Source organism: Microbulbifer elongatus, assembly GCF_021165935.1.
GTDB lineage: Bacteria > Pseudomonadota > Gammaproteobacteria > Pseudomonadales > Cellvibrionaceae > Microbulbifer > Microbulbifer elongatus.
On the sequence record NZ_CP088953.1, the window covers coordinates 171812 to 229482 of the forward strand.

Consider the following 57671-nt stretch of genomic DNA (forward strand, 5'->3'; position numbering starts at 1 on the left):
CAACGCCTCCAAGGCCAAGCAGGCCAGTTCGCGAGCGAAGAAGATGGAGAAGATCAAGCTGGACGAGGTAAAACCCTCCAGCCGGGTCAAACCCTACATCACCTTCCAGCAGTGCAAGAAGCTGCACAGGCAGGCGCTGACCCTGGAAGACCTGGCCCACGGCTTCGACGGCGAACCGTTGTTTGCCGGTGGCGAGATGATTCTGGAAGCGGGCGCACGCCTGGCGGTCATTGGCGAGAACGGCGTGGGCAAAACGACCTTCCTGCGCTGCCTGGTCGACCAGATTCAGGCCAATAACGGCGTGGTGAAATGGTCCGAGAACGCCGCCATCGGCTATTGCCCGCAGGACGCCAGCGCCGACTTCGACAACGACCTCACCATCTTTGAGTGGATGTCCCAGTGGCGCACGCCCAAGCACGATGACCTGACCGTGCGCGGTATGCTCGGTCGCCTTCTGTTTACCGCCGACGACGCCAACAAGAAAGCGCGGGTCTGCTCCGGTGGCGAGAAGAACCGCCTGCTGTTTGGCAAGCTGATGATGATGGATACCAATGTGCTCATCATGGACGAGCCCACCAACCACCTGGACATGGAGTCCATCGAGGCCTTGAACAAGGCGCTCTCCCAGTACGAGGGCACCCTGATCTTCGTCAGCCACGACCGTCAGTTCGTCTCATCCCTGGCCACCCGGGTGCTGGAGATCAAGGATCGGCGCCTGCTGGACTTCCAGGGCACCTATGACGAATACCTGGCTGATCGGGCCCGGGAAGCGGCACAGGCAGCCTGAGCAGCGCCTGGAGGAAGACGGAATATCCGCATCAGTCGGTTTTTTGCGGCGATTGACGCCAAGATACCGAACAATTTATAGACAGATGCTCTCAGTACCTCTAAAGTGTGAGCTGCTAGAAAGAAAGACTTTTTGAACACCGTTTTATCGCTGAGCTTGACGTATTTATTCGTCCTGTCGTGTTAAGAGCCTTTACTCCAAGCAACACCCGCCTTTTTAAGGCTCTTTTTCTGAATCCAGATACAACAGGAATTCAATATGTCAAATACAGTAACCGGAACCGTTAAATGGTTCGACGAAGCAAAAGGCTTTGGTTTTATCGAGCAGCAGTCCGGCCCGGACGTCTTCGCACATTTCAGTGCGATCGCCAGCACCGGCTTCCGCACTCTGACCGAAGGCCAGGCGGTTGAGTTCAGCGTAACTCAGGGCAAGAAAGGCCCTCAGGCTGAGAATATCGTAGTGGTTTAATGGCGTTGTGACCTGACCACTCAACGAGTACGAAGACGGGCCCCACGGGGCCCGTTTTTGTTGCTGGATGGGGCTATTCAGAACCTGGTAACGATTTTTGGGTCCAATTTTGCATAATTGCGGGGTGAATATCTGACCACGCCTGTGCGACGATCCACCTTTCACAAGAATAACGACCGGAGGCTCTCCCATGCTCAGCAGAATTGGTACTCCCGTTCTTTTGGCCGCAAGCCTGTTGCTTTCCGCCTGTAATGGCATTCAGTTCAGTTCCAATCTGGAGCCCTACGTAGAAGACCGCATCAAGACCAGAATGGTGCGGGAGTACTCCATCGCCGAGATAGACCAGTACAACGCCACGACCCTCGGGTTTGTCGATGCCAGCTACTGCCAGGATCGGGTGGATGATCGAAAGGCGAGTAAATCGCAACTGGTGAGAGACCTGAAACTGCGCACCAAAAACCTCGGTGGCAACGGCCTGGTCGTCGAGGCCTGCGGAACCGGTGCGATCGCCGGCTGCTACTCCTATATGGAATGCCGCGGGGTCGCCTACTCAGTGCCGGAGCGCAAGGGGGACAGCACCCCGCCAACCACCGCGAGAAACGCATTTTAAACAGGCCTGATCCCTTTGATAGCCGGCGGCCGTCATCGGTTATTCTGGTACGCGGCCACCCACACAGACGATAACGGACGAAGCACCCAGCATGGATAATCTAGTGGGGCGATGGGGATCCCCTGCAGCAATGTTTTCCCTCTCTTCCCGCCACGGGTGGGTGGCCGTATACATGGGGTTTACGCTGGTACTGGCCGGCTGCACCCTGCCTTCACCGATGACTTGTCAGCCAGGCGAACAGGCGCAAGTTCACGATGTGCTCTGTTTCGGCACCGACAGGCCCGGTGGGCGGGTAACCGATGAACAGTGGGCGAACTTTCTCGCAGAGGTGGTGACGCCGCACTTTCCCGATGGTCTGACCGTACTCTCTGGCCAGGGGCAGTGGCGCAGTAACAGCGGCGAGATTATCCGTGAAAGTACCCATGTGCTGTCTCTGGTACACCGACAGGAGCCCACCGTAGGCCCCGCCATCGATACCATCGTCACCACCTATAAGCAGCGCTTTCAACAGGAATCCGTGCTGCGCGTGCGCAGCGCCGCCTGTGTTTCCTTCCGCTAGTGGAGCCCGCCCAACACAATGATCTTCCCCAGCCAGTGGCACTCGCTAAAATTGAGCTTCCGCGATCACACGGTCACCTTTTCAGCGGGGCGGAGCAACCTGCGCGCACGTATTCACGAGGCGTTTATCCGGCTTTCCGCCCTCTCCAGTGGGACCCGTGCAACCATTCATGTGCACCACCCCCGGCATGGCTGGCTGAAAGTATGCGACGCCGAGCAGCGCTACCCCATTATCCAGAACCCGCTGCGACTGAAACCCGCCCGTATCTGGCAGGCCATTGGCCACACCCTGGCAGAAGCGGACAGCTGGCCCACGGACGAGGAAAAGGCCCGTATCAAACTAGAGCGACAGATGCGCAGGCGCGCGGAAATTGCCTCGGCACGCCGAAATCGCTTTCGCGTAATCGAAGGTGGCAATGATTAACAGGCTTTCGCTCCCCCTCTCCCATGCGTGGCAGAAAGCCGTCGCACAGATGGACAACAGATATACGCCTGAACTAAACCTTGCGCGATAACTCGCGGATTTCCCGGTTCAGAATCCGATCGTTGTCGCTGTAGTCCATCGGGATATCAATCAGGTGCACACCACCCTCCTGCATACAGCGCTCGATGGTAGGCCGGAGCTCGGCCGTTGTGTCAATCCGATGCCCCGAAGCCCCATAGGCCTGGGCGTAGGCGACAAAATCCGGATTGCCAAAGTCCAGACCGAAATCGTGAAAGTCCATCTGTGCCTGCTTCCACTTGATCATGCCGTAGCCGTCGTCGCGCAACAGCAGAATCACCAGGTCGAGCTTGAGCCGTACCGCCGTTTCCAGTTCCTGAGAGTTCATCATAAAACCCCCGTCACCGCAGATGGCCAGAACCTTGCGCTCCGGATGCACCAGCTTGGCCGCCATGGCGGAAGGCAGCCCGGCTCCCATGGTGGCCAGTGCGTTATCCAGCAGGACGGTGTTCGGTGCATGGGCCTGATAATTGCGCGCGAACCAGATTTTATACATGCCGTTATCCAGCGCGATAATGCCATCTTCGGGTACCGCGTCACGCACTTCTTTCACCAGCCGCTGAGGTTTTATCGGAAAGCTGTCGTCCTGTGCGCCCTCCAGGATATGCGCCTGTAATGCGTTGCGAATTCGGTGGGCATCGGCAAAGCTCCAGTGTTCCTGGGGTTCCAGTTCTTCCTTCAGTTGCCACAGGCTGTTGGCAATATCCCCGACCACTTCAATCTGCGGAAAATACACCGGGTCGACCTGCGCAGAACTGAAATTGATATGCACCACTGCCGGACCACCAGGGCGCATAAAGAAGGGAGGCTTTTCCACAACATCGTGCCCGACGTTGATAATGAGGTCCGCCTGGTCAATGGCCCGGTGCACAAAATCCCCATCGGACAGCGCGGTGTTGCCAACAAAGTGCGCGCTGGCCTCGTCGATCACTCCCTTGCCCATTTGTGTGGTGACCACAGGAATACCCAGCTTCATGACCAGTTCCCGCAACATTTTCGCGGTGAGCTTGCGGTTGGCGCCGGCACCAATCAACAACAAAGGTTTGCGCGCTGCGGCAATCGCCTGCGCCGCCTGGCACACGGCTTTCTCTTCGGCAATGGGGCGGCGGGTATAACTGGGCTCCAGCACCGGCATGGTGGAGTGTTCACGGGCGATATCTTCCGGCAATTCAATGTGCGTGGCGCCAGGGCGCTCTTCCTCAGCGTGGCGAAACGCCTCGCGCACATGCGCCGGCACATTGTCACCGCTGACAATTACCTTGGTGAACTTGGTCAGCGGCTGCATCATATCGACGATATCGATAATCTGAAATTGCCCTTGTTTGGAGCTCTTGATCGGCTTCTGCCCGGTGACCATCACCATGGGCATGGCGCCGAGCTGCGCGTAAGCGGCGGCCGTCACCAGGTTGGTGGCACCGGGGCCCAAGGTGGAGAGACACACCCCGGCATTCCCGGTAAGGCGGCCATAGGTGGCCGCCATAAATCCGGCGGCCTGTTCGTGCCGGCCGATGACCAGGTTGATTTTGGAGCCGCGCAGGGATTCCAGCAGATCGAGGTTCTCCTCCCCCGGGATGCCAAAAACAAATTCTACGCCCTCGGCTTCGAGCGCACGCACGAATAAGTCAGATGCCTTCACCAGAACTCCCCATTCAGAATGTGTAGCCGGCGCAGAAAACGACGGACGAACAATCGCCACCACAGTGGCGCAATCTGTTTAGCAGGGTAGCAGATGGGACCTCACCGGACTCATCGGGCGCTGCGCGATTCCGGCTCCTGAAACTGCAGCTCCGCCAGACGCCGATAGAGTGGTGACGACGCCACCAGATCCTGGTGCCGGCCCTGGGCCAGCAGGCGTCCGCTCTCCAGTACCGCAATACTGTCGGAATGCAGAATGGTGGCCAGCCGGTGCGCAATCACAATCGTGGTGCGGTTGCTCATCAACTCCTGCAATGCCTGCTGCACATGATGCTCACTCTCCGCATCCAGGGCACTGGTAGCCTCATCCAGCAGAAGGATTTTCGGGTCTTTCAATATTGCGCGGGCAATGGCGATCCGCTGCTTTTGCCCACCGGACAGGCGTGCGCCCTGCTCTCCCAGGTGTGTGCCGTAACCTTCCGGCAGCTGCTCAATAAAATCATGGGCATGGGCGGCTTTTGCTGCGGCGAGCACTTCAGCCTCTGTTGCATCGGGCCTGCCATAGCGGATGTTGTACAAGACGTCGGCGGTAAACAGCGCAGGCTGCTGTGGCACTACGGCAATCTGTTTGCGCAGAACACCGGTATCCAGTTCGCGAATATCCACACCATCGAGAAGGATTCGCCCGGCGCCGGGGTCGTAAAATCGCTGCAGCAGATCCAGCACAGTGGATTTACCCGCACCCGACGGTCCAACCAGGGCGAGGCTTTTGCCCGCAGCCACCTGCAGGTTCAACTGCTGTAACGCTGGCTGATCCGGGCGCGAAGGATAGCGGAAGTCCACCAACTCGAAATCGACCTGTGCTGGCGTGTGGCGGCTCACAGATTGCTGAGCGCTGGCAGGCAGAGGGTCGGATTCCGGCTTGCACGACGCGGGAATATCGGATTGCACAGCGAGCAGCTCCATCAGGCGCTCGGTGGCACCGGTGGCTCGCTGCAGCTCGCCGTACACTTCGGAAATCGTCGCCACCGCAGAGCCCATAAGAAAGGCATAAAACACAAATGCCGCCAGGTCACCACTGGTCATGCGCCCGGCGATCATATCGTTGCCGCCCACCCACAACAGCGCACTGACGGCGCCGAACATCAGCAGAATGACGACCGCAATCAGCAGCGAACGCTGACGAATGCGCCGCTTGGCCACCTCGAAGGCCTTCTCGGCTTCCGCAGCAAAGGCCTGCGCTTCATACCTCTCACGGGTATAGCTCTGTACGGTTTTGATGTTCTGAATAATCTCGCCGGCGTAGCTGCCCACATCGGCAATGGAATCCTGACTAGCCTTGGAAAGCTTCCTCACCCGGCGGCCATACAGAACGATCGGCAATAGCACCGCGGGTACGCCTACGAGCACCATCAGGCTCAATTTCAGATTGGTGATGAGCAATAGAATCAACGCACCGATAAACATCAACGCACTGCGCAGCGCCATGGAAAATGACGTGCCGATAATATGCTGCAGCAAAGTGGTATCGGTGGTGAGACGAGACATGATCTCGCCGCTACGATTGGTTTCGAAATAGCTGGGGTGCAGGGTCACGAGTTGGCTGAACACCGCTTTGCGAAGATCCGCCACCACCCGTTCGCCGAGCCACGAGATCAGGTAGTGGCGGGCGTAGGTACCCAGGGCCATCAGGCCGGCCAACCCCAGTAAAATCACGACAGCATTGGTGAGCGCCGCACCCGAGCTGCCGGACAACCCCTGATCCACCAGCTGGCGCACCCCCTGCCCAATAGACAGGGTCACCAGCGCGGTAAAGACCAGCGCAATGGCAGCGCCCGCCAGTACTGTTTTATAGGGACGCATAAACTGCCAGAGGGTGATCAACATCTGGCGCGCGGACATATTAGAGGGGGAGCCTGTGGACAATAGATTTTTCCCGGGTGTGTGTTTACTGGTACGAAGCCCTTGATTCGGCCTGGTTATCTCGCCGGCCCTGCCGACCGGCCGAACCCGGCCTCATAGTACTCACGCCTCACACTCCAGTGTTGCGGATTCCGCCTGCCGCTGGGCCGCCTGTTTCAGGCTGCGCAGGTACCCGTGCAGCAGCTCTGCGTCCAGCCCGTGCAGCATCAGACGAAATCCTGCCTGCAATGTCGAGTGTGGCACCATCGGGTGGCGGTTGCTGACCAGCGACAGGGCCATGCCATCGTTCAACAGCTTGCCGATATAGATGGAAATGGTTTCATCCAGTTGCAGAGAATTGCTCGCGCGCCAGAAGTCGTGATCCGACAGGAACAGCGCATACAGGGGCGTGTACATTTCGATCGCGGTCTGAAGATCGAGGACATTGGTGACATGCTCGCCACCCGGATACAGATCGAATTCACCGTCGGTAATGGCCGAGAAATCCAGCTGCTGCGGTGCCGTAATATCGCGGTTTTGCTGACGCAACTGTTCATTCAGCTCGGCGATAAAATTGTAGATATTCAGATCGTGAATCAGAAACGTGTCATTCAGCAGGTCGCGCAGGGCTTTCGGACGCAGGGGGCTGGTGCTACCTATGCGAACACCGTCAATATTGTCGGCAACGAACTGCAACAATTCCGTGCCGATATTGAAGTGGCGCAGGATCAGGTAGTTGGCATCGCGGCGTACAAAGTACTTGAGCCCCCAATAAATGGTTTTGTGCAGTAACCGCGATGAATTCCACCGTTCCGGCATCACAATACGCAACAGTTGCACCAGTACGATACTGAGCCGAGCCAGCGGACGCACCACCGGTAACAGCAGGCGTCGCGACCAGGTATTGTTGCCGGCGAGCAGCGCTTTCTTTGCGGGCTCATGAATAGGCAGGCTGCGATCCAGATACAGTGCCAGCCAGGGATTGGGGTCGCGCCGGTCGATGCGCTCCTGCTCGAAATCGCTGTTCCAGCTCATGATTTTTCCCTTTTTAATCGTGGCCGGTTAATAGTGGCCCAGTTCTTCCAGTTGCAGCAGATAAAGACGCCCGGTCACTCGGGCCGTTTCCAGTATCTGCGCCGCCAGACCGTCGATTTCCAGCACACCGGATTCCAGCACTTCCTGCAATTCCGCGAGATGATCTTCGTCGTGCTCGGCGTGGTATCGATAAAAGGAAACCTGGTGGGGTTCAAGGTGCAGGTGCTGCTGCAGGGCGCGGGCGAAAAGTCCGGCAAAATGTTTGCCCAGCCCTTCGATAATAAACATGGCACCGAGCAGATCCAGGGGATCGGCGCTGCCGGCGCGCTGGAACATCCACGCAGACAGGGCCCGAGAGCCGATATTCTGCCGCCCGCTGTGCAGCGTCGCCACATCCCCGCCGACCGCAGCGTAATCCCGCTGCAGCATTTCATAGTCGCGGTGCTCGGTGCGTGCGTGCTCGAGAAAGCGTGAGCGCAGCTCCAGGTGTTCACGACCAATGGAAGATACCGCACAGGCAATCCAGCGGGATCCATCCAGCACCTGCTGGTAGTGATCGTGCAACATGAGCCGGTAGTCCTCGAGCCGCAAGGCACCGCGCAGGGCGCGGGCGACAATCGGCACCTTGACCAGGCGCCCTTCGAAATCTGCCCAGATTTTTCCCAACTCGCGAATAATCAACGCCGGCTCGTTTTCAAGAACGTCCATTTTCCTCTCCTTTACACCACGGTCAGACACATAAACGACGCCAGGCAACGACCGCTCTCGGGCACAAAACATAATACGCGATCACCGCGCGCCAGTTTTTCTTCTCGCAACAACTGGTCTATCAACAGAAAGATGGAGGCGGAGCCCACATTACCCACCTGGTGCTGGTGATTGCGCCACCGATCCTCGGGAATCATGGCTGCGGAGTGTGTAAGCAAGGTTTTCATTCGTTCGCCCAGGGCGCGCGCTGAGTAGTGGGGGAGAAAATAGCGGACGTCGCGCGGCGATAACTGGTGCTTGTCCAGCACTTCGAGGAAGTACCCCATCCACACCGGGAACATCTGATCGAGCAGATCGAAATCCTGTCGCAACACAATAGCACCCTGTTCGTAGGCCGCACCGGGAGAACCGTAGTGCGCCCAGGGGTGGAAATCTTCAGGGCTGTTGTCGCGGGTGCCGGCGAACATGCAGGTGGGGAAGCGGTCGGCAAAGGATTTCTGCTCAATCCAGTCGATTTTCAGGCTGGGGCGCTGCGGATCCGGTTCGGCCTCCATTACCAGTGCACCGGCGCCATCGGATAGGGTCCAGCGCAAAAATTCGTACTGCATCGCCTGGTGCGTACTCATGCCCGAAAAATCGACTGCGCGGTAAAAGTCCGGCTGAAACCAGCGGCTGGAAAATTCACTGCCGCTGGCGGCGGCGATGCGATGTTGGCCGGCGCGCACATTCAGCCAGGCGGCTTTGATCGCCATCATGCTGCTACCGCAGACACTCTGGTGCGAGCTGATTTCCATGCTGTTGCCACCCAGCTCCCCGTGTACCGCACTGGCGATACCCGGTACCAGTAGATCCGCCTGGGTGGTACCGCAGGCAAGATATTCCAGCTGCGCAGGGTCCCGGCGCGCGGCATCGCAGGCGGCCTCCAGAGCCTGAGCGGCCATCTGTGCATTGGTAAACAGCGGGTTACCCTCGCGATCCAGGGCGTAGTGGCGTTGGCGGATGCCATTCTGGCGCAGGGTCAGCGCCTTGAGTTTTCGGCTGTTTTCACCGAGAAATCCGATACGCGATTCCATTTCGCGATTATCCACCGGTGCACCGGGCAGGAAACTGCCACTGCCGGTGATAAATACGTCCTGCATGTACTTTCCTTACCGTCCTTACTCCGGGCAGGCATGTTATCACCCCAGTCGCGCGGAGAAAGGTACGGCGGCGCAAAGTCGGCAATTTGTATTGTCAGTAAGGCCAGACGTGCATGAGACTTCCGCCCCTCTGCCGATTAATCAACGCGCATGGGCCTCGGCCAGGCAGTCCCACAGGGTCTGCACAATTCGCGAGGGTCTGGGGGAAAGCCGCTGAATCGCGACAAAATCGCACTCGTACTGGTAGCGCTGTGGATGGATCGCGCGGATCTCGCCCTTTTTCAAAAACGTTTCCGCATAGTGGTCCGGCAGATAGCCGATATAGCGGCCGGTCTGCAGGCAGTGGACGATGGCTTCCTGGTCGTTGACGGTAATATCCCGCTCCAGCCCCAGGCGGTTGCCCACTTCCATATTCGGCGAGTGGTAGCCGAGGCCCGCGTATTTGCTCTGGCGAATGGCCTCGTCATCGATGGAGATATCCGCCGTGCCAAAGAGCGGGTGGCGGTAGCCGCAGTAGAGGTACATCTGCTCATAGAACAGGTGCTGATACTCGAGACTCGGCGAGGTGCGGTGCGCGGGAATCACCCCCAGCTGGAAGCGCCCTTCCATCACTCCCCGCTCGATCTCATTGATCGGCTCGATATGGATATCCAGGCTCACTTGCGGAGCCAGGTCGTCGAAATGCCGCAAGGCCTCGCTGATGTGGGCGGCGGGATTGGTCACCATTTTGTCGAACAGGGCCAGGGAAATGTGCCCGGTCATGCGCCGGTGCAGGTCCGCCACCTCGCCGCGAAAGGTATCCAGGGAGCCCAACAGACGCAGAGTGGCCTGATAGATCTGTCGGCCCTCGCTGGTCAGGGCAAAGCCACCGCGGCCGCGCTGACACAGGGTGACCCCGAGGCGTACCTCCAGATCCTTGATATGGCGGCTGATGGTGGAGCGCCCCACATTGAGTTCCAGCTCGGCGGCGGAGAAGCCTCCGGCCTCGGCGACGGCACGGAATACCCGTAACAGGCGCAGGTCGATATCGCTGAGCTGGCCCAGGAGGGCGGTTTGTTTGCGGGCCATTGGCGCAACTCTCCGGGCTCCTGCAAAGAGGGAGCATTAGTTTCACCTTCATGAAACTAAACATCGATAAACAGCAGTTTATGAAACATTAAAGCTCTTCTACATTTACCGCAACCCATCGGTCAATCAGGCCGGATGCGTGGCCAAATGGAGAATAAGAGTGAGCGACAAGTTTGCCGGGCTCAGCCGACCACAGCTGGATGCCTATTGGATGCCCTACACGGGCAATCGCCAGTTCAAGAAAGACCCGCGAATCATCACCGGGGCAGAGGGCTGCTACTACACCAGCGCCGACGGCCGCCGGATTTTCGATGGCCTGTCCGGCCTGTGGACCTGCGGCGCCGGCCACAACCGGGCGGAGATTGCCGATGCGGTAAGTGAACAGTTGCATACCCTGGACTACGCACCGGCCTTCCAGTTTGGCCACCCCAAAGCATTCCAGCTGGCGGAGCGTATCACCCGGTTTATGCCGGAAGGGCTGAACCGGGTGTTCTTCACCGGCTCCGGCTCCGAGTCGGCAGAAACCTCCCTGAAGATTGCCCGCGCCTACTGGCGAAAAAAAGGCATGCCCTCCAAGACCAAGCTGATCGGCCGCGCCAAGGGTTACCACGGGGTGAACTTTGGCGGTATCAGCGTCGGCGGTATTGGCGCCAACCGCGCCCTCTACGGCCCCGCGGTGGACGCCGACCACCTGCCCCACACGGTGCTGCCACAGAACCGGTTCTGCAAAGGCATGCCGGAGGAGGGCGCGTATCTCGCGGATGAACTGCTGGAGATGATTGCCCTGCACGATGCCTCCAATATCGCCGCGGTGATTGTGGAACCCATGGCCGGTTCTGCCGGCGTGCTGCCACCACCGGTGGGCTACCTGCAACGCCTGCGGGAGATCTGTGACCAGCACAATATCCTGCTGATTTTCGACGAGGTGATCACCGCCTTCGGCCGTATGGGTGCGGCCACAGGTGCGGAAGCCTTCGGCGTGACCCCGGATATCCTCAACACCGCCAAACAGCTCACCAACGGCGCAGTGCCCATGGGCGCTGTGATCGCCAGGGGGGAAATTTACGATACCTTTATGGATCAGGGCGGCCCGGAGTATCTGCTGGAGCTGCCGCACGGCTATACCTATTCCGCACACCCGGTGTCCTGTGCTGCGGCGCTGGCGTCACTGGATATTCTGGAAAACGAAAACCTGTTCAACCGCGCGGCCGAGCTGGCGGTAATTCTGGAAGACCGGGTGCATCAACTGAAAGGCACACCGCTGATCACCGATATCCGCAATTGCGGCGTGGCTGCCGGCCTCACCATCGAAGCGGCCCCGGGCGAGCCCCTGTTGCGCCCGTATCAGATCGCAATGAAGATGTGGGAGAAAGGATTTTACGTGCGCTATGGCGGCGACACCATTCAGCTGGGTTTGCCGTTTGTGGCGGAAGCGGAGGAAGTGGATACGCTGGTAAGTGCGCTTGGCGATGCAATCAATGAAGTCGCCACCGGTTAAAAATCATCGTCATGCCGGACTTGATCCGGCATCCAGTGGGCGTGGCACCATCCAGCTTCGTAGCGCTGGATCCCGGGCCAAACTGGGGATGACGGGAACAAAACAATTAAATATTTTCGAGAGGAAACAACATGAACACCGTAGGCCATTTTATTAACGGCAGTACCACCGACGCCGCCGAGCGCACCCAGGACGTTTTCAACCCGGCCACCGGTGCCGTGTCCAAACAGGTTGCGATTGCCGGCAAGGCCACCGTGGAAGAAGCCATTGCCGCCGCGGGCGAAGCTTATAAAAGCTGGCGCAACACCCAGCCCGCCAAGCGCGCGCGCATCATGTTCAAGTTCAAGCAACTGCTGGAAGACAACGCGGAAAAAATCTGCGCACTGATCGGCGAGGAGCATGGCAAGATTTCGCACGATGCCATGGGCGAACTGACCCGGGGTATCGACAATGTGGAATTTTCCTGCAGTGCGCCGCATATGCTGAAAGGCGAACACAGCCGTAATGTGGGCCCGGATATCGACTCCTGGAGCGAGATGCAGCCGCTGGGCGTGGTTGCCGGTATTACCCCATTCAACTTCCCCGCCATGGTGCCTCTGTGGATGTTCCCACTGGCCATTGTGTGCGGCAACACCTTTGTACTGAAACCCTCCGAGCGCGATCCTTCCTGCTCTCTGCTACTGGCGCAACTGCTGCAGGAAGCCGGCCTGCCGGACGGTGTATTCAATGTGGTGAACGGCGATAAGGTCGCGGTGGACACCCTGCTCACCGATCCCCGTGTGGAAGCGGTCAGCTTTGTGGGTTCCACCCCCATCGCTGAATACGTCTATGCAACCGCCACCGCGCACGGTAAACGCTGCCAAGCGCTGGGCGGAGCCAAAAACCACGCGATCATCATGCCGGATGCGGATATGGACAATGCCGTCGCCGCACTGACCGGCGCCGCCTTTGGCTCCTCCGGCGAACGCTGTATGGCCCTGTCGGTAGCGGTATGTGTGGGCGACGAAGCGGCGGATACGTTTATCGACAAGATGTCCACCGCCATGCAGGACCTGAAAGTGGGCGCCTGCAGTGACAGCAGCAACGACTTTGGCCCGGTCATTACCGAGGCGCACATGCACAAGGTCAACGGCTATATCGCCAGCGCCGCCGAGCAGGGCGCCACCATTGTCGTGGACGGCCGCAACCCGAAAGTGACCGGTTTTGAAAGCGGTTTCTTTGTGGGCGGCACCCTGATCGATCACGTGAAAGCGGGCATGACCTGTTACGAAGAGGAAATCTTCGGTCCGGTGCTGCTGGTGGTACGCGCGGACTCCATGGAGCAGGCCATGCAACTGATCAACGATCACGAGTACGGCAACGGTACCTGTATCTTTACCCGCGACGGCGAAGCGGCGCGCTATTTCAGTGACAATATTCTGGTGGGTATGGTCGGCATCAACGTGCCCCTGCCGGTACCCGTGGCCTACCACAGCTTCGGCGGCTGGAAACGCTCCCTGTTCGGCGACCTGGGCACCTATGGCCCGGACGGTGTGCGCTTCTACACCAAACGCAAAACCATCACCCAGCGCTGGCCTTCCAGTGGCGTGCGGGAAGGTGCCCAGTTCTCGTTCCCCAGCAATTAATCACAGGCAAAAAAACGCCCGCGGTTATGGCTGCGGGCGTTTTCAAGTCGACGAGCGCAACCGTTACATCGGTGTGGACCAGACCAGGGCCATGGTCAGGCTGTGGGCCTTTTCCAGATTGGGATCATCAAACCCCAGCTGCAGTCTCAATTGCTCACTGTCATCACTGAGGGTAAAAACCCACTGCCCTTCGGCGCCATCCACCCCCACATAGGGGTTGCCCGGTAAATTGCCCCAGCGGATGCCCGGGCGGTAGCGCACCTGGTCGGCGAAATATTCCATATCCAGGGACAGCTGATAGCCATCCATCTGTTCGACGTAGCGGCCTGTGGCGTAGACCGGCAGGGTGAACTCGTGATCCTCCAGTTCACGCCACCCGGAAAATACCGGGGCGAGCTGGACTTCGTCTTCCACGTCGCGGTCGGCGGTATCGAATTTTCCGTGGGTATAGGGTGCCTGCTCCCAGCGAATCAGGCTGTAAGCGTCTTCCACCCGCACAATCACCTTGCGCTGGTTATTTTGATACCCGGCCACCAGATCCACGGTGAGACCTTCACCCTCCGGCTTTTCAAACTCGTGTTCGAGCAGCAGATCTTCGGAGTAGCGGTAATCCAGTGACGCATTACCGGCAAAAAACTGCTCGTCGCTGCTCAACAGCCCATCGATAGTGCCGTCCTGGAATTCCCGCGCTTTCAGCAGGCTGACATTCGCCTGCAAGAACAGACCGCTGTCGAGACTCCAGCGACGCTTCAGGCGAATACCGTCGGCCAGCAATTGCAGGGCGTTCAGGTACACCGGCACCGCATCTTGCGGTGGGTTGAGCCCCTGCTCGTCCCGGTAGTAGAGATCTGCGGTGGCCTGGTTGTATTTCAGCTGGTAATCGTAGCGGACGGTGTACGACACGCCCCAGTCTCCCAGCCACACACCGGTATCCAGGCGGTTCCGGGTCCAGGTGTTCTCACCACCCCCCGGGGCCTGCTGCCACTTGCCAGTGAATTCGTTGATGGGCAGCGCTTCACTGACGGTGCGACTGTAAAAATCCAGAGAGACTTCCGGACTGGGTAGTGCGACTGACTGTAGCGGCACATTCACCAGCCCCAGAAACAGAAAGGGCCACCAGCGGTGGCCCAATCCTGTTCTGTAAAAGTCTCCCTGCTCAGAGCAGAGTTTCAATGGCATTGTCGATCCAGGTGATCAGGTAAACATCATTTTCTTTGCTTAGGGTACCGTAAATGGTGCCGTCTTTGGTGATGTAGCCGCGCAGGGATTCGCTTTCTTCGCTATCTGCAAACTCCACCACAAAATCCGTACCGGTTCCGTCGGTCAGGGTGACTTCGGAGAAGTCCTCACCGGTGTAATCGATATTGATATTCAGCAGATCCGCACCCCACTCAAGCGTGAGACTTGCATCGGCCATTGCATAACCGGTGCGCTTCACCACCAGTTCGATATCCATTTCCGGCAGGTTGGCAGAAAGCTTGCCCGCGGCATTGGCTCGCAGAGTGGCCTTGACGTAACGGTTTTCGGCATCGACGTCATAGTCCGACTCATCCAGATAAGAAGAGAGTGCACCACTGGCGGCAGTGCCGAATACCGATTGCGTCCAGTAGCCCTCATCCCACCAGTCTTGCGGGCCCGGGTTGTACCAGCCTTCGCCGGATACATAGGCTTCAACATCGGACAAAAGGTAGTCGTAGTCCGCGGTAAAGAGAACACGAATATCTTCAGGAATGCCTGCTTCTTCCGGCGGAATGCCACGGACACACTGCGCAGAGTCGTAGTCCCACCAACCGTAGTACGGGTCACTTTCACAATCGGCTGCGCTTGTCGCTGCGGGCTCGAGGATATTCACACCCCAGATCGGGTAGAGGTCGCTGCTCGGGCAGTAGGCAACGCCTTCGGTTACACAGGAAACCTCCACATAGTGGTCGGTGTAATATTCATTTTCGTCCGCAAAGTACGAGTAGGTGACCGTCGCCCGGTTACCTTCCAGACCATGCACCAGGGTCAACGTATTGCTGGCTTCGTCGTAGGAGAAGCTTGTCAAGTCCTCGCGCGATGTGCCCTCGGCAACAAACGCGAAATCGGTAACGTTATCCACAGTCAGCGATACCGCCGCCTCGACCGAAGTCTGCTCACCCAGATCATTGAAGACACCTTTCAATGCCACTTTCTCTGGCAGCAGGGAAAGGTGGTCATTTTCTGGTGACAACGCTTCCAGGGCTGTGGACTTGCGCACGCCCAGCTCGACGGTACCGTCAAAGCGGTAGCTCGCATTGGCCAAGGTGGCATTCACGAGCAGAGCGATACTTTCGATATCAGGATCGGCCTCGCTTTCCTCACCGAAGCTCTCACCCAGAACCAGTTTCAACTGGGAGTCTTCGCTGTTCGACAGCGCAAAGCTGGAGCCGGCAATGCTCGCCTCACCTTCAACAGCGAGAATATTTTCACCGGCCGCCAGGGACAGACCTCCCGGCTCCCCGGACAGCTCAGGAATGGTGATTGAGATATTCACCGCTACCTGGTCATCGGTGGTTGCCGCATCGCCATCCAGGTCGTAGACACCGTTGGTTACACTCCACACGTTTCCGGATTGGCTGAGATCGCCCGACGGGAAGTGTGCCATCGCATCCTCGCGATCGGCATAGTCGGTATCGTGTGCATATTTGTCCCACAGGTAGCCGGCGGCTTCGTTCAAATTGTCGGCCGGTGCGTCCAGTGGGGGCTCAGCGCCAAGCTCTACCGCAGACAGCTGATTGACCAGTACATCACTGACTTCGCGGAAGGCGGTGAGTGCAAACTGGGTATTTTCGTCGAACAGGTCCTCGGTACCCTGCAACTTGGCAATAATGTTGTCCTGATTGTGCGTCTCAGACTCCTCGTCCAGCTCGGCCTCGATGGCTTCAATCGCTTCAAAGGAAACTTTGCGTGCGGTAGCGACGAGAGCCTTGGCAGCTGCAAGGTTAGTGGCTGTATCGCCGATGATTTCCGCCGGGTTGCAAGTGCCGTCCTCATCACAGTTTTTCGCGATGGCTTCATCCGCGTCACTCTGTGCAGCTTCCGCAGCGTCTGCCACCCCGCCCAGGGCCGTATTATTCGCACTGGTTGCGGTAGCCACGGAATCAATCTGCGCGACAACACTTTCCAACACCTCAGAATCCAATGTGTTGGAAGCGAAACCGGCACTCAGGCTGGCCAGCTGTGCGGCGACATCACCGTCTGCAGCCCCTTCTACGGCGGCATTCAGCAGGGCAAAGCGCAGCACCTGCTCGTTCGCATCGGTTGCACTGGTCAGATCCACCGGTGCGATGGTGGACGGGTTGGCATCCAGGCCTAGGGCGTCTTTTACAAACGCGTTGGCGCCGGCAATGGAAGACTGGGTCAACGCAGCGCCGGCCTTGTCCGCCACCAGAGTCGTCAGCGCAGTAATGCTGGATGACACTGCCGTTGCGGTTTCATCGACGAACACCACAGAGCGCAGTTCATAATCCAGCGCGTATTTTTCGCCAAAGCTGATCTTGCCATCACTGTTGCTGTCTTCGTCGGTGTCCCCCGCAATACGGCACTCGGCGGCATCACAGGTCACCATGGCGACACTGTCATCCGGGTTTTTCAGTACCAGTTTTACCGCACCGGTGTAGCGCTCAAGATCAATCGAGTAACTGCCGTCTGCTGCGGTTGTGGCGGAACCCAGCAGGGTGTCATCTGCACTGTAAGCCTCGACCAGCGCACCGGCAATAATACCTTTTGCTGCGGTACCACCGACCGGGATAGCACTGCCAGTACCACCACCGCTGGAACCGGAGCTGGAGCTGGATCCGGAACTGGATCCGGAGCTGGAGCTACTGCCGCCGGAGCTCGAACTACTTGAGCTGGAACTGGAGCTACTGGAGCCGCCATTGTCCGAACCACCACCGCCGCCACAGGCGGTCAATGCAGTGACCGCGATCGCCAATGCAAGTTGCTTATACATTTTTTCCCCTTACTCCCGGAGGAGCGCTTCCGTGTCGAAAAACCGTGTAAGTATCTGGGACACGCCCGTTTCGGGTTCAAGGCGTATCCGTCGATGTCCAGAGCTGCCCCCAAGCAGCCCAAAAAGCGTGACGTATTTCTCAATTCGCCACAGGGTGAGAATGATGCCGGGGGAAGTTTGGCGCCTCAATAGCCCCTTTTGATCAATTTTCTGGCCACTAGCGCCCACCCTTTGACCAACATGGTGGCAATACCGCCATATGTGACACGCAATGAGTAGAAAGGGCTAAGCGGAACTCGCTTCGCAGTAGGCGAAATACCCCCCCTGTGTCATCATCCGCGCGCCCAAAAAAACGGCGTACCGATGCAGCGAGAATCTGTTTCAGGGAAGCCAGACAATGAAAGGAGTACACAGAATGAGCAGAAAGCTGATTTCCAGCGGATCGGAGTTTGAACGCAAGATTGGTTACTCGCGCGCGGTGGTGGACGGCGACTACGTGTTTGTTTCCGGTACTACCGGTTTCAATTACGCCACCAATAGCATCAGCGACGATGTCGCCGAACAGGCGGACCAATGCTTCGTGAATATTGCACAGGCACTGGAGGAGGCCGGCAGCAGTATCGCGCGTATTGTGCGGGTAACCTATATCCTGCCAAACCGGGATGACTTCCAGCCTTGCTGGCCGGTACTGCAGAAATGGCTGGGAGAGGTGCGTCCTGCAGCCACGGTATTTGAGGCGCGCCTGCTGGACGACGCGATGAAAATTGAAGTGCAGGTGACTGCACGGATTTGACCGGTGTTATACGCCACGGAAGAATCCCTGAATCTTCCGTGGCTGGCGTTTATTGTTGCAACTCTGATGCGCGCTCGTTTTTCGCCACCGACAGGTAACCAAAATAGCGGTCGCGAATCTGCCGCACATAGTTCACCGGTTCACGCCCCCGCACATAACCAAAGCGGGCCTTTCGGTAATGCTCTGGCTGCGATAGCAGCAGCATGGCGTCTTCCACATTACCGAACCAGCGATTCGGATCTTTGCCCAGTCTTTCTGCGAGTACTCGCGCATCCCGCACATGTCCGTGGCCCGCATTGTATGCGGCGAGGGTGAAATAGATCTTCTGATCAAACGGCAGGTCCCGGGGAAAACGCTCCTCCAGCCAGCCGAGATAAGAGATACCGGCGCGAATGCCGTTTTCCGGCTGATAGAGATCCGTAATACCCAGTTGTTGACCGGTACGCGGCATCACCTGCATCAGCCCGCGGGCTCCGGCAAAGGACCGCGCCTTCGGGTTGAAACGGCTCTCCTGATACATCTGCGAAACCACCATACGCCAGTCGCGATCCGCGGGCACCGCATGCTTGCGCACCAGCGGATCGTAGGGAGACAGTTCGGAGGTATCGCGCAGTCGCTCCCGATGCTTTCCGCGGATGCGCTTTTCTTCGCGGAAATATTTGTTGTAGGTGACATTGAAAAACAGGCCGCGGTAGTACTGGTTCAGGAAACCGTTCAACTGCTCCAGCAATTGCGGTTGATCGCCACGCACGGCCCAGGCGATATCCTGCTCGCCGGAGAGGTTACCCACCACCATGAAATCATCGCGGTAAGTCTGCTCAATCTGCACCAGGTGAGAATCTGCCACGGTGTAGTCGTAGCGCCCTTCCGCCACGGCATTGATCAGTTGCTCGGTAGTGGCACCTTGCACCGTGAGAATCTCCACTGCACTTTGCTCTGGAAGTGTCCCCTGCAACAGCTGCAAGCTGGAGTAATAACTGCTCAGTGGATTCACCGCAACCGATTGTCCCTGTAAGCGGTCTGCCACAGGGACGGCCATGTCCAGCTCATCAGTATTATCTACTGCCGCTATCAGCTGCTCGGTGACCTGCATATACGGACGGGTAAATACCAGTCCCTGCTGCTTGCGCGCCTCGGTAACGGTCAGTGACGCGGCGATGACATCCCCCATCCCTGCAGCCAGAGCCTCAGCCAGATCTACCTCGGGGCCAGGCACCACCATACTGAGACGCAGGTCATTGTCTTTAGCAAATCGCTTCAGCAGATCGTAATCAAATCCCATCAGCTCTCCGCGCCACATAAAGTAGGAAGCGGGGTGATTGCGGGTCAGCACACGCAGGGTTCGGGTCTGTTTTATCTGTTGCCAGTCGCGCAGGGCACTGGCGCGACGCTGCGCCGCCACCAGGTGTTCTTCGGTAAAATATTCATTCAGTGCCTGCTCCAGTTGCTGGCTAACGCGACGTACAGCCCAGGCAATGGCACGGCGGCTGTCCCGCAGATTTTCCGCCTGCAGTGACGGGTAGTCCGCAAGCACCACCTCCGCCAGGTTACTGTCGATTACCGTTGCCTCGAACTGGCCCTCGGCTACGCCACTCAGCAGCTCGTCCTGGGTAACCGGTCCATCCAGGAGGTGTGGTGTCAGCACGCGCTCCTCGCTGGACTGCTGCGCCAGGGTATCCACAAAGGCACTGCCATTGCGCAATGCGACTTCCACCTGGCCATTCTGCAGGGGGCGATCGCGGCGGGTTATCAACTGTTCCTGAACGTATTCCAGAGGCCGGGTGAACGCGACCTGTTTTGCGCGCTGCGGTGTGCGGGAAAAACTGACGGCAATCAGATCACCGCGCCCATCGATCAGCGCGGGAATCAATTGCGCAAAGTCTTCCACATAAATCCACTGCGGCTCCAGGCCGCGCTGGTGGGCAAATTTTTCCGCAAGTGCACGCCACTCGCCCGTGGGTAGGCCATCCCGGGGCAGCGCTTCCTCTTCCAGCCCCAGGGGGGCCAGCAGCCGCAGGGTGCCGCGTGCGGCGATCGCGTCGAGGTCACCGCGTTCGACGTAATTCTCAAATGCCGGGGGCAGTGGCTCTTCTTCGACGACATCCACCGGAGCGGGCGTGTTCTCCTCAGTGGAACCTCTAGCCTTCGAGCTCTGTGACTGACCAGGCAGGTCACGATCCCCGCCGCAGCCCGTGAACACCAGCAGGACCAGCAGGCTGCAGATCCAGCGTATCACCCTCGCCCTCGCCCTCAAAATGTGTCGACGTCCCCTATCCGGCTTGATGGCCATTTCCTGTACACCTCTACGTTGTGGTCCGCAATGCATCTGCGTAAGCAGAATAAATGTCTCACAAACTGTGACACATTTCGATTCAGGTCAATTTATGACCACCCCGAACGCCACTGGTCCTATCTGCAGCCATCAGGTGGCGCTATTGCCGGAACCGGGTTTGCGAGAACCTGAATGGGACCATTCAACCTGCAAACCCCATATGCGATAAAACCATGAAAATAATGCGACATCTCACTATCGCCGCACTGCTCAGCGCCTGCGCGGCACCGGGCCTGAGTGCGGCAACGCTCCTGGACGAAGACTTTCAGGATGGCAATATCGCCGGCTGGAGTACGACCGGCACCGTGTACAGCAATGCCTACTACGGGAACTATTCTATCGGTCTGCGCGGCGGCACTGCCAGTGCGACCTATACCCTGTCCACCTCCGGTTATGTCAACGTCAACATATCACTGGATATCTCGGCGCACTCCCTGGAATATGGCGAGAGCTGCATCGCGGAAGTGTCCAACAATGGCGGCAGCTCCTGGGTAAATGCGACCACCCTGTCCAATGGGCAGGACAACAGTGCCCTGTACTCCGTAAGCAGCGTCGCCATCGACGCGGACAACAAGGCGCAGTTGATGATCCGCTATCGCAATGGCGGCAACGACTATTACGACTATTGCTACGGCGATAACGTTCTCGTCACTGGCGAGGTGGATAGCGGCGGAGGCAGCAGCAGTGGCGGAAGTAACGACGATTATTACGATGAGCTGAGCGGGTCCGGCAACGTATCCCGCAGCCTGCTGAACTACAACACGCTGATGAACGGCAGCGATCCAGGCAGCCGCGTCAACCTGTCCGCGTACGCGCTGCCGCAAAACGCGGCACACCCCCAGAATGCCTTTGCCGGGACCCTGACGTTGACGGGCGAAGCCACCGGCGGCAGCTTCTCCGAGGTCAAGGACACTTATAACTACACCGGTAGCGGCGACAATACCCGCAAGCATCTGCCGGAGTTTTCGTTTCAGTTTATTCAGACTGGCAGTCATATTTTTCCGCTGCAACGGGGCTCCATCCCCAGTGCGCATCCCAACTGGGAATATGTCCTGACGCCCGGCCGCGTCTGGCAGGAGAACAGCGATAACGGTTACAGCCGCGCCGCCATTCCCTTTGCCCTGCAGCAGCGCAATGCCAACTGTATGCACAACGGCGTCATGACGTTCCTGTTCAAAGAGGATGGCTCGACGTCCAAGGTGGCGTATCAGATCAGCAGTGAAACCTGCCTTTACTTCAAGGCTGACTGGTGGGGACTGCTCAGTGCCAGCTACACTCCGGAAACCATTGCCAACCAGAGCCAGCTGATTCAGGACTACCAGGCAGAGATCGCCGACCGCATGCCGACCAAGCCGCTGTCGGCGTTGAGCACGGACTATCCGGGTACCGATCCTTCCGCATTTGAAGCGCCGAACAGTACCGATGCCAGCCATGTGTCCACCGCCGGCTTTATTTATGGGGGCGTGCACTACCGCGGTGACTGCGTCACCCGCTACGGCAACTACCCCTACTGCGACTCCATGGTGGTACCGTCTTACTCTTCCGCCAAATCGTTTTTTGCAGGCGTGGCCATGATGCGCCTGGAAAAGCTTTACCCCGGGGTACGCAACACCGCGGTGGCAAGTCACGTTCCCGCCTGTAACAGCAACGGCAACTGGTCCGACGTGACGCTGGACAACCTGCTGGATATGGCAACAGGAAATTATGGCAACGTGACTTACATGGAGGACGAAGGCGCATCCCACACCGACAACCTGTTCCTGACCGACAGCCACAGCAGCAAGATCAGTTACAGTTGTTCACAGTACACCCGTAAGGCAACGCCAGGCAGCCAGTGGGTGTACCACACCTCGGATACGTATATCGCTGGCACGCATATGAATGACTACCTGCAGGACCAACAGGGCAGCAGCGCAGACATTTTTGATGACGCCATCGTTGCCGATCTGTGGGAACCGATTGGGGTGAGCCCCACCGGCCAGTACACCCGCCGCACTTACGATTCGGTTGCACAACCTTTTGCCGGCTGGGGCCTGATGTGGCTGCCGGACGATGTGGCAAAAATCGCAAGCTTTGTCGGCATTGACGACGGCGAGATCAACGGCCAGCCGATGCTCGACAGCAACCAGCTCGGTGCCGCTCTACAGCGCAACAGCAGCGATACAGGCACGGTACCGCTCGCCGACTATCGCTATAACAACGGTTTCTGGGCGCACAACGTATCCGGCAACCTGAGCGGCTGCAGTGGCGATCAGTGGATTCCGTTCCTGTCCGGCTACGGTGGCATTACCGTGGTACTGCTGCCCAACGACAGCGTGTACTACTACTTCAGCGACAACGACACTTACTACTGGCTGGAAGCCGTACAAGAGGCGCACCAGATCCAGAGCGCCTGTCAGTAACTGTTTGACTCCTGCGCAATCGCGCTTCGGCGGACCCGGTAACGGGTCCGCCTTTTTTGTGCCCGAAAATAACGCCGCGACATTTCGCCACTGGCACTACGCGCACGAGTTAGCTGGCCCTACCTATTTTCCCAGTGAAAGCCCATGTTATATCCACGCCACTGCACGTGCCGAATGCGCGCGCAGCGGCAGTCCCAGCTCATAAAAATAACCAAGGTGCAAATATGAAATCGAATGACCAACGGTCGCGGGTCGGACTCGCGTCGGCCATTCTGCTACTGAGTGCGGTGGGCTCTGCCGGCGCTCAAGCGGAAACCATTTATTCAGACAGTTTCAGCAGCGGTAATATCAGTGACTGGAGTACAAGCGGTAACGTGGATGCGCACAATGGCACTATTCGCTTGCGCGGTGGCTCCACAGCGACCCACACTTTGTCGACCGCAGGCTATTCATCGGTTTCTGTATCCCTGACCATGTCCGCAGGTTCTCTGGAAAACAACGAGTTCTGCTACGGGGAAGTTTCTACCGATGGCGGCAGCAGTTGGGCCACCGCGGTCACCGTCGCCAATGGTGATGACAATGGTACCCAGTTCAATAGCAGCAGCTCACCGGCCGGGATCGATAACAATACCGATGTGCAACTCCGCTTCCGCGGAACCGGGTCTACCAGCGGCGACTATTGCTACGGCCACCAGGCGCTGGTCACCGGTACCGGCGGCGCCCCCACCGATCCGGATATCAGTGCACCGGCCAGTGTCAGTTTCTCCAATGTTGCGCCGGGCAACACGGGCACACAGGTCGTCACGGTATCCAATCAGGGACTGGCGCCGCTGACAATCAGCAGCACCAGTGCTCCCGCCGCACCATTCAGTATCACCAGCAATAATTGCAGCACCGTTGCCGCAGGCAACAGTTGTGCCATCACCGTTGAGTTTGCGCCTTCCGCAGAGGGCAGTTTTGGCAGCGCCATTACACTCACCTCCAACGACCCGGATGAATCCAGCCTCACCATCAACCTGAGCGGTTCTTCCAGTGCGGGCGGTGGCAGTGTGGAAGATTTTGACCCGCTCACTGGCAGCGGCAATGTTTCCCGCTCCGGGCTTACCATGACCACTCTGATCAACGGCAGTGATCCCGGCAGCCTGGTGAATTTTTCCCACTATGCACTGCCGGCGGACGCCGCCATGCCCACCAATCAGTTTGAAGGTTCGCTGGAGCTGTTCGGCGAAGCCAGCGGCGGTGCCTTTGACGAGCACAAGGATACCTTCCGTTACACCGGGTCCCAGGATGCAACACGTAAACACCTGCCGGAGTTCGATTTTGAATTTGTGCAGACGGGCAGTCATATCGTACCCAAGCAGCGGGGCTCGATCCCCAGCAATCACCCGGAGTGGGAATATGTACTGACACCGGGACGGGTGTGGAATGAAAGCAGTGATGCGGGCTACAGCCGCGTTGCCCTGCCCTTTGCCCTGCAACAGAAAAACGCCAACTGCATGCACAATGGGGTGATGAGCTTCCTGTTCAAGGACGACGGCTCCGTTTCCGATGTGGCCTACCAGATCGCCAGTGAAACCTGCCTCTATTATCAGTTCGACATGTGGGGACAGCTCTCTGCCAGCTATACCCCCCAGTCGGTCAGCAACAGTGCCGCATTGGTCAGCGACTACCAGGCAGAGGTTGCAGCTCGCATGCCAACCAAACCACTCAGTGACCTCCCGCAGGATTACCCGGGCACGGATTACACCGCCTTTGCAACCCCTAATGGCAAGGACCCGCTGGCCATTTCTCTGGCCGGCTTCGTCATTGATGGCACCCACTATGTGGGAGGCTGCAACACGCGCCAGGGCGCCTACCCTTATTGTGAATCTCTGGTGGTACCCTCCTACTCCAGTGCAAAGTCCGTATTTGCCGGCGGTGCACTCATGCGTCTGGAGCAGAAATATCCGGGTACCTTTAATCAGTCCATTGGCAGCTATATCAGTGAATGCAACACCAACGGTAACTGGAACGATGTCACCTTCGGCAATGCGCTGGATATGGGCACCGGGAACTACAAGCTCGCCGGTTACATGAGCGACGAAGGCGCCAGCCATACCAACGACCTGTTCCTGCCGGAAGACCACGCCAGCAAAATCAATTACAGCTGCACCGAGTACCCGCGCAAGGCGACGCCCGGCACCAAGTGGGTATATCACACCTCGGACACCTACATTCTGGGTACCGCGATGAACGCGTATCTGCAGGGCATTGAGGGTAGCAGCAGTGATATCTTCACCGATATTCTGCTGGATGAGGTGCTCGCACCACTGGCTGTCAGCCCCACCGCAGAATTTACTCGCCGCACCTATGACAGCGTGCAACAGCCATTCACCGGCTGGGGGCTGATGTGGCTGCGGGACGATGTGGCAAAAATCGGCGCATTCCTCGCCGGCGGCAGCCAGTCCGTACTGCACCAGGGACAGCTGGATGCCGCATTGCAACGGGACGCTTCCGACCGAGGGTTGGAACCGCTCACCGACTACAAATACAACAACGGCTTCTGGGCCCACGAGGTGAGCAGCAATATGAGTGGCTGCAGCAATCCGTTGTGGCTGCCGTTTATGTCCGGCTACGGTGGCATCTCGGTACTGATTCTGCCCAACAACTCTGTCTACTACTTCTTCGGTGATGACGATGAATACCTGTGGATGGATGCGGCACAGGAAGCCCATGCAATTCGCAGCCTCTGCCAGTAATCCACTACTGCGATAGAAACAGAAAAGGGGCGCAGATACTGCATCTGCGCCCCTTTTTTAATTGCTGTTTGCTGGCGGAAGCTTATTCGTTTTCCCGAATCGGTTTGTGCAATTTGACCGCCTTCGCTTTTTTGCTGCGCATGCGGATATTGAGCATTTCCACTGCCACCGAGAACGCCATGGCAAAGTAGATATACCCTTTGGGCACATGTACCTCAAACCCTTCAATAATCAGTGTGACCCCCACCAGAATAAGGAAAGAAAGTGCCAGCATTTTGATGGTGGGGTGGCGGTCGACAAAATCGCCGATGGGCTTGGCCGCCAGCAACATTACCCCCACCGCGAGAATGATCGCAATCGCCATAATGGAAATATGGTCCACCAGCCCTACCGCGGTAATCACCGAGTCCAACGAGAACACAATATCCAGAATCGCAATCTGTGCCAGCACCATGCCGTAAGTCGCGGTTTTGGTGACGGTAGCCTCACCATCGACGCCTTCCAGGCTGTTGTGGATTTCATGAGTAGCCTTGAACAGAAGAAACAGACCACCGCCGATCAAGATCACATCGCGCCCGGATATTTCTTCTCCGAGTACAGTAAACCAGGGTTCTGTCAGCCCCATGATCCAGGCGATGGAGAACAGCAGCGCCAGGCGGGTGATCATCGCCAGGGCCAGACCGATAAAGCGCGCGGACTCCCGCTGCTTTTCCGGCAAGCGGCCGACGAGGATGGAAATAAAGATGATGTTGTCGATACCCAGAACAATTTCCAGGGCCGCCAGGGTGGCAAGGGCAATCCAGGCCTCCGGGCTCGCAATCCATTCGAACATGAGGTTTCCCCAAAGCAATAAAGGCGTGCTGAAAAATAACCAGCTGCGCAACCGCACTGGCCTTAATTCCGGGGAGAGTGTATGCGGTTTGCGGCAATCAGGCCAAGCCCCAGCCAGTCGTTCTAAAAAAAGGGCCGCAAAAGCGGCCCAACGGAGTCAATGGTAGCAATTCCACATAGGAATCGCTGAAAAACGTAGCGAGCGGGTGCCTGGTGGTGGCCGCCGGAGCGGAGGCAGCGGAGTGTATAAGTCATACATGAGCATGCCGACCGGGCTGCCGCAGCAGCACCGCCGGACGCCGCCAGGCGCACGCGCAGTAGTTTTTCAGTGATTCCTCAGCTGATATCGATCCAGGTGGATTTCAGTTCGCAGTATTTGTCCAGCGCATGCAGAGACTTGTCGCGGCCGTTACCGGATTGTTTGAAGCCGCCGAACGGCACGGTGATATCGCCACCAAAATAGTTATTCACCCACACAGATCCGGCACGGATATCCCGGGCCATGCGGTGGGCGCGGCTGATGTCTTTGGTCCAGACGCCGGCGGCGAGGCCGTAGATGGAATCGTTGGCAATTTTCAGCGCGTCCTCTTCGCTCTCGAATTCGATGATGGAAAGTACCGGGCCGAAAATTTCCTCGCGGGCGATGGTCATATCGCCACTGACACCGCGGAAGATAGTGGGCTCGTAGTAGTGCCCCCCTTCCACCGCCTGCGCGGGCTTGCCGCCGCACACCAGGCTGGCGCCCTGCTCCAGGCCCTTGGCCACGTAAAACTCCACTGTGTCGAACTGGCTCTGGTCGATCAGCGCACCCATCACCGACTCGGGATCCTGCGGATGGCCCGGCTTGAAGCGTTCGGAGGCCTTCTTCACTTTTTCGATAAAGGTATCGGCAATGCCTTTTTCCACCAGCAGGCGGGTACCCGCGGTACAGGTTTCGCCCTGGTTGTAGAACACGGCCAGTGCGGCGGCTTGCGCGGCCTTGTCCAGATCCGCATCGGCAAACACGATGTTGGGGCTCTTGCCGCCCAGCTCGAGGAAGGTGCGCTTGAGGTTGGACTGACCGGAGTACTCGGTCAGCGTCTTGCCCACTTCGGTGGAGCCGGTAAACGTCAGACCATCGATATCCATGTGCAGCCCGAGTGCCTTGCCGAGGGTACTGCCGGGCCCGGGCAATACATTCAGCACCCCATCCGGCAGGCCGGCCTCTTTCGCCAGCCCCGCCAGCCTGATCGCGGTGAGCGGCGTGTTCGAGGCGGGCTTCAGAATCACGCTGTTGCCGGTGGCCAGAGCCGGGCCCAGCTTCCACGCGGTGGTGGAGAGCGGGAAGTTCCACGGCACAATCGCCGCGACCACCCCCAGGGGCATACGGGTGATCAGACCGATTTCGCTGGGTCCGGTGGGCGCAATCTCGTCGTAAATCTTGTCGATGGCCTCGGCATTCCAGCGGATGGTGGTGACCGCGCCCGGCACATCCACATTCATGGTGTCGCTGATGGGCTTGCCCGCATCGAGACTTTCCAGCAGGGCGATTTCGTCCCTGTTGGCCTCGATCAACTCGGCAAAGCGCACCAGGATCTTCTTGCGATCCATCGGGGGCATATGAGACCAGGTGCCGGACTCGAAGGTATCGCGGGCCACCTTGACCGCCACCTCGGCATCTTCCGGGCCACAATTGGCCACCTGTGCCAGCTCCCGCCCATCTGCAGGGCTGATACTGGGGCGGGTCTGGCCACTGCGGGCATCCACATATTCGCCATTGATGAAGGCGCGCCCCTCGATGGTGAGGCTATCGGCCATGGCGAGCCACTCCTGCAGGGTTTGCGGAGTGGATTGCGGGTTCTGCTGGTCGGTCATGAACACCTCGGTCTTCAATAAAAAGTTGGCAGCCAATAAAACTGAACGATCATTCAGTTTATACCCAAAATGTGATCACAAATCAAAAGGTGCGGGGCGGCCCGCTCAAATAGCCTCGAAGGTCCCGGTTTCCAGGTTCTTGCGCGCCCCGGGGATGGGGAACACCCGGTTGTGGAAGGCGATATAGAAGCCGGGCTGCATCAGGCGCGCGGTAAGCAGAGCCTCGGTCACATTCTGCCGGGCATCGGAATCGATAAAGCCCATGGGGCGCATGGCGCCGGTAAACACGACCGGAACCGACGGTTTGCCCAGCGCTTCAAAGCAGTATTCCGCGGTGATCGACATGGTATCGGTCCCGTGGAGTATCACGATGGGGTCGCCCTGCTGCGCGGTGCGCGCGATCGCGCTACAGATCTGGTCGCGGTCACTGTTATCCATCTCCAGGGAATCCTTGTTGAGAATGCTCTCCAGCTCCAGGTGGGTATAGGGCAGGCGCAGACTGCTGATCAGGCCGTCGCGAATGATGGATGCGCGGTTTTTGAGGGTCCCCTCAGACTCGCAATAGCTCTTTTCAATGGTGCCACCGGTGGTGAGAATACGGATGGTGGTCTTCTGGTTGAGATCTGTCATCGTTTTTCCCGCAGAATGAGTACAAATGTGCGCATCTTAGTGGGCACGGGAGAACGAGACAATTGTAGTGTTGGGGGATGTCGCCCGCAGCCGCACGCTGCGGGCTCCCGCGGGAAAGGCGGGACTCAGACCTCTTCGATCCGATAGGAGTGCACAATCTCCACACCAGCCTTGCCCAGCATGATGGACGCCGAGCAGTACTTCTCCGCCGACAGTTCCACCGCACGGGCGACCTGGGGCTCCTTGATATTGCGCCCGCGCACCACGAACTCCATCTCGATCTTTTCAAACGGCGCCGGCACCGCGTCCGGGCGGTGGCCCTTTAGTTCCACATGGCAGCTGACCACGTCCTGACGGGTTTTCTGCAGAATACCCACCACGTCGTAGGAGGCGCAGCCCCCCACACCCAGCAGAATCATCTCCATGGGGCGAATGCCGTTGTTCTTCTGGCCGCCTTCCATCACAACCGAATTGCCACTACCCGACTCACCGATAAAGGTGACACCATTCACCCAGGTCACCTGACCCTGCATTACGCCCGCCATGGAACTCTCTCCTTCAGATTGGATGGGGGCCGGGAGCTTATCACAAGAGTCGTCGGATTCCGCAGCGTGTCGAGGCCCCCGTGACCCGGAAGACACTATCCCCTGGCGACAGGCTCTGCAAAGTAAGCCTTCACTAACGGTGGTTGTCACCGCTGCCGACAACCGCTATAAACAACACCCTGCCCTCAAGCCGGGCAAAAAGTGGCCCAGATCACATTGCGGAGCATTACCCTGAGATGCCCCCTGTTGGCATCGGGGTTTTAGCGGGATAATCATCCACTTACCCGGGATCAGGCACAAAAATTTCAAGAAAAGGAGTAGATCCGTGACGGTCGCTACCGAAGACACTCTGACTACTGGCAACATCGAAGACTTTCTCGCCCACTGCCATCGCCGCCGCTACCCGGCCAAGAGCACCATCATCTACGCTGGCGACCGCTGTGAATCCCTTTACTTCATCATGCGCGGCTCCGTGACCGTACTGATCGAAGACGATGAGGGTCGCGAGATGATCGTGGCCTACCTGAACGATGGCGATTTCTTCGGTGAAATGGGTCTGTTCGATCAGGACACCCGCAGTGCCTGGGTGCGCACCAAGACCGAGTGTGAAGTTGCGGAAATCTCCTACACCAAATTCCAGGAGCTGACCCGTCAGCACCCGGAATTCCTGTTCAATCTGGCCACCCAGATGGCCGGCCGCCTGCGCAATACCACCCGTAAGGTGGGCGACCTGGCGTTCCTCGACGTGACCGGCCGCGTGGCCCGCACCCTGCTGGACCTGTGTAACGAGCCGGATGCGATGACACACCCGGAAGGCATGCAGATCAAGATTACCCGCCAGGAAATCGGCCGCATTGTGGGCTGCTCCCGCGAGATGGTGGGCCGGGTTCTGAAGACCCTGGAAGAGCAGGGACTGGTGTCCGTGAAAGGCAAGACCATGGTGGTGTACGGCACACGCTGAACCGCCTGGCACGCGGTTCCCGGGTAGCCCGGGAACCGCCCCCCTCCCGATACTACAGGCAACCCCCGCTCCCTTTCGCCTCAGTTAAACGACCGTCCGTTCACCTCTACCTGCGCCAGTTCGATAACACTGATCTACCAAACCGTAAAACGACGCGTATAAAAGTCCACTTACGCGGCTTCTTAAGAACCCCGTTTCCGCAATCCCCGGAATGCACGTGGACACCGGCGGGTGACATTACCATTTGATGAACCACAGGGGTCTCGCCCCGGGGAGTTGAAGATGGGAGTTGGTCACCGCGCTATTCGGTTCACATACAGTTTTCTGCTGATCGCGACTGCCCTGCTATTGCTGCTCACGGCCTGTGACAGGCAGGTATCAGAGCGCACACAACCCCTTCGGGAGACCACCACAACGACCTCGGCGGCCCAAGCGGTACCCCCGTATATCGAAACCGGTGACCTGGCGGCAATCCGCGAGCGCGGGGTGATCCGCTTCGTCAATCTCGGTGGCTCCGAGCTCGACGTGTTGCCGCGGGACAGTATCGTTACATTGAAGCACATTACCCTCGCCAACCAACTGGCGGAGAAACTGAAGCTTGATGCTGTGTGGATTGTCGCGCGTACCCCGCGGGAGGCCATGGAGATGGTCCAGGCGGGGAAAGCGGATATCGCCGCCTACTCCCTCACGGAGACCGAAGCCCGCCGCGAGATAGTGGCCTTTACCGTTCCGCTGCTGCAAACTCGGCAAAAGCTGGTCACCAACCAGAAAGGCCCGGATATCAGTGATCCAAAGAAATTACGCAATGTCGAGCTGATTGCGCAAACGGGCTCAGTCTATGTACAGACCGCCGAGCGCCTGATCGCCGAGCATCCCCAGGCCAACCTTTCCATGAAGCAGGCGATTGCCTACGAAGACCGCGATACTCTGGTCGACCTGCTCAAGCAGAAGAAAAATCGCGCGGTCATCCTCGATGACTATATCGCCGATAACATGCTCAGCTATCGCGACGACATCCGCGTGGGCGCCGCCGTTTCCGAAAAAGAGAATATCGCCTGGGCGGTACGCAAGGATTCCACACAGCTACTTGCCCGGGTCAATAATTACCTCACCCGCAATCTGGTCAATGCACCGGGCGACCGGATCGGTAACTGGAAAGCGATTCAGAAATCCGGCGTCATCCGATTCCTTACTTATAACCGCCCGTCCGTCTACTACTTGTGGAAAGGGGTGCTGATGGGCTTTGACTACGACCTGGCCAAAGCCTTTGCGGAAAAACACGGCCTGCAGCTCCAGGTGATTGTTGTGCCCTACGACGAAACCCTGATCGACTGGCTGAAAGCGGGGAAAGGGGACTTTGCCGGAGCCCTGAAAAATATCACCCGGGAACGTATCGACCAGGGGGTTACTTTCACGCACTCCTATCGCGAAACTCCAGAGCAGGTTGTCAGCAACCGGAATAAACCGGAGATCAAACAGATTCAGGACCTCGCCGGGCGCACGCTGACGGTCAGAGCCAACTCACCGTTTATCGCCACGGCACGCACCCTCAAACGCAGCGGCATTGATGTCGCGGTGGAGGTCGCACCGGCAGACATTTCCATCGCTGAGCTGGTCGACCGCATCGCAGAAGGCGAGCTGGATGCCACCATTGTGGATAACGATGACGTGATGATGGCAGCCTCCCTGCGCCCGGAGTTACAGCCAGGTACCCTGGTCAGCGACCCGCGCCCTCAGGGTTGGATGGTGATGGCACAGAACCGTCAGCTGCTGAAAAAACTCAATATTTTTCTCGCAAAATACCGTAAGAGTGACGCATACCCGGAAAAAGTTGCCGCGTATCTTGAGCCCAACAAACGCTTTACCCAGCACGTTGCCGCGCGCGTCATTCCGGGCAAGGATCTTTCCCCCTTTGATACGCTGGTAAAAAAATCAGTCTTGGAATACAGCTTTGACTGGCGCCTGGTCGTGGCGCAGATGTGGCAGGAAAGCAACTTCAACCCGAAAGCGGTTTCCCCCGTGGGGGCCCAGGGGCTGTTGCAGGTGATGCCCGCGACTGCGGAAGATATGGGCTTTCCTCCTCCCGTGTTTGAGCCGGACCGCAATATTCGCGCGGGAGTAAAATACCTCGACTGGGTACGGGACCGATTTGAACCCACCCTGCCGGCTGTGGAAAAACTCTGGTTTATTCTCGCCTCCTACAATGCGGGCTACGGCCACCTGCTGGACGCGCGCCGACTGGCTCGGGAGCTCGGTCTCGACCCGGATGTCTGGTTCGGCAACGTGGAAACGGCCATGCTCAAGCTGTCCGAGCCCCAGTACTTTACCAATGCCCGCTACGGTTACGTCCGCGGTGCTGAGCCGGTTCAGTATGTGCGCAAAATCAGCCAGCTCTATCGCGCCTATACCGACGTCGCCAGCGGCGATATCGAGCCCAATCAAGTATTTCATCTCCGCGCGCCGCCACATCAGGTGCCCGAGTAGCCGAAGCAATAAACGGACGGCCGACCAGCATTTTATACTGGCGCAGGCACCAGAATGACGCACAAAAAGAACAAATATCGGACCAAAGAACCAAAATATAGCAACAGTGCAAAATTAAACACTGCTGAGCGCGCGCATTTAGCAAATTATTCTCCCTCCCACTGGTACGTTGGTTGCAGCCAACTCAACACATCAACAAATAGTCTTAGGGAGATCCAATGAGGGACAACAACAACTACCTCTCACTCAAAAAATCCCACCTGGCCTTAGCCATCTCGTGTGCGGCAATGCCGCTGCCGCAATTCGCCACGGCACAGAATACGGAAAGCGAAAGCAAACCCGCTTTCGAAGAAGTTGTCGTGACCGGCTCACGGCGCGAAGAAAATGTGATGGATATTCCCATCAATATTTCCGCAGTGGGTGGGGAAAAAATTGAAGATTTACGGCTCGACAGCATTTCCAAAATTGCTTACTACACGCCTGGTCTGACCGTTGTCGACCGCGGACCTCGGGACGAAGTCCCGGACATGATGGTGCGCGGACTCAATACCGGTGGCCTTGGCCCGGGTTTCAGCAGCAGTACCGTGGCCATGTATCTGGGCGACATTCCCCTGCAGGTAGACCTGAAGCCTGTGGATCTCGAGCGAGTAGAAGTGTTAATTGGCCCCCAGGGTACCCTTTACGGCCAGGGAACCATGGGCGGTGCCATTCGCTATATACCCGCGAAAGCAGATCCATCCGCGTACAGTGCCAGCTTCCGCGGAAGCGCCAGCAGCACAAATGAAAGCTCGGGCCTCGGCCAGGAGTACGGAGCCACCCTGAACTTCGCCCTGACCGATACCCTCGCCATAAGGGTAAACGCCGACAGCGTCCAAAACCCGGGGTTTATCGATTACAGCTATGTCGTGCGCGAGTCCGGGGTCTCCAATCCGGACCCGGACTTCAACGACCCTGACGACGTCGCCGCCAACCTGCGCAAAGTCAAAGATGCAAATGGAGAAGACACCAAGTCCGGGCGAATCAATCTACGCTGGCTCGCGAACGATTGGCTGGAAGCCAACCTGTGGCACTATTACCAGGACACCAAGGCTGAGGGTCGTCAACTGTCAAACCAGCTCGCTTTCGGTACCGGACCCTATGAGTCTGGCATGCGTTACGAAGAGCCGAACCACTACACCAACAAACTCACCAGTATCGAGCTGATTGGCGACCTTGGATTCGCCCAGGCCACCATGGTTTATGGTCAATCCGAATATGAAGAGCTGGGACAGCGCGACCAGACCGACCTGCTCCTCGACCTGGACTACGGTTATGATTCCTTCCCCTCATTCTCCGCCTATACCCGTGAAGAAGTAAAAGACAAAGCAGACACCTTTGAACTGCGTATGTCTTCACAGCATGAAGGCCCGTTCAAATGGGTAGCGGGTTACTTCCAGAATGCGTATGTTTCCGATGCGATCAGTGAAGAATTTACTCCCTTCTTTGACCAGTTCGCTGTGGATAACTGGGATGCCGTACAGCTGCGCCCTGACAGTCTGGAATATATTCAGCTTACGGATATCGACGAGAAAGAATCTGCATTTTACGGTGAACTGACCTATAACCTGAGCGACACACTCGCGGTCACCGGCGGTTATCGCCGTTACAGTTTTGAAACCGATATTACCGGTGGCTTCGGACTTCCTCTGTACGATACCGTATTCCTCGGAGCGCCTCAGGACGCCATCAACGTAGACCTGGGGACCAATCAGGGGGAGGACGAGGGAGACCTGTTCAAGTTCAACCTGGCCTGGGACGCGACCGATTCCGGCATGGTGTATTTCACTTACTCCCAAGGCTACCGCAACGGCGGCGTCAACTCCGTACCGGAATGTACCCCGGAGCAGATTGCCAGCGATAATCAGCAACTGTGTGCACTGCCGGAAGAAGTACTGATTGACCCGGACAAAATCGACAACTACGAAATCGGCTACAAAGGTCTGGTCGGCGAGCGCCTAAATATCAGCACCGCGCTGTACTACATCGACTGGAGCGACCTGCAGGTTGCCACCACCACCCAAAATGGATCTCTCCCCATTACCGGCAACGGCAGTGCCGCCGTCAGCCAGGGATTTGAGCTCCAGGGAAGCTGGCTGATCAGTGACAGTCTGGACCTGGCCTTCTCCTACGCGTACACCGACGCCGAGCTTACCGAGAATACCCCCGGCCTCGTCGGCCCCTACGATGTCTACGCGGGCGCTCGCCTGCCGGGACACGCCGAACACCAGGGCTCACTCAACCTGAACTACTCAACCACGGTAATGGGCAACTATGACCTGGCTCTGAACTACGGGCTCGTGTTCGCCAGCGATGTGTACAACATGGTTGGTGGCCCCGAAGACCCGCTGTATATGGTCGAGGAAGATGGCAGCATTACTGCGGGTGACCGCGGCGGCGAAGCGATTCCGGGTTATGCGGTACACCACCTGTCTGCCACCCTGTCACTGGACAACTGGACCGTGCAGGCGTTCGCGGACAACCTGTGGGACAAGTACTACATCACCGGAACCCGCACCAGCCGCCGCAACCTGCAGGACGAAAACAACGGTCCGGGTATCGAGTGGGGTAACGGCTTTACCCAGCGTTCCTACGGCCAGTACGTGGGCACACCACGCACCATTGGTGCCCGCTTCACCTACAGCTTCTGACACCTGTAGGCTTTCTATCAAGCCGGTCTGGGATACACTGTCCCGGCCGGCTTTTTCAGTTTTTGGTTCACCATGCAGAATCCATCCATCGCGCATTTACAGCAGTCTGCAGAGCAGGCCCTCAACAGGGGCGACATGCGCGCCCTGCACCACTACAGTCGGCAGATATTGCAGCTGGACCCGGAGCACCGCGATGCCTGGTTTCTAATCAGCATTGCCGCCGGGGCTGCCGGCCAGATGCGCAAGGCCGTGGAAATGGTTGAGCGCGCATTACATTCCGATCCACAGAACGCGGAATATCTCACGCAGAAGGCACGCTACTGTGCTCAGTTGAATGACTACAAAAGCGCAATTCAGGCCGCGGACGCAGCACTGGCGGCAAGCCCAAATCGTCCACTGCTACTCGATACACTCGGCGTGGTCTACGCGCGCTTCGACGAGCACCACAAGGCGATTGCTCCTCTGCGCGGCGCGGTGGCACAGGCGCCCCACAACCCCCAGTTTCAGTTCAATCTTGCCTCCACTGAACAATTCCTTGGCAATATCGAAGCCGCACGCACGGCCTACCAAAAAGCCATCGAGCTGCAACCGGGCTTCGCCCGCGCCCACTGGGCCCTTTCGGAACTGGGTAAAAACAGTACGGGCACAGGGGATACTGACAAGCTGAACACGTTGTTACAGCAACCGCAGTTGAGCGCGGAAGATCAACTGTATTTCAGTCACGCACTGGCAAGGAATCTTGAACAGCGCGGTGATTACTCTCAGGCCTTTCAATGTCTAAATAACGCCAAACAACGTTACCGAAAAAAGATCGGCTACACTTTTTCACAGGATGCCACGCTGTTTGGTGCGGTGAAATCGGCGTTCGCATCGCCGGCGACGAATCGCGCAACCGGGCTTGGCAGGCAGTTTCTGTTTATCGTGGGTATGCCACGCTCGGGCACCACTCTGGTAGAACGCATTCTGGCCAGTCACTCAAGGGTCGAATCACTGGGGGAGCTTCACGAGTTTCCACTGGTCGTCAAGCAACATTCAAACACAGACCACCCACGCACCCTGGATGAACAGGTCATTTCCGGAGCACTGGAACAACCTCCGAATAGCATCGGCCAGGCTTACGAGGCGCGATGTCTCGCTCGGGGCAAAAGTGCTGACTACCTGATTGACAAACTGCCGATGAATTTTCTCTATCTCGGGTTTATTCTGCGCAGCCTGCCAGAAGCAAAGATAGTCGTACTCGACCGGCATCCACTGGATGTGTGCCTGAGCAACTTCCGTCAATTATTTTCTTTCAACTTTCGCTACTACCACTATCACTACAGCCTTGAAGACACTGCACGCTATATCTGTGCCTACAAGGATTTAATGAGCCACTGGAAAACAGTCTACGGGAACAGAATCCATACGGTGAACTACGAACAGCTCACCGAAACCCCCCGGCAGGAAGCAGGCGAGCTACTACAGCATATTGGATTACCCTGGGAGGAAAGCTGCCTGGCGTTCCACCAGTCCAATGCGCCAGTATCCACCGCGAGCAGTGTACAGATACGCCAGCCGATTTATCGGGACTCGGTGAAAAGATGGAAGCGGTTTGAAAAAGAACTTACCCCCGCCATCGATATCTTCAACCAGACTGGCGTCCTGTAGAGAGCTCCTGAGTAATTCCTTACGATTCTTGAATGGCCGGTGGTTGCAACGCCGCACGGTTCCAGCGGATGCAGAGCGTACATAATCTGTATCTGGCTCAGGTTTCGATAAAGTCACCGCCATTTGGGTGGATCACCTGCCCCGTCAAATACGACGCATCCCTACTGGCGAGGAATACGAAACAGGTCGCCACCTCGCAGGGTTGTCCCGCACGCCCCATCGGCGTATCTCCGCCAAACTCTTCCACCTCTTCGGCGGAAAACGTCGCCGCAATCAGCGGGGTCCATATGGGGCCGGGCGCTACCCCGTTCACACGAATACCCCGTGCAACCAGGGATTTCGCCAGAGAGCGGGTATACGCGGTAATCGCGCCCTTGGTGCTGGAATAATCGATCAGGTGAGGGCTGCCCCGGTATGCGGTTACCGAAGTGGTGTTGAGAATGACTCCGTCGTCCGGGAGATGCTCCAATGCCGCCTGAGAAAAATAAAAGAAAGGAAACAGGTTGGTGGCGTAGGTATCCTGCAGCTGCTCTGCTGAGATTTCTTCCAGGCCTTCGGTCGGGTGTTGCTGTGCTGCGTTATTGACCAGAATATCGAGTCGCCCAAAGTTCTCTACGGTACGGCGCACACTGTCCCGGCAGAAGGCTTCATCGCGCACATCGCCTGACAACAGAAGGCATCTGCGCCCTTCCTTCTCCACCAAGCTTCGGGTTTCCGCAGCATCGGCGTCTTCATTCAAATAAACAATCGCCAGGTCTGCCCCTTCCCGGGCAAAGTGCACCGCGGTGGCGCGACCAATACCACTGTCACCACCGGTGATCAACGCCACCTTTCCACTGAGTTTGTCGCTGCCACGATAGTCCTCCCGAATAAAGACCGGCTGTGGTTCCATGGCGCTCTCGCGCCCCGGCTGTTGCGACTGGCTCTGAGCTGGCCGCTTCCGCTGGTGTCGATCAAAATCTTGCGACATTCTTCTTCCCCGAGGTGATGACTGAGATACGGTGAGCAACAGCGGCAGCGGCTGCCTATGAGGAGACGCCGGTTCTTACCAGGTCACCCGAGGCCGCTTCGCGGTTTCCGGTTACTCTCCGGCTTCGTCGTAACTGTAGCGAATTCAGTACAATTCTCTCCGGGTGCGGGGTACTCAAGGTCGATGGCTCCGCCCCATGCCACTTATTTCCCCAAGTGTGTGCCGAGATAGTCCAGCAACATTCGCACTTTGGGTGACAGATGCCGATTGTGGGGATAAATGCCCCAGATACCGTCGTCCTCTTCCCGGTAGGGCTCCAGCAGTGACACCAGTCGCCCGCTCTGCAGTGCTTCGTCAACGTAGTAGTCCGGCAACTGTACGATACCCATGCCCTTGAGGGCCGCATCCACCAGGGCACGCCCGCTGTTACAGCGGATAGAGCCACTGATGCGGATATTTTTCGCCCGTCCCTGCTCCCGGAAACGCCAGTAATCCAGCGTACCCAACAGACAATTGTGCCGCGCCAGCTCCGTCAGACTTCGGGGCTCGCCATAGGTAGATAGATAGTCCGGCGAGGCACAGACATAAAGGGTGCGTGATGCCAGTCTGCGCGCCATCATGCTGGAATCATCGAGCTTGCCCAGGCGAACGGCAAGATCGAACCCCTCCGCCACCAGATCAAGTTTCTGGTTGGTGAGCGCCATCTCCACCTGCAGTTCCGGATAGCGCAAGGCGAAGTCATGTACCAGTGGCGCCAGCGTGGTCTCGCCGTAGGTAACCGGTGCAGTAAGACGCAGTCGCCCCCGGGGCGCCTGCTGTAGATCGGTGACCGCACGCTCCGCGTCTGCCAGCCCTTCCAAAAGCTGGCGACAGTGCTGGTAATAGACTTGCCCCACCTCGGTCAGGGATACCCTGCGGGTGGTGCGGTAGAACAGCCTGGTGGAAAGCCGCGATTCCAGTGCTTTTACCTGGCGGCTGACCTGGGCAGTGGAGATGCCCAGCTTGCGCGCCGCATCGGTAAAGCTGCCGGTCTCCGCAACCGCCACGAATTCATTCACGCCTTCCCAGTTACCCACATTCATCGCGTTTTCTCCCGCCACACATCCAGATACTCGCGCGGCCTGGTGCTTCACACCTCACACTGCGTCGCCGCATTGTTACAAAATGGTAAAAATGAATTTCAGAGCAGACAGATTATAAGCAATACGGAAAAAGTTAGACTGGACTCCATCTGGCGGTAGAACACCGCCCCCACGAAACAGGAGTCCGCAATGACCGAGACCATCAAATCAAGAGCCGCCGTAGCCTGGGGGCCGGGTAAGCCTCTTTCCATCGAAGAGGTGGATGTGATGCCCCCGCAGGCCGGCGAGGTGCGTATCCGCGTGATCGCCTCTGGGGTGTGTCACACCGATGCGTTCACCCTGTCCGGGGATGACCCGGAAGGTATTTTCCCGGCGATTCTCGGCCACGAGGGCGGCGGTATTGTCGAGTCCGTGGGCGAAGGTGTGACCAGCGTGGCCGTGGGTGACCATGTGATTCCGCTGTACACCCCCGAGTGTGGCGAGTGCAAATTCTGCAAATCCGGCAAGACCAACCTGTGTGGCCAGATCCGCGACACTCAGGGCAAGGGGCTGATGCCGGACGGCACCACCCGCTTCTCCAAAGATGGCGAGCCCATCTACCACTACATGGGCTGCTCCACTTTCTCCGAGTACACAGTGCTGCCGGAAATTTCCCTGGCCAAGGTCAACAAGACCGCGCCGCTAGAGGAAGTCTGTCTGCTGGGCTGCGGTGTCACCACCGGCCTGGGCGCGGTGATGAACACCGCCAAGGTGGAGGAAGGCGCGACCGTGGCCATATTTGGTCTCGGCGGTATTGGCCTCTCCGCGGTGATCGGCGCAGCCATGGCCAAGGCCGGACGTATCATTGCCATCGATATCAATGAGAGTAAATTCGACCTGGCGCGCCAGCTGGGTGCGACCGACTGCATCAATCCAAAGAACTACGACAAGCCGATCCAGGAAGTAGTCGTCGAGCTCACCGACGGCGGTGTGGACTACTCCTTCGAGTGCATTGGTAACGTGGACGTGATGCGTTCTGCACTGGAGTGCTGTCACAAGGGTTGGGGTGAATCCATCATCATCGGCGTTGCCGGCGCCGGCCAGGAAATCTCCACCCGCCCGTTCCAGCTAGTCACCGGCCGGGTGTGGAAAGGCACCGCGTTTGGCGGCGTCAAAGGGCGCTCGGAACTACCAGATTACGTGGAGCGCTATCTGGCGGGCGAGTTCAAGCTGAACGACTTCATTACCCACACCATGGGGCTGGATGGTATCAACCATGCGTTCGACCTGATGCACAGTGGTGAGAGCATCCGCTCGGTCATCCATTTCGATCAGTGAGTGTAAAGATAGAGCTGAAACCTAACCCCCGTCCTACACACATAAAAAAACCGCGCATTGCCCGTAATGCTGTTCACTTAAGCGGAGCAGCACGACGATTCACCGGATAGCGGGTTTTGCTGATCTTTACCGTCCTCGGCCTAGAAGGCCGAGGACGGTCCTCTAAAAACAGGTTCCCAATCCCCGCCCTAAGCTCCGATAAGCGCGCTCCAGTCCTTGATAATGGCTGAGCCGCGGCCATGACAATCAGCTGCGCAGCAATATACTGGCATGCGAACTTAAAGCGTATCCTGGCTGGGTTTCCCCCGTGAGCGACCGCTGCCTGGCTTGCCTCTCGACGTATCACGTTGTACGCCAACAGTAGCCCCCACACTTCCTGATAAACCAGTTCCACGGTCTTGCTACGTAGGGTGACGGCGTTGTGCTGCATGGAACTTTTGATGTCACGGAAGCCGATTTCGATTTCCCAGCGCTCTTGGTAGAGCTTCGCAACGGCTTTAGTGCCATAAGTATCTGCCGGTAGCCAGGTAAATACCGTTTTGTTTTTGCCATTATGCTTGTAGCTCACTGCTCGAACTTCCCAGTACTCGGGAAGGGCCGGATTGCGCTTCCGAGCCTGGGGGGAGACCTTCATTCGCAGTAGTCGATCATTTTTGTTGTAGACCTCCACTGTCTCACTGACCAGGCCTTTGCGCTCGGGGATCAGCCAGTGGCGTTGCGTGTTCTGATCCGCCCACCGCAGCAAAAGGTCTGCACTCCAAAAACCCTTATCAAACAGGGTTACGGAGGCTTCCGGCACCTGATTCATAAACTCATCGGCCAGGCGTATTTCGCTGCGTCGGTAAGGGCTTAGCTCTGCATTCAGAAGTACATGTGAACGTACGTTCATTAGAGCAACCAGGCGCATAAGAGGGTACGGAGTTTGCCGGTTTGTGCTCGTGTTACCGGAGCCAAAATGATCTCGCAGCTCAGGAGTATCTTGAGTGCGCAACAGCGCGCCATCGACAGCGAGAACTTGCAATCCTCGCCATTCATCTTCGGGGTAACGCTCATGTCCCCAGTGCACCCCGGTACGTTGAAATAGCCACTGAACGGGGTTAGCACCAAGACGCTGTCGCGCCTTTGATACCCCGCTTGGGGCCAACAGGCTATCGTTCGCGAGCCCCTGAGCACAGATATTGAGCCTGCGGGCAACTTCTGAGACCGGTTCATTCCTGAACAGGGCCATGCCCAGCACGAGCCAGAGTACCTGATCGGCGGGAAGTCGACGGCGGCGAATAGTGGCTTGCGAGGATAACTGCAGAGCGGAATCCACCCATTCAACGGGAATGTTCTGGGTGAAGGTACTCAGGTCACAGAAGGACTGGAGGGCATCAATATCGAAGAGAGACTGCTGAAGAGACACAAAAAAATCCGGTTTCCTGATCTGGAAACCGGATTTTCCGGGGCCCCACCTTAGGCTGCAATGCTTAAGTGAACAGCATTACGCACTGCCCGGTCTTTTTATGTGTACCGCTTAGTTCAGGGGGATGCACTTCGTCGACCCTCCGCAGTACTGGATCCCGGATCAAGTCCGGGATGACGGGGGAGCCAGCGACGGATCAGTTAAACAGCTCCATCAGGCGGCGGCCCGGTTCTTGCTCGCGCATAAAAGCTTCACCCACCAGGAAGGTATCCACATTGTGACCGCGCATGGCCGCTACGTCGTCGGTAGTGTGGATACCGCTTTCGGTGACCACGATACGGTCATCGGGAATCCGGTCCAGCAGTCCAAAGGTGGTTTCCAGCTGCACCTCAAAGGTATGCAGATTGCGGTTGTTGATGCCGATCAGGCGGTTAGGTAGTTTCAGCGCGCGCTCCAGTTCCTCGCGATCGTGCACTTCCACCAGCACGTCCAGCCCCAGTTCCAGCGCCAGGTCATTCAGGCTGGTGAGCTGCGTGTCGTCCAGACAGGCGGCGATCAGTAGGATGCAGTCGGCACCGATGGCACGGGCCTCGTACACCTGATACGGATCCACGATAAAATCCTTGCGGATGACCGGCAGGCGCACCGCATTGCGAGCCTGCTGCAGATACTCGTCTGCCCCCTGGAAAAAATCCACATCGGTGAGCACGGACAGACAGGCGGCACCGCCCTTTTCGTAGCTGGTGGCTATTTCTGCGGGAATAAAGTCTTCGCGGATCACCCCCTTGCTCGGGGAGGCTTTTTTGATTTCCGCGATGACCGCCGCTTCACCGGCGTTGCGCTTGGCCTCAATCGCTTTCACAAACCCGCGACAGGGCGGCTGCTTGAGGGCGCGCTGCTGCATCTCATCCTGACTGACCTGTTTCTTGCGCTCGGCCACTTCTTCCCATTTGCGCTCGACGATGGCTTTCAGAATTGTTGGGGTATTCATTACTTCACTCTTTGAATGCGCTGGTAAAGGCGGCCAGCTCGTTAATCTTTTCTCCGGCGAGGCCGCTGTAGATGGCGTCCTGCGCCATGCTCACCCCTTCCGCCCGGCTTGCGGCCACACCACTCACGTAGATGGCCATGCCGGCATTCATGGCAATGATATCAGCTGCCTTGTCCCCCGCGGCGGTTTCACGCTTGCCGAGGGCGTCGCGGATCAGCGCCAGAGATTCTTCGGAGCCTTCCACACACAGCCCGTCCAGGTTCTGCCGCTCGATACCGAAATCCTCCGGGGCGATGGTGACTTTTTTCAGCTCACCGTTCTTCAGTTCCCAACCGCGGGTTTCCGCCGCGAGGCTCACTTCGTCCAGACCATCGTCACTGTGCAGCACCAGCACATGCTCGGAACCGAGAGTCTGCAATACTTCCGCCAGCATGCGGCTGTAGTGCGGATCGTACACTCCGATCACCTGGCGCTTTACGCCGGCGGGGTTGGTCAACGGCCCCAGCAGATTGAATATCGTGCGCAGACCCAGCGCTTTACGCGGGCCAATGGCGTGGCGCATGGCGCTGTGATAGCTGGGCGCAAACATAAAGCCCACCCCCACGCCGTCGATACAGCGGGCGACCTGTTCCGGGGTCAGGGGAAGGTAGATACCGGCTTTTTCCAGCAGGTCTGCAGAGCCGGAGGAGGAAGAAACCGAACGGTTGCCGTGTTTGGCCACCTTGGCCCCGGCGGCAGCGGCGACAAAGCTGGAAGCGCTGGAGACGTTGAACAGGTTGGCCCCGTCTCCACCGGTACCGACGATATCCACCGCGTTGGTCTCATCGATCTCGACCTTGGTGCACAATTCGCGCATCACCTCCACCGCGCCGGTGATTTCCTCCACGGATTCACCACCCATGCGCAGGGCCACCAGAAAGGCACCAATCTGCGCGTCTTCCGCTTCTCCGCGCATAATCTGGCCCATGGCCTCGCGCATTTCTCCGCGGGTGAGATGCTCACCTTCGACCAGCTTTCCGATGGCCTGTTGGATATTCATTATTTTCCCCTTCCCTAAGAATTAAGCTTCCCGGGGTTCGCAAAAACGCCGATGTCTAACGCTAAGGCGCTGATACCGGTATCCGTTTGCGAGACCTTCCGCGAGAGGGACCTCGCGGAAGAGCCCCCATGGATGGGTTCACGGCGTGTCTCGCAAACGGATACCGGTAGCAGCACCGCCACCAGCCCATCTATGGAGCACCAACCCAATACCTCAAGACTCCAAAAAATTCCGCAACATATCGTGCCCATGCTGGGTCAGAATCGACTCCGGATGGAACTGCACCCCTTCGATCGGCAGCTCGCGATGACGAACGCCCATGATCTCGTCGATCTCACCGTCTTCAGTCTCGGTCCAGGCAGTGACTTCCAGACAATCCGGCAGACTGCCCTTGTCCACCACCAGCGAGTGATAGCGGGTGGCCTCGAACGGATTGGAGAGACCGTTAAATACACCGAGATTGCTGTGAATAATCGGCGAGGTCTTGCCGTGCATCACTTCCCCGGCGCGCACCACGCGACCGCCAAACACCTGGCCAATACTCTGGTGGCCCAGGCAGATGCCGAGAATGGGCAGCTTGCCCGCATAGGTGCGGATGGTCTCCATGGAGATGCCCGCTTCGTTCGGTGTGCAGGGGCCCGGTGAGATTACGATTTTCTCCGGGTTCAGCTTTTCAATATCCGCAACGGTAATTTCATCATTGCGCTTGACCACAACCTCCGCCCCCAACTCCGCCAGGTACTGCACGATGTTGAAGGTGAAGGAGTCGTAGTTGTCGATCATCAGGATCATGGTTCGCTTCCTTTCTCATCTCCCAGGTCACCCAGGCGCTTCTGCAGCCGGGCGAGTGACTCCTGGGTTGCGCGGAGCTCGCGCAGAATTTCGGTTTGGCTGGGGGGCATGGCCAGTTCGTCCAGGCGACGCAGCTTGGCTTCTTCCAGATTATTCAGCACCACCCCGATAAACAGGTTGATCATCACAAACGCACCCATCACCACAAAGCTCAGGAAATAAATCCAGCTGTACGGCATGGATTCCATCGCGGTGTACATGATGTCGGTCCAGTCCTCAAAGGTGACAATGCGGAACAGGCTCAACAGGGCGATGGGCAGATTGCGCCAGTGGGTGGGGTCGATTTCGTGAAACAGGAAGTAACCGGCCACCCCGTAAATATAAAAAATGATTCCCATCAGCAGGCTGATATGGAACATGCTCGGCAGACTGCGCAGCAGGGTGTCTACCAGCAGGCGCAGCTCCGGGAACGCGGACACAAGGCGCAATACCCGCAGCACCCGCACCAGGCGCGCCAGTGTGGCCATGGGCCCCGCTGCCGGGATCAGGCTCAGCACGATGATGGAGAAATCAAACACGTTCCAGCCATTGGCAAAATAGCGCCAGGGGCGATTGCCGTGGGCGGCCATCTTGATGGCCGCCTCCAGCATAAACGCACCCAGGATCAGCTGGTTAATGCCGTGCAGGGTGCTGCTGAAACGCTCCAATACCCAGGTGGAGGTTTCCAGCCCCACCACCACGGCGTTCACCGAGATCAGGGCGATAATCACCTGATTGAAAATCGGTGTATCGACCAGCCGGCGACACTGTTCAGCAAAACTACGCTTCTGCCCTACTGAAATTTCACTATTCATCGGTTCAACTGCTTCCAATGGATCAAGAAAAATAAGTTATTGCCCGGTGGCGATGGCCACGGCGCGGAACAGTGCCCGCGCCTTGTTCATGGTCTCGTCCCATTCGGATTGCGGATCGGAATCCGCGACCAGGCCGGCGCCGGCCTGCACATACACTTTTTCGTCCTTGATCACCGCGGTGCGAATCGCGATGGCGGTATCCATGTTGCCGTTCCACGCCAGGTAGCCCACGGCACCGCCGTAGACACCGCGTTTTTCCGGTTCCAGTTCGTCAATAATTTCCATGGCGCGAATCTTGGGCGCGCCGGACAGGGTGCCTGCCGGATGGGCCGCACGCAGGGCATCAATGGCGTGCAGCTCCGGTTTAATCTTGCCGGTCACATTGGAGACGATGTGCATCACGTGGGAGTACCGCTCCACCACCATTTTTTCCGTGACCTGCACGGTGCCGGTCTGAGCGACGCGGCCCACATCGTTGCGGCCGAGGTCGATCAGCATCAGGTGCTCGGCGATCTCTTTCGGGTCCGCCAGCAGGTCTTGCTCCAGCGCCAGATCCTGCGCTTCGGTGGCGCCGCGGCGGCGGGTACCGGCGATCGGGCGCACGGTCATATCGCCGTCTTCCAGGTGCACCAGGATCTCCGGGCTGGAACCCACCACCTGGTGGTCCCCCAGATCGAGGAAGTACATATATGGAGACGGATTCAGGCTGCGCAAGGCGCGGTACAGATTGAGCGGTGGTACGGTAAACGGCGCGGACAGGCGCTGGGACGGCACTACCTGCATCACGTCGCCGGCGAGGATGTAATCCTTGACCTTGTGTACGCCCTGTTTGAAGGCATCTTCGCCGAAATGGGAGGTAAAGGTGTCCTCGGCGGTGTGATCGCCGTCGATACCGAGGGGTTCGACGCTGTCGAGCGGCTGCGACAGCTGACCCACCAGCTCGTCTAGGCGGCGCTGGGCGGTTTCAAAGGCATCCCCCTGCTCCGGATCGGCGTGCACGATAAACAGCACGGCACCGGCGAGGTTGTCGAACACCACCAGCTCGTCGCTGACCATCAGCAGGATATCCGGGTTACCGAGGGTATCCGGCGGGCAGCTGTCGGCGAGTTTGGGCTCGATATAGCGCACGACGTCGTAGCCGAAGTACCCCACCAGTCCGCCGTTGAAGCGCGGCAGGCCGTCTATCTCCGGCACTTTATAGCGTCCGCGGAACTCCTCGACGAAGGCCAGAGGGTCTTCAACGGTGTGCTGCTCGACGATTTTTCCGTCGCGCTCGACCACAACATCGTACCCGGTCACTTTCAGTACGGTGCGGGCGGGCAGGCCGATAATGGAGTAGCGCCCCCACTTTTCCCCGCCCTGCACGGACTCCAGCAGGTAGCTGTAGCGACCGCCATCGCGGGCGGCGAGCTTCATGTAGGTGGTGAGTGGGGTCTCTATGTCTGCCAGTACGCGGCGGACCAGAGGTATGCGGTTAAATCCTTTAGACGCAAGTTGGGCGTATTCGCTGGGGGTCATGGCGACTCCGGTGTATGCAATGCGTTGAGTTTTGTATTCGGGTCTGGATTGCGCATGAGTTGTGAAATCCTACCCGTGAGAGAGGCGCCCGTCGGACCAGTTCCTGGTCTTCAGGCTTTAAGGATCAGTGGCGCCATCGCCAGCTGTTGATGTGGGGGGCAGTGCAGTTCAATGTCAGAATCTCGCAGCGTCGAGTTGCTTCCCTGTATTCCGGCGAGCAAGTGTACAAATCTCTGGTAGAGGCGGCAAGCTTGGGATTTTGTGGTTCTTTCGGTGGTTCGTCAGGCTCTTTTCACTTTCAGTGGCGCCGAGGCACCGGGTAGGGCTTTTCGGAATCGCTGTGAATACATCCCTGTACGCTCCGGCGGCGACGTCCTGTCGCCGACGGTTCCGAAAAGCCCTACCCGGCACCTCAGCTTAGATTCCGGCTTTCATATTCTGCAATAAGTCGGCTGTACGCCCCTCTTCGCTGCTACAAGGCAACGAAATACAAATCGAAGCTGGAGTGCCGGGTAAGGGTTTTTGAAAGCGTCGCAAACAGGATGTTTGCGCCGCAGCGTTTAGGGGTTAGACAAGCGTTTGCGAAGCATTGCTTCGCGCGCAGTCTAACGACACCAATCTATGATTGGTGGCCGGCCCCGCTCGCGGGGGTTCACAGCGGTTTCAAAAACCCTTACCCGGTGCTCCAGCGCCACAGCGGGTATTCAGGGCACCTGACCCAACTCAGGCCTGCGCCAACTCTGAACGCATCACCTTGATCACTTCCGCATAGTCATCCGCGTTGAAGATGGCGGAGCCGGCGACGAAGCTATCGGCGCCGGCCTGGGCGATTTCGCGGATGTTGTCTTTGGTGACACCGCCGTCGATCTCGAGGCGGATATCGAGGCCGGAGTCGTCGATGAGTTTGCGGGCTTCCTTCAGTTTGCCGAGGGTGGCGGGAATAAATTTCTGGCCGCCGAAGCCGGGGTTGACGGACATGAGGAGGATCATGTCGAGTTTATCGAGTACGTATTTGGCGGCGTCGAGGCTGGAGGCGGGGTTGAATACGAGGCCGGCCTTACAGCCCAGGGACTGGATCAGTTGCAGGGAGCGGTCGACGTGTTTACTGGCTTCCGGGTGGAAGGTGATGTAGGTGGCGCCGGCGTCGGCGAACATGCGGATCATGTCGTCGACGGGTTCGACCATGAGGTGGACGTCGATGGGGGCGGTGACGCCGTGGTTGCGGAGCGCCTTGCAGACCATGGGGCCGATGGTGAGGTTGGGGACGTAGTGGTTGTCCATTACGTCGAAGTGCACCCAGTCGGCGCCGGCGGCGAGGACGCTGTCAACTTCTTCACCCAGGCGGGCAAAGTTGGCGGAGAGGATGGAGGGTGCGATTTTGTAGTCTGGCATTTTCTCGTCTCGGTGCTTTGGTTATAGCTCCGGGGTCTTTAGTGTTTTTACGACCGCCGGTAGCGGCCGGGCACCGGGTGGAGCTTTTCAGGACCGCGGTGAACCCATCCCTGGGCGCTTCGGCGCAAACATCCTGTTTGCGACGATCCTGAAAAGCTCCACCCGGCACCCGGCCTTCGGTTTGTACTTTTTTACTTCGTAAGCAAACGGGTCCGTTAATTCGCCTTTAGCCTTTCTTCCAGCTTATTCAGCCTTTCCGGGGTGCCGACATCGCACCAGTCGCCGCCATACACTTCCGCCTGCATCTTGTCTTCGTTATACGCGAACACTTCCCCCAGACCGTAACACTCCCGGGCTTTCGGATAACCGGTGAGAATTTCCGGGCGCAGGTAGCTGATACCGGCGAAGGTGAATCTGGGTTTGGTGGTGCCGGAAAGCAGGCCTTCATCAATCCCAAAGTCGCCTTCGGGATTGTGGGGCGGGTTGGGCACCATGAGCAGACGGCCGGGGCAGTTTTCCGGCAGCGGGTTGTTGACCCACCGGGCGAAATCGAAATCGCACCAGACGTCGCCGTTGACCACCAGGAAAGGCGCGTCGCCCAGTAGCGGCAGGGCTTTGCTGATGCCGCCAGCGGTTTCCAGGGGTTGGCTCTCTTCTGAGTACTGAATGGTCGCGCCGAAGCGCTCGCCATTGCCGAGGTGTGCGCGGATCTGCTCGCCGAGGTGGGCGAGGTTGATGACGAGGTTGCTGATGCCGGCGTTGACCAGGCGCTCGATGGCGTATTCGATCAACGGTTTGCCCAGTACCGGAATCAGCGGTTTTGGGGTGTGATCGGTGAGCGGGCGCATGCGTTTGCCGAATCCGGCGGCAAGGAGCATGGCGGTGGGCGCCTTGGTGGGTTGGGCTGTCATCTTGTGGCTTTTGTCTGGCTTTCGTCAGGGTTTGATCAAGGGTGTTCGGTTTCTGCGTGCTGGCGCTCGCCGGCGGTGCGGTAGTCGCGGTACCAGTCCTGCTGCTCGATCAAGGGCAGGATCTCTGTGCGGAACCAGCGGGCGAAGGGCTGCATCTCTTCGTATTTATCGCACACTTCCAGGGTGTAGCGTATGACGAGGGGCAGATCCGGCAGGTAGCCGTGCTTGCCATCGCGCAGATACAGGCGCGGGAAGAGGCCGAGGACTTTAAAGTGGCGCTGCAGGCCAATCCAGTCGAACCAGCGCAGGAAGGTCTTGCCGTCGACTTCGGGAATCACGCCGGCATCCATCGCGGTGGAGGCGTAGGCGAGCGCCCAGTTCTCCACCTGCTCCTGGGGCCAGCGGATGTAGCAGTCGCGCAACAGTGACGCGAGGTCGTAGGTGACCGGGCCCCAGACGGCATCCTGGAAGTCGACCACACCGGGGCGCTCGCCGTCGCGGATCATCAGGTTGCGGCTGTGATAGTCCCGGTGCACCAGTACCTGGGGCTGACTGCTAGCGCTGTCGAGCAGGTGCGCAAAGGCCCGCTCCAGCAGCTGATTTTCTTCGTCGCTCAGCGACCGCTGCAGCAGTTTGCCCACCAGCCACTCGGGCAGCAGGCGCATTTCCATATGCAGCAGCTCGCGGTTATAAGGAGGGAAAAGCCCCTCCTGGCGGCCGATCTGCTGCAGGCACAGCAGCTCGCTCATGACTTCGGCGTAGAGGCCGGAGACGCTGTCGTCATCGAGCTCTCGCAACAATTGGGTGTCGCCGAGGTCTTCCAGCAGCATATAGCCGTGTTCGATATCCGCGGAGATCACCAACGGCGTGTGGATACCGTTGCGACGCAGATAATCGGCCAGGGCGACGAAGCGGCTGACGTTGGTTCTACCGGGCGGGGAATCCACCGCAATCAGGCTGGGGTTGGTATCGGTGCGGAAGTACCGGCGGAAGCCGGCGTCCCCGGACAGGGGCTGGAGCGTGAGAGCCGTTTCCAGAGGCGGCAGCTGCAGTGGCTCATGGCCGGCCTGCAGGGCGCGGGCTGCCCACTGGCGCAACTGTTCTTTGCGCTCGTCCGGGGCCTGGGTTACACACTCGTTCATCCACCACCTGTCATTTTCAATACATTCGTTGCCGCCTACGGCGACCGGTTCCCGCGCAATACGCCGCGGCGCTTTTTCCCATCGGCGGTATATTGCCTAAAAGCTGGGCATTGTAGCGGCAGCCGCGGTGCGGATCACCCGCTAATCTGGCCCGGCCAACGCACGGGCGGTTTCCATGGTTACGGCCATTCAAGTAGAATCGACCGCTGATTTTTGCGCACCGGCTCCGTCTTTACCGGATACGCGCTTTTTGGCGCCACTCGCGCGGTCTCGCCCAGGGCCAAATACAGGGCCACGCTCTATGGCCGGATCACAAGTCAGACTCTAAAGATAGCTGGAACCAATCACTCGATGCTGGAAGCTTCCCGCTGGCGCCGTCTTGCGCTGGCCATAGGACAATTGTCACGCCCCCGCTCCCTCGCTTTCGGCCTGCTCGCCGCTCACTCCCTGTGGCCACTCACGGCAATCGCAGAAACGGCGTCGGCACCAGAGCTCGAAGAGAACCCCTACCTGTACCTGGACTGGTTTCCCAAGAGCCAGCTGGACCCTCGCCTGCGCAGTCAGGTATCCCCTATCTGTGGCGGCATGTTTGTGGAGCCACTGCGGGCGTACCCCGATTCGGACAAGCTGCCGGAAGAATCACCCCTGCGCGCCACCGCCGACAGCTCCGACTGGCTGGAAAATGGCACCGCCCAATTGCGTGGCAATGTACATATTACCCAGGGGTATCGCCAGCTGTTTGCCGACCAGGTCGACGTCAACCGCGAGGAAAACACCGCCTACCTGAGCGGCGCCATCGAAATGCGTGAACCGGGCATGCTGGTGCGCGGCAAGGCCGCCGAGGTCCACACGGACAGCAAGGCGGCCTCCATCGAAGACGCCACTTACGTGGTTCACGAAGATACGGCCCACGGCTCCGCCCGCTTCGCCTCCCGCGAGGCCAGCGGGGAACTGATTCTGACCGAAGGCAATTACACACGCTGTGAACCGGACGACGTTTTCTGGCGCATGATCGGCGGCGAGATCGCCATCGACAATGTGGAGCGCCAGGGCACCGCACGCAATGTGCGCCTGGAGATTGCCGATGTGCCGGTCTTCTACTTCCCTTATCTGCGATTTCCGGTGGGGGATGAGCGCCTTTCCGGGTTCCTGTTCCCGAGCATCAGCAACAGCGATGAGAACGGCTGGGACATCGCCGTGCCCTACTACTGGAATATCGCACCGCAGCTGGATGCCACCATCGCTCCGCGCTACGTGCAATACCGGGGTACCGGCCTGGAACTGGAGGGCCGGCACCTGAGCCCGGCATTCAGCACCGAACTGCGTCTGGCCGGGCTGCCGGACGACGAGGGCGGCAATGATGAAGATGCCCGTCGCCTGATCAACGAGGGTTTTCCGGAAGACCTGGTACTGCCGGCAAAAGGGGAAGACCGCTGGTATGTGAACCTGAACCAGCAGGGTGGCACCGGCGGCCTGTGGCGCACCAAGATCGACTACACCCGGGTCAGCGATCCAGACTACTTCCGCGATCTCGACAATGCCGAGATCAAGGTGCCACAAAACGTCAGCGCTCGCGCCATGACCAGCTTGGGCCAGTCCGCGCAGGCCAGCCTCACCACCGAGCACTGGTTTGCCAGTCTCCGCGCGCAGGAATACCAGCAGCTGGTGAAGGATCGCTTCGATACCTACAGCCAGTTGCCGCGGCTTAATGTAAACGGCAACTACAAGTGGGATGACTGGCAGTTACTGCTGGAACACGAAATCACCACCTTCGATCACCAGGATACCCAGACCATTCAGTACATCGCGGATGTGGATGACCCGGACAGTGTCACCACCAGCACCCGCGACTTCGTCAACGCCACCCGCGCCTACGCCAACTACAGCTTTGGCTGGGACAAACAGTGGCTGTGGGGTTTCTTCAACCCACAGATCAACGGCATCTACCTGGGCTACGAGCTGGCGGAAACCTTTCTCGCCGATCCGGACATGAACACCCCGGAGGCTTCCGCCGCGCAGATCTCCATCGACAGCGGCCTGTTTTTCGAACGCTACGGCAACCTGTTCCAGCAGGAGTATGTGCAGACCCTGGAACCACGCCTGTTCCTGATGGCCAGCACCGACGCGGATCAGAGCGACTTCCTCAATGTGAGTAGCAGCTCCAGTGACGGCGGCAATGACCTGCTGTACGACACCTCGCTGTTTACCTTCAGTTACGACCAACTGTTCCGCGACAGCCGTTTCAACGGCCACGACCGTATCGATGATGCCGACCGCGCCTCCTTCGGCCTTACCACACGTTTTATCGACCCGCGTAGCGGCCGCGACCTGTTCGCCGCCAGCGCCGGGCAGATCTTTTACTCCGAAGCCAGCCGTATCGAGCTGCGGGAGTTTATCGAAGATGTGCCGCGTTCGGAGTTTGCCGCGCGACTGGAGAGCCGCCCCACGGATGCCCTGCGTATCAGCAGCGAGGTGATCTATCACGACACGGACCACACCATAAACCGCGGCAATGTCACCCTGCGCTATCTGGATGACGATTTCCGCCTGCTCAATGCCAGCTACCGCTACCTGCGCAAGGAAGAGGTCTACGACAGCACCGACACCTACCTGATCCAGGGGCCGGTCAAGCAGATCGACCTGTCTGCCGCCTGGCCGGTGAATGACCGGCTTTCCCTCCTGGCCCGGGCCAACTACGATTTGACCTTTGAAAGGGAACTGGAGTACCTGGCGGGGATCGAATATGACACCTGCTGCTACCGCACCCGCCTGCTGTGGCGCCGCGAACTGGACAATGACCTGGCCGACGTCGTCCCCCCTGAGGAGCTGGAATTCGACGAAGGCGTCTATATTGAACTGCAGTTGAAGGGCCTGGCTGGTATTGGCGGCTCGGTCACACGCATACTTACCCAGGGCATTGCCAACTTTGAACAACGAGAAGTACTGAAACAGTGATGACAATAATGCAGATGTTCACCTCCTTCCGTCGCGCACTGGGCCGCAGCCTGCTGCCTCTGGCCGCCGCCAGCGCCATCGCGATCCCCGCCTGGGCCCAGGTACAACAGCTGGACCGCGTAGTGGCAGTGGTGGACGACGACGTGGTGATGGCCAGTGAGTTGCACCAGCGTATGCAGACCATTGCCCAGCAGATTGCCGCACAGAACGTACAGGCTCCGCCCACCGACGTCCTGCGCCGCCAGGTGCTGGAGCAGCTGATTGTCGAGCGCCTGCAGCTGCAGATGGGCGCCCGCGCCGGTGTCACCATCTCCGAGGAGGAGCTGGATCAGGCCATCGCCCGGGTACAGCAGAACATGAACATGTCCCCGGCCCAGTTCCAGCAGAAGCTGGAAGCCGACGGCATCTCCAACAATGCCTTCCGCCAGCAGATCCGCCAGGAGCTGATTATCCGCCGGGTGGAACAGGGCAGCGTCAGCCGCCGCATCCAGATTACCGACCAGGACATCAACAACTTCCTGCGCTCCAAAGAGGGCGAATTCTGGAAGTCGCCCCAGTACCTGCTGGGCCATATCCTGATTCCGGTGAGCTCCAGCGCCCCGGCGGAAGAAGTGACCGAAGCCCGCGCCAAGGCGGATTCGGTATACGCAAAAGCCAACGGTGGCGAAGACTTCCGTGCCCTGGCCATCTCCAACTCCGCTGGCCAGAACGCCCTGCAGGGCGGTGATCTGGGCTGGCGCAAAACCGTGGAACTGCCCACCCTGTTTGCCGATGCCCTCGAGGGGGTCGGCGTCGGTGACACTACCAAGCCGTTCCGCAGTGATGCCGGGTTCCATCTGCTGAAAATCCATGAACAGCGCGGTGCCACCGAGCAGGTGGTCGAGCAGACCAAGGTCCGCCATATCCTGGTAAAAACCTCGGCCATCCGCGACGACGATGCCGCCTACAACCTGCTGACCGATCTGCGCAACAAGATCCAGGCGGGCGAACTGAAGTTTGAAGACGCGGCCAAAGACAACTCCGAAGACATCGGCACCATGCTGCAGGGCGGGGACCTGGGCTGGTCCAACCCCGGTCAGTTCGTACCGGAGTTCACCCAGGCCATGAACAACACCCCGGTGGGCGAGATCAGCATGCCGTTCCGCAGCCAGTTTGGCTGGCACATTCTGCAGGTGGAAGGCCGCCGCCAGCAGGATATGACAGATCAGTACATCCGCAATCAGGCCGCCAACCTGCTGCGCAACCGCCGCTACGAAGAAGAGCTGCAGAACTGGCGCCAGGAAATCCGCGATCAGGCCTACGTGGAAATCAAACTCCCGGATGCCAAGCCACCCGCGGATGAGTCCACGGCCGGCGACACCAGCGAGGGCGACAGCCAGTAACGGAATGACCCCACGCATTGCTTTCACGCCCGGCGAGCCCGCCGGGATTGGCCCGGAGCTGGCAGTAAAACTCGCCTGCTCCGAGCGCCCCACCCCAATTTCCCACGCCCAGATTGTCGCCATCGCCGACCCGGACCTGCTGCAGCAGGAAGCCGCGCGCCAGGGCAAGAGCCTGCAACTGATCGCATTCGATGCGGACAACCCGGCAGAACCAACGCCCGCCAACAGCCTGCATATCCACGCGGTTTCGCTGGCGGCCACCGCACAGCCGGGCCGGCTGGACCCCGCCAATGGCGCCTATGTGCTGGAAACCCTACGCATCGCCGCCGAGGGCTGCAAAGACCGCACCTTCGACGCCGTGGTGACCGGCCCGGTGCACAAAGGTGTGATCAACGAGGCCGGCGTCTCTTTCAGCGGCCATACCGAGTACTTCGCGCAGAATGCCGGGGTGGGAAAGGTGGTGATGATGCTCGCCGCCGATGACCTGCGGGTAGCGCTGGCGACGACACATCTGCCATTGAAAGATGTGAGCGCCGCAATCAGCGGCGACGGCCTGCAGCAGGTACTCACCATTTTGCATCGCAACCTGCGCGAGCAGTTCCGCATCGAACATCCACGCATCGGGGTCTGCGGGCTGAACCCTCACGCCGGCGAAGGCGGGCACCTGGGGCGCGAGGAAATCGATACCATCGAGCCGGCCCTGGATACCCTGCGCGCCCTTGGACTGAACCTGATCGGCCCTTTACCCGCGGACACCCTGTTCACCCCACCGCAACTGGCCCGCTGTGACGCCGTACTCGCCATGTACCACGATCAGGGGCTGCCGGTGTTAAAATTCAAGGGATTCGGGCGCGCGATCAATATCACCCTCGGGTTGCCGTATATCCGCACCTCGGTGGATCACGGCACCGCGCTCAACATTGCAGGCACAGGCGTTGCCGATACCGGCAGCCTTCTCGCCGCCATGCACCAGGCCATTGAACTGGTCCAGCTGCGCCATATTTAACTACTGCGCCAAATTGAACTGAACGTTGCGCGCGCAAACCCAATTCGAACGAATAAATTCATGGACAATTTTTTCCAACACAAGGCGCGCAAGCGTTTCGGCCAGAATTTCCTGGTCGACGAGAACATCATCGAGCGCATCGTGCGCGCCATCGGCCCCAAGGACACGGACAAACTCGTAGAGATTGGCCCGGGCCAGGGCGCCATCACCGCGCTGCTGCTGGACAAGTGCCCCTCGCTCACCGCGGTGGAACTGGACCGGGATCTGATCCCGATGCTGGAGTTCAAATTCCGCAGCTACCCGGACTTCACCATTGTCGAAAAAGATGCACTGAAATTCGATTTCGGCAGCATGGTCGAAGAGGGCGAACAACTGCGCATCGTCGGCAACCTGCCCTACAACATTTCCACCCCGCTGCTGTTCCACCTGCTCAGTTTCCGCGGCAAAGTGCAGGACATGCACTTTATGCTGCAGAAGGAAGTGGTAGACCGCCTGAGCGCGGTGCCCGGGGTAAAAGCCTTCGGCCGCCTGAGCGTGATGACCCAATACTACTGCCGCGTGCAGGGCCTATTCCCGGTGCCGCCACAGTCTTTCCGCCCGGCACCGAAAGTGGATTCCGCCATCGTGCGTCTGGTGCCCCACCAGACACTGCCGCACCCGGCGGAAGACGAGGCTCTACTGGAACGCATCGTCAGTGTCGCTTTCCAACAGCGTCGCAAGACGCTGCGCAATGCACTGAAGCCGCTGTTCCCGGACCTGGATCCCGAGCAATTGCCGGTAGACACCAGCCGCCGGCCGGAAACCCTCAGCGTAAAAGAGTATGTAGAGCTGGCAAACTACTGCAGCAAGCTCAAGCCAGCGCAAAACCAAGCAAAATAAACGAGGATCGTTTTGGCTACCTACGCAATCGGCGATATTCAGGGCTGCCTGGAACCACTGCAGAGACTGCTGAAGAAGGTCCACTTCAATGCGGACAAGGACAAACTCTGGCTGGCCGGCGATATGGTGCACCGGGGGCCCGACAGCCTGGGCACCCTGCGCTTCCTTTACGAGCACCGCAGCCAGATTACCGCGGTGCTGGGCAACCACGACCTGCACTTACTGGCGATCGCCCACGGGGCCAAGCGGCTGACCGATAAAGAGCACGACCTGGCGGAAGTATTACGGGCCAAAGACGCCGATCAGCTGCTGGAGTGGCTGCAAAAACAGCCACTGATGGTGCACAAAAAGGTGAAAGGCAAGTATTTCTCCATGGTGCACGCGGGCATTCCCCCCATCTGGAGTATGAGCAAAGCGCTGGAACTGGCAGGCGAGGTGCATCAGGCACTGCAGGACCCGGCCATGGCGGAAGCCTACTTTTTCGGTATGTACGGGAACGAGCCGCATACATGGAGCGACCACTTGATCGGCGTCGAGCGACTGCGAGCCATCACCAATTACTTCACCCGCATGCGCTTCTGCAAGGAAGACGGCACCCTCGACCTCGTCACCAAGCAGGGTCCA

44 protein-coding genes (2 of these 44 running past the window's edge) are annotated in these 57671 nt (G+C 58.6%); 20 read left to right on the plus strand and 24 right to left on the minus strand.

Features of this window, described 5'->3' with window-relative positions; all coding sequences use genetic code 11:
- The 5 genes from LRR79_RS00800 to LRR79_RS00820 form a co-directional block, all read left to right on the plus strand.
- A protein-coding gene (locus LRR79_RS00800) for an ABC-F family ATPase (RefSeq protein WP_231758547.1) crosses the window boundary here: on the plus strand, positions 1-787 show its 3' portion. The gene continues 821 nt to the left of window position 1, outside the view; 787 of the gene's 1608 nt are visible here — the last part of the coding sequence; its start codon lies off the left edge, out of view; the stop codon is at positions 785-787.
- 258 nt (positions 788-1045) lie between these two features.
- Complete coding sequence (locus LRR79_RS00805) at positions 1046-1255, plus strand: cold-shock protein (protein ID WP_231758548.1); 210 nt, start codon at positions 1046-1048, stop codon at positions 1253-1255.
- A 190-nt stretch (positions 1256-1445) separates the two neighbouring features.
- Positions 1446-1865 (plus strand): hypothetical protein, encoded by a 420-nt coding sequence (locus LRR79_RS00810; RefSeq protein ID WP_231758549.1) that lies wholly within the window; start codon positions 1446-1448, stop codon positions 1863-1865.
- A 130-nt stretch (positions 1866-1995) separates the two neighbouring features.
- The gene (locus LRR79_RS00815) at positions 1996-2424 is read left to right on the plus strand and encodes a DUF3574 domain-containing protein (RefSeq protein WP_231758550.1); all 429 of its coding nucleotides are present in this window, start codon (positions 1996-1998) and stop codon (positions 2422-2424) included.
- An 18-nt stretch (positions 2425-2442) separates the two neighbouring features.
- Positions 2443-2847 (plus strand): hypothetical protein, encoded by a 405-nt coding sequence (locus tag LRR79_RS00820; RefSeq protein WP_231758551.1) that lies wholly within the window; start codon positions 2443-2445, stop codon positions 2845-2847.
- 73 nt (positions 2848-2920) lie between these two features.
- Here the strand turns inward: LRR79_RS00820 and LRR79_RS00825 are convergent, their stop codons facing one another.
- The 6 genes from LRR79_RS00825 to LRR79_RS00850 form a co-directional block, all read right to left on the minus strand.
- Positions 2921-4561 carry an acetolactate synthase large subunit gene (locus tag LRR79_RS00825; protein WP_231758552.1) on the minus strand — a complete coding sequence of 547 codons (1641 nt, stop codon included), beginning with the start codon at positions 4559-4561 and terminating at the stop codon, positions 2921-2923.
- Between the two features lie 110 nt (positions 4562-4671).
- Positions 4672-6462, minus strand: a complete 1791-nt coding sequence (locus LRR79_RS00830; protein WP_231759955.1) for an ABC transporter transmembrane domain-containing protein — start codon at positions 6460-6462, stop codon at positions 4672-4674.
- A 123-nt stretch (positions 6463-6585) separates the two neighbouring features.
- Complete coding sequence (locus LRR79_RS00835) at positions 6586-7497, minus strand: DUF6999 family protein (RefSeq protein ID WP_231758553.1); 912 nt, start codon at positions 7495-7497, stop codon at positions 6586-6588.
- A gap of 27 nt (positions 7498-7524) precedes the next feature.
- Positions 7525-8205, minus strand: coding sequence for an iron-containing redox enzyme family protein (locus LRR79_RS00840; protein WP_231758554.1), 681 nt, complete (start codon positions 8203-8205; stop codon positions 7525-7527).
- Positions 8206-8216: 11 nt separating this feature from the next.
- Positions 8217-9344 (minus strand): 3-oxoacyl-[acyl-carrier-protein] synthase III C-terminal domain-containing protein, encoded by a 1128-nt coding sequence (locus tag LRR79_RS00845; RefSeq protein ID WP_231758555.1) that lies wholly within the window; start codon positions 9342-9344, stop codon positions 8217-8219.
- Between the two features lie 141 nt (positions 9345-9485).
- Positions 9486-10412, minus strand: a complete 927-nt coding sequence (locus LRR79_RS00850) for a LysR family transcriptional regulator (RefSeq protein ID WP_231758556.1) — start codon at positions 10410-10412, stop codon at positions 9486-9488.
- A 211-nt stretch (positions 10413-10623) separates the two neighbouring features.
- On the opposite strand from LRR79_RS00850, the gene LRR79_RS00855 reads away from it, so the two are divergent.
- Both LRR79_RS00855 and LRR79_RS00860 read left to right on the plus strand, forming a co-directional pair.
- A complete protein-coding gene (locus LRR79_RS00855) occupies positions 10624-11910 on the plus strand; it encodes an aspartate aminotransferase family protein (protein ID WP_231759956.1) in 1287 nt (428 codons plus the stop codon).
- Between the two features lie 131 nt (positions 11911-12041).
- Positions 12042-13535: a CoA-acylating methylmalonate-semialdehyde dehydrogenase gene (locus LRR79_RS00860; RefSeq protein ID WP_231758557.1), complete on the plus strand. Its 1494-nt coding sequence runs from the start codon at positions 12042-12044 to the stop codon at positions 13533-13535.
- A gap of 63 nt (positions 13536-13598) precedes the next feature.
- Here LRR79_RS00860 and LRR79_RS00865 read toward each other — a convergent pair whose 3' ends face one another.
- On the minus strand, positions 13599-14714 hold the full coding sequence (locus tag LRR79_RS00865; protein WP_231758558.1) for a hypothetical protein: 1116 nt from the start codon (positions 14712-14714) through the stop codon (positions 13599-13601).
- Entirely contained in the window at positions 14692-17508 is a 2817-nt protein-coding gene (locus tag LRR79_RS00870; RefSeq protein WP_231758559.1) for a hypothetical protein, read from the minus strand. The genes LRR79_RS00865 and LRR79_RS00870 overlap by 23 nt, the downstream gene beginning before the upstream one ends.
- Before the next feature lie 415 nt (positions 17509-17923).
- Between LRR79_RS00870 and LRR79_RS00875 the strand changes: the two genes are divergently transcribed.
- Positions 17924-18301, plus strand: a complete 378-nt coding sequence (locus LRR79_RS00875; RefSeq protein WP_231758560.1) for a RidA family protein — start codon at positions 17924-17926, stop codon at positions 18299-18301.
- 49 nt (positions 18302-18350) lie between these two features.
- On the opposite strand, the gene LRR79_RS00880 is transcribed toward LRR79_RS00875, so the two are convergent.
- Complete coding sequence (locus LRR79_RS00880) at positions 18351-20537, minus strand: MltF family protein (protein WP_231758561.1); 2187 nt, start codon at positions 20535-20537, stop codon at positions 18351-18353.
- Between the two features lie 269 nt (positions 20538-20806).
- Here LRR79_RS00880 and LRR79_RS00885 point away from each other — a divergent pair, with 269 nt between their 5' ends.
- Both LRR79_RS00885 and LRR79_RS00890 read left to right on the plus strand, forming a co-directional pair.
- Complete coding sequence (locus LRR79_RS00885; protein ID WP_231758562.1) at positions 20807-23035, plus strand: serine hydrolase domain-containing protein; 2229 nt, start codon at positions 20807-20809, stop codon at positions 23033-23035.
- A gap of 224 nt (positions 23036-23259) precedes the next feature.
- Positions 23260-25773, plus strand: a complete 2514-nt coding sequence (locus LRR79_RS00890; protein ID WP_231758563.1) for a choice-of-anchor D domain-containing protein — start codon at positions 23260-23262, stop codon at positions 25771-25773.
- Between the two features lie 82 nt (positions 25774-25855).
- Here the strand turns inward: LRR79_RS00890 and LRR79_RS00895 are convergent, their stop codons facing one another.
- The 4 genes from LRR79_RS00895 to LRR79_RS00910 all read right to left on the minus strand — a co-directional run bounded on the left by LRR79_RS00895 (position 25856) and on the right by LRR79_RS00910 (position 29621).
- Positions 25856-26605: a TerC family protein gene (locus LRR79_RS00895; protein ID WP_231758564.1), complete on the minus strand. Its 750-nt coding sequence runs from the start codon at positions 26603-26605 to the stop codon at positions 25856-25858.
- Between the two features lie 335 nt (positions 26606-26940).
- Positions 26941-28458: an aldehyde dehydrogenase gene (locus LRR79_RS00900; RefSeq protein ID WP_231758565.1), complete on the minus strand. Its 1518-nt coding sequence runs from the start codon at positions 28456-28458 to the stop codon at positions 26941-26943.
- A 105-nt stretch (positions 28459-28563) separates the two neighbouring features.
- Positions 28564-29088 (minus strand): asparaginase, encoded by a 525-nt coding sequence (locus tag LRR79_RS00905; protein WP_231758566.1) that lies wholly within the window; start codon positions 29086-29088, stop codon positions 28564-28566.
- A 125-nt stretch (positions 29089-29213) separates the two neighbouring features.
- A complete protein-coding gene (locus LRR79_RS00910; RefSeq protein ID WP_231759957.1) occupies positions 29214-29621 on the minus strand; it encodes an OsmC family protein in 408 nt (135 codons plus the stop codon).
- A 337-nt stretch (positions 29622-29958) separates the two neighbouring features.
- On the opposite strand from LRR79_RS00910, the gene crp reads away from it, so the two are divergent.
- From crp to LRR79_RS00930, 4 genes are all read left to right on the plus strand, one after another.
- The gene (gene crp / locus LRR79_RS00915) at positions 29959-30594 is read left to right on the plus strand and encodes a cAMP-activated global transcriptional regulator CRP (protein ID WP_051687212.1); all 636 of its coding nucleotides are present in this window, start codon (positions 29959-29961) and stop codon (positions 30592-30594) included.
- A 282-nt stretch (positions 30595-30876) separates the two neighbouring features.
- Positions 30877-33078, plus strand: coding sequence for a transporter substrate-binding domain-containing protein (locus tag LRR79_RS00920; protein WP_231758567.1), 2202 nt, complete (start codon positions 30877-30879; stop codon positions 33076-33078).
- Positions 33079-33296: 218 nt separating this feature from the next.
- Positions 33297-35765, plus strand: a complete 2469-nt coding sequence (locus LRR79_RS00925) for a TonB-dependent receptor (RefSeq protein WP_231758568.1) — start codon at positions 33297-33299, stop codon at positions 35763-35765.
- 72 nt (positions 35766-35837) lie between these two features.
- A complete protein-coding gene (locus LRR79_RS00930; RefSeq protein WP_231758569.1) occupies positions 35838-37412 on the plus strand; it encodes a tetratricopeptide repeat-containing sulfotransferase family protein in 1575 nt (524 codons plus the stop codon).
- Between the two features lie 97 nt (positions 37413-37509).
- Here LRR79_RS00930 and LRR79_RS00935 read toward each other — a convergent pair whose 3' ends face one another.
- Together LRR79_RS00935 and LRR79_RS00940 are read right to left on the minus strand one after the other, a co-directional pair.
- On the minus strand, positions 37510-38382 hold the full coding sequence (locus tag LRR79_RS00935) for an SDR family oxidoreductase (protein ID WP_231758570.1): 873 nt from the start codon (positions 38380-38382) through the stop codon (positions 37510-37512).
- A 203-nt stretch (positions 38383-38585) separates the two neighbouring features.
- A complete protein-coding gene (locus LRR79_RS00940) occupies positions 38586-39482 on the minus strand; it encodes a LysR substrate-binding domain-containing protein (RefSeq protein ID WP_269455090.1) in 897 nt (298 codons plus the stop codon).
- 171 nt (positions 39483-39653) lie between these two features.
- Between LRR79_RS00940 and LRR79_RS00945 the strand changes: the two genes are divergently transcribed.
- Positions 39654-40781 carry an S-(hydroxymethyl)glutathione dehydrogenase/class III alcohol dehydrogenase gene (locus LRR79_RS00945; protein WP_231758571.1) on the plus strand — a complete coding sequence of 376 codons (1128 nt, stop codon included), beginning with the start codon at positions 39654-39656 and terminating at the stop codon, positions 40779-40781.
- A 73-nt stretch (positions 40782-40854) separates the two neighbouring features.
- On the opposite strand, the gene LRR79_RS00950 is transcribed toward LRR79_RS00945, so the two are convergent.
- From LRR79_RS00950 to LRR79_RS00990, 9 genes are all read right to left on the minus strand, one after another.
- Entirely contained in the window at positions 40855-42159 is a 1305-nt protein-coding gene (locus LRR79_RS00950) for an IS4 family transposase (protein ID WP_407665234.1), read from the minus strand.
- 223 nt (positions 42160-42382) lie between these two features.
- On the minus strand, positions 42383-43177 hold the full coding sequence (gene trpC, locus LRR79_RS00955) for an indole-3-glycerol phosphate synthase TrpC (protein ID WP_231758572.1): 795 nt from the start codon (positions 43175-43177) through the stop codon (positions 42383-42385).
- Between the two features lie 4 nt (positions 43178-43181).
- On the minus strand, positions 43182-44216 hold the full coding sequence (gene trpD, locus LRR79_RS00960) for an anthranilate phosphoribosyltransferase (RefSeq protein ID WP_231758573.1): 1035 nt from the start codon (positions 44214-44216) through the stop codon (positions 43182-43184).
- A 213-nt stretch (positions 44217-44429) separates the two neighbouring features.
- Complete coding sequence (locus tag LRR79_RS00965) at positions 44430-45008, minus strand: anthranilate synthase component II (protein WP_231758574.1); 579 nt, start codon at positions 45006-45008, stop codon at positions 44430-44432.
- A complete protein-coding gene (locus LRR79_RS00970; RefSeq protein ID WP_231758575.1) occupies positions 45005-45862 on the minus strand; it encodes an ion transporter in 858 nt (285 codons plus the stop codon). Before LRR79_RS00970 ends, LRR79_RS00965 begins: the two co-directional genes overlap by 4 nt.
- Positions 45863-45898: 36 nt before the next feature.
- Positions 45899-47380: an anthranilate synthase component I gene (gene trpE, locus LRR79_RS00975; protein ID WP_231758576.1), complete on the minus strand. Its 1482-nt coding sequence runs from the start codon at positions 47378-47380 to the stop codon at positions 45899-45901.
- A 723-nt stretch (positions 47381-48103) separates the two neighbouring features.
- Positions 48104-48772 (minus strand): ribulose-phosphate 3-epimerase, encoded by a 669-nt coding sequence (gene rpe, locus LRR79_RS00980; RefSeq protein ID WP_231758577.1) that lies wholly within the window; start codon positions 48770-48772, stop codon positions 48104-48106.
- Between the two features lie 215 nt (positions 48773-48987).
- Positions 48988-49683: an N-acetylmuramate alpha-1-phosphate uridylyltransferase MurU gene (murU, locus tag LRR79_RS00985; protein ID WP_231758578.1), complete on the minus strand. Its 696-nt coding sequence runs from the start codon at positions 49681-49683 to the stop codon at positions 48988-48990.
- A 35-nt stretch (positions 49684-49718) separates the two neighbouring features.
- Positions 49719-50825 carry an aminoglycoside phosphotransferase family protein gene (locus tag LRR79_RS00990; RefSeq protein ID WP_231758579.1) on the minus strand — a complete coding sequence of 369 codons (1107 nt, stop codon included), beginning with the start codon at positions 50823-50825 and terminating at the stop codon, positions 49719-49721.
- A gap of 351 nt (positions 50826-51176) precedes the next feature.
- Between LRR79_RS00990 and LRR79_RS00995 the strand changes: the two genes are divergently transcribed.
- The 5 genes in view from LRR79_RS00995 to LRR79_RS01015 are tightly spaced (at most 60 nt apart) and all read left to right on the plus strand, a layout consistent with a single transcriptional unit that may run on beyond the window.
- Positions 51177-53780: an LPS-assembly protein LptD gene (locus LRR79_RS00995; RefSeq protein ID WP_231758580.1), complete on the plus strand. Its 2604-nt coding sequence runs from the start codon at positions 51177-51179 to the stop codon at positions 53778-53780.
- On the plus strand, positions 53780-55162 hold the full coding sequence (locus LRR79_RS01000) for a peptidylprolyl isomerase (RefSeq protein ID WP_231758581.1): 1383 nt from the start codon (positions 53780-53782) through the stop codon (positions 55160-55162). Before LRR79_RS00995 ends, LRR79_RS01000 begins: the two co-directional genes overlap by 1 nt.
- A 4-nt stretch (positions 55163-55166) precedes the next feature.
- A complete protein-coding gene (gene pdxA / locus LRR79_RS01005) occupies positions 55167-56168 on the plus strand; it encodes a 4-hydroxythreonine-4-phosphate dehydrogenase PdxA (protein ID WP_231758582.1) in 1002 nt (333 codons plus the stop codon).
- Positions 56169-56228: 60 nt separating this feature from the next.
- Positions 56229-57047 carry a 16S rRNA (adenine(1518)-N(6)/adenine(1519)-N(6))-dimethyltransferase RsmA gene (gene rsmA, locus LRR79_RS01010; RefSeq protein ID WP_231758583.1) on the plus strand — a complete coding sequence of 273 codons (819 nt, stop codon included), beginning with the start codon at positions 56229-56231 and terminating at the stop codon, positions 57045-57047.
- A 12-nt stretch (positions 57048-57059) separates the two neighbouring features.
- On the plus strand, positions 57060-57671 hold the 5' portion of the coding sequence (locus LRR79_RS01015; RefSeq protein ID WP_231758584.1) for a symmetrical bis(5'-nucleosyl)-tetraphosphatase. The gene runs 213 nt beyond the window's last position; only the first 612 of its 825 coding nucleotides appear in the window; its start codon is at positions 57060-57062; its stop codon lies off the right edge, out of view.

What these genes read in the sequence shown, in the direction of transcription:
- murU (WP_231758578.1), bottom strand. Translation starts at nt 49,683, where the DNA reads ATGACAGCCCAACCCACCAAGGCGCCCACCGCCATGCTCCTTGCCGCC.
- LRR79_RS00895 (WP_231758564.1), bottom strand. Translation starts at nt 26,605, where the DNA reads ATGTTCGAATGGATTGCGAGCCCGGAGGCCTGGATTGCCCTTGCCACC.
- rpe (WP_231758577.1), bottom strand. Translation starts at nt 48,772, where the DNA reads ATGCCAGACTACAAAATCGCACCCTCCATCCTCTCCGCCAACTTTGCC.
- LRR79_RS00845 (WP_231758555.1), bottom strand. Translation starts at nt 9,344, where the DNA reads ATGCAGGACGTATTTATCACCGGCAGTGGCAGTTTCCTGCCCGGTGCA.
- LRR79_RS01000 (WP_231758581.1), top strand. Translation starts at nt 53,780, where the DNA reads ATGACAATAATGCAGATGTTCACCTCCTTCCGTCGCGCACTGGGCCGC.
- LRR79_RS00970 (WP_231758575.1), bottom strand. Translation starts at nt 45,862, where the DNA reads ATGAATAGTGAAATTTCAGTAGGGCAGAAGCGTAGTTTTGCTGAACAG.
- LRR79_RS00910 (WP_231759957.1), bottom strand. Translation starts at nt 29,621, where the DNA reads ATGCAGGGTCAGGTGACCTGGGTGAATGGTGTCACCTTTATCGGTGAG.
- LRR79_RS00820 (WP_231758551.1), top strand. Translation starts at nt 2,443, where the DNA reads ATGATCTTCCCCAGCCAGTGGCACTCGCTAAAATTGAGCTTCCGCGAT.
- LRR79_RS00920 (WP_231758567.1), top strand. Translation starts at nt 30,877, where the DNA reads ATGGGAGTTGGTCACCGCGCTATTCGGTTCACATACAGTTTTCTGCTG.
- LRR79_RS00995 (WP_231758580.1), top strand. Translation starts at nt 51,177, where the DNA reads ATGCTGGAAGCTTCCCGCTGGCGCCGTCTTGCGCTGGCCATAGGACAA.
- LRR79_RS00930 (WP_231758569.1), top strand. Translation starts at nt 35,838, where the DNA reads ATGCAGAATCCATCCATCGCGCATTTACAGCAGTCTGCAGAGCAGGCC.
- LRR79_RS00875 (WP_231758560.1), top strand. Translation starts at nt 17,924, where the DNA reads ATGAGCAGAAAGCTGATTTCCAGCGGATCGGAGTTTGAACGCAAGATT.
- LRR79_RS00805 (WP_231758548.1), top strand. Translation starts at nt 1,046, where the DNA reads ATGTCAAATACAGTAACCGGAACCGTTAAATGGTTCGACGAAGCAAAA.
- LRR79_RS00830 (WP_231759955.1), bottom strand. Translation starts at nt 6,462, where the DNA reads ATGTCCGCGCGCCAGATGTTGATCACCCTCTGGCAGTTTATGCGTCCC.
- LRR79_RS00835 (WP_231758553.1), bottom strand. Translation starts at nt 7,497, where the DNA reads ATGAGCTGGAACAGCGATTTCGAGCAGGAGCGCATCGACCGGCGCGAC.
- rsmA (WP_231758583.1), top strand. Translation starts at nt 56,229, where the DNA reads ATGGACAATTTTTTCCAACACAAGGCGCGCAAGCGTTTCGGCCAGAAT.
- LRR79_RS00840 (WP_231758554.1), bottom strand. Translation starts at nt 8,205, where the DNA reads ATGGACGTTCTTGAAAACGAGCCGGCGTTGATTATTCGCGAGTTGGGA.
- LRR79_RS00990 (WP_231758579.1), bottom strand. Translation starts at nt 50,825, where the DNA reads ATGAACGAGTGTGTAACCCAGGCCCCGGACGAGCGCAAAGAACAGTTG.
- LRR79_RS00945 (WP_231758571.1), top strand. Translation starts at nt 39,654, where the DNA reads ATGACCGAGACCATCAAATCAAGAGCCGCCGTAGCCTGGGGGCCGGGT.
- LRR79_RS00905 (WP_231758566.1), bottom strand. Translation starts at nt 29,088, where the DNA reads ATGACAGATCTCAACCAGAAGACCACCATCCGTATTCTCACCACCGGT.
- LRR79_RS00900 (WP_231758565.1), bottom strand. Translation starts at nt 28,458, where the DNA reads ATGACCGACCAGCAGAACCCGCAATCCACTCCGCAAACCCTGCAGGAG.
- LRR79_RS00815 (WP_231758550.1), top strand. Translation starts at nt 1,996, where the DNA reads ATGTTTTCCCTCTCTTCCCGCCACGGGTGGGTGGCCGTATACATGGGG.
- trpD (WP_231758573.1), bottom strand. Translation starts at nt 44,216, where the DNA reads ATGAATATCCAACAGGCCATCGGAAAGCTGGTCGAAGGTGAGCATCTC.
- LRR79_RS00885 (WP_231758562.1), top strand. Translation starts at nt 20,807, where the DNA reads ATGAAAATAATGCGACATCTCACTATCGCCGCACTGCTCAGCGCCTGC.
- LRR79_RS00925 (WP_231758568.1), top strand. Translation starts at nt 33,297, where the DNA reads ATGAGGGACAACAACAACTACCTCTCACTCAAAAAATCCCACCTGGCC.
- LRR79_RS00865 (WP_231758558.1), bottom strand. Translation starts at nt 14,714, where the DNA reads ATGCCATTGAAACTCTGCTCTGAGCAGGGAGACTTTTACAGAACAGGA.
- LRR79_RS00965 (WP_231758574.1), bottom strand. Translation starts at nt 45,008, where the DNA reads ATGATCCTGATGATCGACAACTACGACTCCTTCACCTTCAACATCGTG.
- trpC (WP_231758572.1), bottom strand. Translation starts at nt 43,177, where the DNA reads ATGAATACCCCAACAATTCTGAAAGCCATCGTCGAGCGCAAATGGGAA.
- LRR79_RS00890 (WP_231758563.1), top strand. Translation starts at nt 23,260, where the DNA reads ATGAAATCGAATGACCAACGGTCGCGGGTCGGACTCGCGTCGGCCATT.
- trpE (WP_231758576.1), bottom strand. Translation starts at nt 47,380, where the DNA reads ATGACCCCCAGCGAATACGCCCAACTTGCGTCTAAAGGATTTAACCGC.
- pdxA (WP_231758582.1), top strand. Translation starts at nt 55,167, where the DNA reads ATGACCCCACGCATTGCTTTCACGCCCGGCGAGCCCGCCGGGATTGGC.
- LRR79_RS00935 (WP_231758570.1), bottom strand. Translation starts at nt 38,382, where the DNA reads ATGTCGCAAGATTTTGATCGACACCAGCGGAAGCGGCCAGCTCAGAGC.
- LRR79_RS00860 (WP_231758557.1), top strand. Translation starts at nt 12,042, where the DNA reads ATGAACACCGTAGGCCATTTTATTAACGGCAGTACCACCGACGCCGCC.
- LRR79_RS00850 (WP_231758556.1), bottom strand. Translation starts at nt 10,412, where the DNA reads ATGGCCCGCAAACAAACCGCCCTCCTGGGCCAGCTCAGCGATATCGAC.
- LRR79_RS00855 (WP_231759956.1), top strand. Translation starts at nt 10,624, where the DNA reads ATGCCCTACACGGGCAATCGCCAGTTCAAGAAAGACCCGCGAATCATC.
- LRR79_RS00810 (WP_231758549.1), top strand. Translation starts at nt 1,446, where the DNA reads ATGCTCAGCAGAATTGGTACTCCCGTTCTTTTGGCCGCAAGCCTGTTG.
- LRR79_RS00870 (WP_231758559.1), bottom strand. Translation starts at nt 17,508, where the DNA reads ATGTATAAGCAACTTGCATTGGCGATCGCGGTCACTGCATTGACCGCC.